The organism is Cystobacter fuscus, from assembly GCF_002305875.1.
In the GTDB taxonomy this organism is placed as follows: domain Bacteria; phylum Myxococcota; class Myxococcia; order Myxococcales; family Myxococcaceae; genus Cystobacter; species Cystobacter fuscus_A.
Genome location: NZ_CP022098.1, coordinates 5,567,619 through 5,625,289, shown reverse-complemented (window position 1 = coordinate 5,625,289; position 57,671 = coordinate 5,567,619). Strand labels below are relative to the sequence as shown.

Sequence of the window (57,671 nt, the reverse complement as noted above, 5' to 3'; positions counted from 1 at the left end):
CAGACGCGGCGCATTCCCTCCATCGGCTTCCTCGGAGTCGCCGTGGGGTGCATGGCCGTCAGCGCCATCCTGATGATCTCGGGTCGCAAGACCTGGGCGAACTTCATCGGCCAGTGGGCGCCCTCCATCCTCATCATGGGCACCTACAACAAGATCGCCAAAACGTTCTCGCCCCCCTACAGCGAGCAGCAGCGCGTCCAGCACGGCGGCCACGCCTCCCTCCTGAAGTCGCCGGGCGAGCTCGGCCATCAGGTGGCGCCCCACTCGGTGAGCTGAGACACCAGGGCCCCTCGGCTGCCCGCCTGGGGCCCTGTCTTCCCGTGCCTACGGCTTCGGGCGCTCCGGGTCGCGGGCGCGGGGCCGCAGGTAGCCGAGCACGAGCGCACTCAACTCCTCCACGAGCTCGGGAGTGCCGATCAGCTCGGGCCGCTCGACGACCGCGGCCCAGACGGCGCTGCGCAGGGCGCGGATGATGATGAAGACGACCAGGCTCAGGTTGCGTGGACGCTCGAACTCCAGGTTCTGTGAGAGCACGCCCTGGACGAGGAACTCCACGCGTGCCTCGATCTCCTGCACGACCTGAAGGGGGCCGATGCGCGGCGCCTGCTCCAGCAGCACCCGCTGTAGCTCCGGATTCACCCCGTAGACATCCACCAGGGCGCGCACCAGCTCCCGCACCTCCTGCGCCAGATCCGAGATCGGGCGCGGCACCAGCTTGTCGGCGAGGATGCCCAGGACGCGCTGGTGCAGCCGCTCGACCAACATGGCGACCAGGGCCTCCTTGCTCGGGAAGTACTGGTAGAGCGAGCCGATGCTCACTCCGGCCCGCTCGGCCACCTGCTTGGTCGTGGTGCCCTCGTAGCCAGAGCTGACCAGAACGTGAGCCGCCGCCTCGAGGATCAGCTCCACCGTGGCCTTGGCGCGCTCCTGGCGGGGCCTTTTCCGAGGGGAAGCCCGGTTGCGTCCGCTCATGGCACCTCGTCTCCCAAACCTGAGCCGGATGCGAATTTCGCTCCCACGAGCCAGCCCTTACTGTTCCCGCCAGAACTCGTCCAGCCGAAGTCTCGACTCCAAGACGCCGGCGAGGCTGAGCGTTCACCCGTGAGCATGCGTTCTGGATTTCCCATGAGCAAGCCCTCCCTGTCCACGACCATTCCCCAGCCCCGCTCCCGCCCCCTCGTGGGCAACGTGCCCGACGTGGGCTTCGAAACGCCCCTGCAGAACATGATGAAGCTCGCACGCGAGTTCGGGCCCATCTTCCGGCTGTCCTTCCCGGGGGAGAACTTCCTCCGGGTGATCAGCTCCTACGAACTGGTGGCCGACGCCTGTGACGAGACGCGCTTCGAGAAGATGCTGGGCCAGGTCCTCCTGCAGCTGCGCGACCTGGGGGGTGACGGCCTCTTCACCGCGGATGCGCGAGAGCCCAACTGGGGCAAGGCCCACCGCCTGCTGATGCCCGCCTTCAGCCCCGCGGCCATGCGCAACTACCACGACGGCATGTACGACGTGGCCGACCAGATGCTCACCCGCTGGGCGCGCTTCGGACCCGACACCGACATCGACGTGTCCGACAACATGACGCGGCTCACGCTCGACACCATCGCGCTGTGCGGCTTCGACTTCCGCTTCAACAGCTTCTACCAGCGGGAGATGCACCCCTTCGTGGAGTCCATGGTGCGCGCCCTGGCCGAGGCGGGCGACCGGACCCGCCGGGTGCCCCTGCAGACGCAGCTCATGCTGCGCACCCAGCGTCAGTACCAGTCGGACCTCCAGTACATGTACGAGGTGGTGCGCGAGCTCATCGTCCGGCGCCGCGCGCTCCCGCCCGAGGAGGCTCCGAAAGATCTGCTGGGCCTGATGCTCGAGGCGAAGGATCCGCTCACGGGGGAGAAGCTCGACGACGACAACGTGCGCTCCCAGCTCATGACCTTCCTCATCGCGGGCCACGAGACGACGAGCGGCCTGTTGTCCTTCGCCGTCTACTTCCTCTTGCACTACCCCGAGGTGCTCCAGAAGGCCTACGAGGAGGTGGACCGGGTGCTGGGCTCGGAGGCGCCCCGCTTCGAGCAGATCTCCCAGTTGCAGTACATCGATCAAATCCTGCGCGAGACGCTGCGCCTGTGGCCCACCGCGCCGGCCTTCACCCTGCACGCCAAGGCGGACAACACGCTGCTGGCGGGGCGCTACCCGGTGGGGGTGAAGGACACGCTCATGGTGCTCATCCCCATGCTGCACCGCGACCCCACGGTGTGGAAGAACCCGGAGCGCTTCGATCCGGAGCGCTTCGCCCCCGAGGTGCGCGACAGCATTCCCACCCACGCGTGGAAGCCGTTCGGCAACGGGATGCGCGCGTGCATCGGCCGGGCGTTCGCGCTCCAGGAGGCCACGCTCGTGCTGGGCACGATGCTGCAGCGCTTCCACATCTCCACGCCCGAGCCCTACACGCTGCGCATCCGCGAGACGCTCACGCTCAAGCCCGATGGGCTCAAGCTGCGCGTGCGCGCGCGCAAGCCCGTCTCCCGCGCGCCCGCGGCCCGACGGGCCCCCACCCCCGCGCCCGTGGCGTCCTCGTCCCAGCCGACGGAGAAGACATCCTCGCATGGCACGCCCCTGCTGCTGCTCTACGGCTCCAACTCGGGGGCCTCGGAGGCGTTCGCCCGGCGCATCGCCAGTGACGGACTCGCGCGCGGCTACACGGCGAAGGTGGCCCCGCTGGACGAGTACGCCGGCAAGCTGCCCAAGGAGGGCGCGGTCGTGATCGTGACGGCCTCCTACAACGGCCAGCCCCCGGACAACGCGCGCGCCTTCCACACGTGGCTGTCCAACGTCCCCGCGGGCGCGCTCCAGGGCGTGCGCTACGCCGTGTTCGGCTGCGGCAACCGGGACTGGGGCGAGACCTACCAGGCCGTGCCCAAGTTCATCGACGAGCGGCTGAGCGCGGCGGGGGCCCGGTCCCTGCTCTCGCGAGGCGAGGCGGATGCGCGGGCCGACTTCTTCGGCGACTTCGACTACTGGTACGCCCCCTTCTGGACGCGGGTGGGCGAGGGCCTGGGGGTGGCTTCCAGCGAGGTGGACGCGGGGCCTCGCTACACGGTGGAAGTCGTCCCCCCGGTGAGCGCGGAGCTGGTGAAGCAGAACAAGCTCGAGCTGGCCACGCTGGTGGACAACCGCGAGCTCGTCGACATGACGTCGCCGTTCGGCCGCTCCAAGCGCCACCTGGTGTTCAAGCTGCCCCAGGGGGTGACGTACGCGGCGGGTGACTACCTGGCGGTGCTGCCGGAGAACCATCCGGAGCTCGTGGAGCGCGCCGCGCGCCGCTTCGGGGTGAGCCCGGACGCCACCGTCATCCTCGGCTCCGCCCGGGGCGACCAGGGCTCCTCGCTTCCCACGGGAAGGCCCGTGCTGGTGCGCGAGCTGCTCGGCCGGCACGTGGAGCTGTCGGCGCCCGCCACGCGCAAGGACCTGGAGCGGCTGGCGGAGAAGAACCCCTGCCCTCCGCACGCCATGCACCTGGTGGCCCTGGCCCGGGACGCCGAGCGCTACAAGAAGGAGATCCTCGACAAGCGCGTGAGCGTGCTGGAGCTGTTGGAGCAGTACACCTCGTGCATCCTCTCGCTCGGAGATTTCCTCGAGCTGCTGCCGGCCATGCGCGTGCGGCAGTACTCGGTCTCCTCGTCCCCCCTGGCGGACCCCACGGAGTGCACGCTGACGGTGGCGGTGGTGGACGCGGAGGCGTGGAGCGGCCAGGGCCGCTTCCGTGGCACGTGCTCGAGCTACCTGGCGCGGCTGCGTCCGGGCGAGCAGGTGGCGGTGGCGGTGCGCACGCCGAACGTGCCCTTCCACCCGCCCGCGTCGAACGCGACGCCCATCGTCCTGGTGGCCGCGGGCACGGGGCTGGCGCCCTTCCGGGGTTTCCTCCAGGAGCGCGCCCTGCGCCACGCCCGGGGGGAAGCGGCCGGGCCCGCGCTGTTCTTCTTCGGGTGCGATCACCCGGAGGTGGACTTCCTCTACCGCGAGGAGCTGGCGCAGTGGGAGCGCGAGGGCGTGGTGAAGGTGTTGCCCGCCTTCTTCCGTCAGCCCGACGGCGACGTGACGTTCGTGCAGCACCGGCTGTGGAAGGAGCGCGAGCAGGTGAAGGCGCTGCTCGACCAGGGCGCCCTGCTCTTCATCTGTGGTGATGGGCGGCTCATGGCTCCCGCGGCCCGTGAGACGCTGGCGCGCATCCAACAGGAGAAGGTGGGCTGCTCCTCGGAGGAGGCCCTGGCGTGGCTGGCGGCCATGGAGAAGCAGGGCCGACTGGCCTGCGACGTCTTCGCGTGACCCCACCGCGCCCGCCGCTCGGGCGGGCGCGGCGACGCTCATCTGGCATGGCGAGCAGACCACGGCCGGGGATGACAGCGGACATTCAGAAACAGCGAATGCGCCAGATGATAGGAATCACCCAGGGGGAAGATGTTGTGCCGGACGATGAAGCCAATCGGCCCCTTGAACTCCGTGGGACGTCCCAGCTCCAGCTCCCGCTCGTAATAACCCAGCTTGGAATCGCAGGACGCGAGTGAGCCTGGTGATCTACAGCCGCATCAGCCAGAGCGCCGAGCTGGCACCCGTGGAAGGCTAGCGCCGCAGGGCCCAGAGCGCCTGGTGCAGCCGGGGAGTGAGTGGGAAGTCGACGCAGCGGAAGTACTTTCGCAGCTCCTCGCCCACCACCTCGCTGGCCATGGACTCGGGCTCGGTCAGGGCCTGGTGGAAGGCGAGCGTGAGCGCGGCCGAGGGCTGCGTCCGCGCGAGCTCGGCCAGGGGGGGCCGCTCGGCGAACCGTTGGCAGATGGCCTGGTGGAGCCGGGCATGTCCATGGGTGTCATCCAGCAGCGGCAGCAGCGGCAGGGGCGCGTTGTCCTTGAGCAGGAACTGGAGCTCTTCCAGTGTCTCCTCGGCCTCGCGCTGCTGCTGGCCGAGCGCCTCCGCCTTGCGCCTGCGATGGAGGTCGAAGAGCGTCGAGTTGAGCGTGGCCAGCTCGCGCTGCTTGCGGAGGATCAGCTCGTTGAGCGGCTGCTGCCTGCGGTACTGGGCCACCACGGAGGCGATGTCCTGTTTCACCGACTCCGGAACCAGGCCCGGATAGAGATGCGGCGGGCTGCCCAGGAAGACGCGGAACAGGGGCGCCCTGCCCCGCTCGAAGACCAGTCCCGCCTGGGTGTTGAACTCCATCGGGCACACCTGGTGGTCGATGAGCCTTCCGCGCGTGAGCAACAGCGAGGAGATCGTCCGCCCGGAGCTGTAGCCAGAGGACGAGCCCTGGCCCGTCCCGTCCGACAGGCAGACGCCATCCTTGAACTTGGCCACTTCCTCCGTGTCCGGGCAGATGGAGCAGACGGCACGCAGCGCACGGGTATTGTTCAACCCCGTCCGCTCCAGATGGATGACCTTCTCGTCGTGGGCGTCGCACCAGGCGAGCGCGGCGCCGAAGGGAATGGGCGGGGTGGCGTCGATATGGGAGATGACCATCCGCCCCTGCCCCGACTCGGGGAACAACACGGAGACCGAGCAGGACGTGGCGTTGTACGTGGTGACCCGGCGCAGCACGGCCTTCTGGCGAACGGCATACACCGTCCAGGGCCCCTGGATTCCCGCCTCGTGCACGTCGATGCCAATGCCGCCATGCACCCGGTGCTGCTCATCCGCGGAGTAGCGGAGGATCCACTCGACGGCATACAGGTGCAGGTCCAACGGACGCAGCACCAGGGCGTGATTCCAGCCCAGCACCACGTCATAGGCCCCCCGGGTCTGCCTGCGCAGGGCCGGGTAGAACCAGGTGTCCGACTGATAGGCATTCAACGCCTGCTTGAAGTGCGCCTCGTGCTCCTGCCTGGCCTGCTGGGCGCGCTCCCGGAGCGCGGGCTCCTCGTACCTGCCGGTCCACTCGCCCTGGGTGAGCGGACGCGACTTGACCATGGCGTTATTGGCTTCCAACACGGTGCGCCACGGCAGCGTCTTGTGCATGGGTGGAGAAGATAACAGCACCCGTCACAGGGGAAACACCCGGCGTCTGGGATGCTTCCACTCGCCGCGCCACGCCCGGGAAGGCGTACGATCCACCCCGTCGGTGCCACGCCTCCCTGGAGGAGTGGCTTCCGCCCACGAGGACACTTCTTCATGTTGGACATGCCGGGATACAGGGTCATTGGCACGCTCCGCGCGACGAGTTCGAGCGTGCTGTTCCGCGCGGTGCGCGAGGCCGATGGCGTGCCGCTCATCCTCAAGACGCCACTGGCCCCCTCCCCTGGCACCCTCGAGAAGGAGCGGTACCGGCGGGAATTCACCATCCTGCACCGGCTCCGGGACGTGCGCGGGGTGACCCATGCCTATTCCTGTGAGTGGATCCACGGGCGGCCCGTACTGCTGCTGGAGCAGGTATCGGGCGCGCCCCTGGCCGAGTCCAGGAGCCAGCCGATGGAGATCTCCCGGTTCCTGCCCCTGGCCATCTCGCTGGTCTCCATCCTGGGAGAAGTCCACCGCCGTCACATCATCCACAAGGACATCAAACCGTCGAACATCCTCCTGGAGCCGTCGGGGGAGGTGCGGCTGGTCGACTTCGGCGTGGCGGCGCTGCAGCAGGTGGAGCACCAGGGAGTGGCACCCGTCCATCAGATCGAGGGAACCCTGGCGTACATGTCCCCCGAGCAGACCGGACGGATGAACCGCCCGGTGGACCACCGCACGGACTTCTATTCGCTGGGGGTGACCTTCTACGAGCTGCTCACGGGGCGCAGGCCCTTCCAGGCGAACGACGCGCTCGAGTGGTTTCACGCGCACATGGCGCATCAACCGCGGCCTCCCCACGAGCTGAATCCCCAGGTGCCGCTGGCCTTGTCCGCGCTCGTGATGAAGCTGCTGGCGAAGGTGGCCGAGGAGCGCTACCAGAGCGCCGAGGGCTTGAAGGTGGACCTGGAGCAGTGCCGCGACGCCCTGGGCCAGAGCACGCCGGAGGCCTTCCCCCTGGGGACACGCGACACGCCCCACGGCTTCCAACTGCCGCGGCGGCTCTATGGGCGTGACGCCCAGGTGAACGCCCTGCTCGAGGGCTTCGAGCGCGTGGCGAGCACGGGCAGGCCGGAGCTGCTGCTCGTCCGCGGGTACTCGGGAATCGGCAAGTCCTCGGTGGTGCATGAGCTGTACAAGCCGATGGTGGGGCGGCGCGGGTTATTCCTGAGCGGCAAGTTCGATCAGTTCCGGCGGGAAATGCCCTACTCGGCCCTGGCCCAGACGATCCAGCAGCTGGTCCAACAACTGCTCGCCGAAAGCGACGAGGAGCTCGCCGGCTGGCGCGAGCGGATGAACCAGGCCTTGGAAGGCCAGGGTCAACTGCTCGTGGACCTGGTGCCCCGGCTGGAAGTGGTGGTGGGCCGGCAGCCCGCGCTCCAGGAGCTGCCCTCCAGCGAGGCGCAGCGCCGCTTCTTCCGGGTGGTGCGCCAGTTCGCGTCGACCTTCTCCACGCGGGAGAACCCCGCCGCGGTGTTCCTGGATGACATGCAGTGGGCGGGCACCTCCAGTCTGAGGATGCTCGAGTACCTGCTGTCGGGGCCCAGGAGCCCGCCGGTGTTGTGGCTGGCGGCCTACCGGGACAACGAGGTGGGCCCCGACCACCCCTTGAGGTCGACATTCCAGACCTTGCGCGAGGCGGGAGTCCGGATCACGGACATCCAACTGGAGCCACTGGGCGTGGCACAGGTGGAACAACTGGTGGGAGATGCGCTCCCGGGAGCGGGCACGGACGTGGTCGCCCCCCTCGCGGCGCTGCTGCACGAGAAGACGGGAGGCAATCCCTTCTTCCTGCTGCGCCTGCTGGAGACGCTCCACCAGGACGGCCTGCTCGTGCGCCTGCCCGAGGGCGGGTGGCGGTGGGACGACGAAGGCGTCCGGACCCGGGACTATTCGGAGAACATCGTCGACTTCATGGTGGACAAGCTGCGCCAGCTTCCCCCGGACACGCAGCACCTGCTGCGGCTGGCGGCCTGCGCGGGCAATGTCTTCTCCCCGCGGGTGTTGGTGATGCTCCTGGGGCTGCCCGACGTGCACCCGGTGGAGCAGGGCCTCGAGCCCGCGCTCCAGGAAGGCATGCTGGGGCGCGTGGGTCCGGAGAAGTACCGCTTCCTGCATGATCGCATCCAGCAGGCGGCCCACGCGCTGAGCTCCGAGTCGGAGCGCCAGCAGGTGCACCTGCGCATCGGCCGGTGGCTGCTCGAGACCCTGTCCCCGGAGGAGCTGCCCGGCGCGCTCTTCGACGTGGTGTACCAGCTCAACGCCGCGGCGGCCCTGATCGAGCAGCCCGCGGAGCGCCACCGGCTCGCGCGGCTCAACGTCGAGGCGGGAACCAAGGCCCAGATCGCGCTCGCGCTGAACCCCGCCCGCGCCTACTTCACGACGGCCTTCACGCTCATTCCCGGAGACCCCTGGGAGACGGACCCCGTGCTGGCCTTCAAGGCGCGGCTCGCCCTGATACGCGCGGAGTACATGAGCGGCAACACCTCCGAGGCCCAGCGGCTGGCCGAGGAGCTGAGCCTCCGGGCCCGCACCCGCGCGGACACCGTGGCCGTCTCCTTCCTGATCCAGGACATCCACTTCGCCCGGGGGGAGTTCCTCCTGGGCATGGACCGCGTCATGGCCTGCCTGGCGATGCTGGGCATGCCGGTGTCGCCGCAGCCCACCTGGGACGAGGCGGTGGCCGCCCATGAGGAAGTGTGGAGCCTGCTGGGCTCACGCCCCATCGAGAGCCTCGCCGAGCTGCCCCTCATGACCGACCCGGACATGAAGCTGGGCGTGGCCGCCCTCTTCAAGCTCTTCCCCCCCGCCCACTCCAGCAATCCCCACCTGCTCATCGTCATCCTGAGCCGGATCGTCTCCCTCACCGTGCGCCACGGCTTCGTGGCCGACGCCGTGAGCGGGTACGCCTGGTTCGGCGTCATCACCGGCTCGTTCTTCGGGCGCCACCGGGAAGGAATGGCCTTCGCGCGGCTCGCCCACGGGTTCGTCGACCGGCACGGCCTGCCCTACCGGGCGGGGGTGCTGCTGAGCACCCACTTCTGCAGCATCTGGGTCGACCCCCTCTCCCGGGCACGGGAGCTCATCCTCGAGGGCCTGGGCCATGCGCGACTGACGGGGAGCACCTCGTCCGCCTCTCACTGTGGCGCCGCGCTCGTCAACCTGCGCCTCGCCATGGGGCACTCCCTGGACGAGGTCCACCAGGAGACGATCGCGCGCGGCGAGGTCGTGCGCAAGACGGGCTTCGTGGATCCCCACGAATGGCTCCTCGTGGTGCAGCGCTACGTGCAGCAGTTGCGCGGCCACTCGCCGTCGTTCCAGAGCCTGGACGGGGACGGCTTCGATGAACGGGCCTACGAGGCCCGGATGACGCCCCAGCGCATGGGCGCCACGCGGTGTCACTACTGGCTCTTCAAGCTGCAGTCGCGCTACATGTGCGGCGCCTACGCGGAAGCGCGTGAAGCCGCGGAGCAGGTGGCCGGGTTGCTCTGGGCCACCACCGGCAGCATCAATGCGCGCGAGGGCCACTTCTTCCGCGCCCTGGCCCTGGCCGCGTGCCCCGAGGCGGACCCGTCCCGACGCCAGGAGGACCTCGCGGCCATCGCGCGGCACCATCAGCGGCTCGCGGGATGGGCGGAGAATTGCCCCGAGAACTTCCGCGCGCTCGAGCGGCTCGTCTTCGCGGAGCGGGCCCGGCTCGAGGGGCGATCGGAGGAGGCGATCCACGCCTACGAGGAGGCCATCCGCGCGGCCCGGGAGAGCGGGGCCATCCAGTACGTGGGACTGGCCAGTGAGCTCGCGGCGAGCTTCTGGCTTGCGCGCCACCTGCCCCTCGTCGCCCAGGGCTTCGCGCACCAGGCGCACGCGGCGTACCAGCAATGGGGCGCCTACGCCAAGGTGCGGCAGCTCGAGTCCCAGTGGCCGTACCTCGCGGCCCCGGAGGCCCGCCGGGACGCGCAGACCACGACCACCAGCGGCACGGACTCCACCCACATCGACTCACTCACGGTGGTCAAGGCGCAGCAGGCCGTCTCCGGCGAGATCGTGCTGGAGCGCCTGGTGACGGCGCTGATGAAGGCGGCGATCGAGAACGCGGGCGCACAGCGGGGCGCCCTGCTGTTGTCCCAGGAGAACACGCTCGCGGTGGCGGCCCTCTTCCGGCTCTCACCGGACGGCGCCACGCTGGAACCGGACGAGGGAGGCCACCACGAGCTGCCGTGGACCCTGCTCGCCTATGTCCGGCGCACGCGCGAGCACGTGCTCATCGGCGATGCCTCCAAGCCCCACGCGTTCTCGGCCGATCCGTACCTGGCGCGCGGCACGGCGCGCTCGGTGTTGTGCCTGCCGCTGATCCGGCAGGAGGTGTTCTCCGGGGCCCTCTACCTGGAGAACAACCTGGCCACCAATGCCTTCAGCCCGGCGCGGCTGGCGCTCCTGGGGCACCTGGCCTCCCAGGCGGCCATCTCCATCGAGAACGCGCGGCTGTACGCGGACGTGCAGCGCGCCCGGATGGAGCTGTACCAGGCCAACGACGAGCTGGAGCGGCGGGTGGAGGAGCGCACGCGCGAGCTCAAGCAGGCCCAGGCCCGCCTGGTGGACGCCGCGCGCGAGGTGGGCATGACGGAGGTGGCCTCCAACGTGCTGCACAACGTGGGCAACGTGCTCACCAGCGCCGTCATCCACCTGGAGATGATGCGCAAGGCCGTGGGCGCCCTGCGCGTGGGCCGGCTGAAGCAGGCCTCGGCCCTGATGGTGGAGCACCGTCAGGACCTGGCGGACTTCCTGACGAAGGACCCGCGCGGCGGCCACCTGCCGGACTACCTGGCCGCCCTGAGTGACGATCTGATGAAGGATCAGATGCGCCTCATGGAGGACATGGATGCGATGAGCCGGCACATCGAGCACATCCGCGCCATCATCCAGGTGCAGCAGACCTACGCGCGCAACGCGCTGCTGACGGAGGAGTGCGACCTGGCCCAGCTCATCGACGACGCGCTGCGCGTCCAGCTCGCGGCGTTGGAGCGCCACGGCGTCACCCTCCACCGTGAAATGTCGGCGCTGCCCCGGGTGAGCGCGGACAAACACAAGGTGATGCAGATCCTCGTCAACCTCATCAGCAACGCCAACCACGCGCTGGGCCAGATGCCCGAGGGCAAGCGCAACCTCTGGGTACGGCTGACGGCGGAGGGGAACGTGGCGCGCGTCCAGGTGGAGGATGACGGGGTGGGCATCGCGCCGGAGCTGATGGACAGCCTGTTCACCCACGGCTTCACCACGCGCAAGGATGGCCATGGCTTCGGACTGCACTCGAGCGCGCTGGCCGCGAAGCTGATGAAAGGCCAGCTCACCCTGCGCAGCGACGGGCCCCAGCGGGGCGCCGTGGCCACGCTCGAACTCCCACTCGCCTCGCGAGCAGTCCCCTAGCCGCCGACGAGCAGCCGGGCACGGCCGTCCTTCCGTCGGCTCCGGGAGAAGCTGGGGAGCACCCGCGCACCTCCATCCGAAACCACGGGTGCGCGTCCGGGGAACGGTCTCGTGCGTTCCACTGTTGGAACATCAAAAAATTTGATGGATCTTCCGTCCATTCTGGCGACGGCGTATCCGTCGCGTGTGGTTGCTCATTGGGCGCGCCGCGTCACGGGCCGGCCGTTGAACACGTGGCATCGTCTCGGATTGGGCCTTGTACCGGGCGCTTCCTGCGTCAAGAACTGCACCATGCACGATTTCCACCCTGTGCTCGCAACCACCCTCGCTCCACTCTCCGCGCTGCGTGGCCGCGGCGTGCACCTCGCCCACGCCTCGAGCGGGGCTCGGCGCCATGCGTGATCAGAGCTCGTCGGCCATCGTGGAGCTGTCGACCCTTCAAGAAGAGCGCGCGCGGATGATCCTCGACAACATCGAGGACTATGCCGTCTTCATGCTCGATCCCACCGGGCACGTGAAGACGTGGAACAAGGGCGCGGAGCGCATCAACGGCTACACCCTGGGGGAAATCCAGGGGCGGCACTTCTCGATCTTCTACCCTCCGGCGGACATCGTCGCCGGCAAGTGCGAGCGCGAGCTGCGGTGCGCCACGGCCGAGGGCCGCTTCGAGGAGGAAGGCTGGCGCATCCGCAAGAATGGCGAGTCGTACTGGGCCAGCGTGATCATCACCGCCATGCGCGACCCCACGGGCAAGCTGGTGGGGTTCGCGAAGATCACCCGGGATCTCACCGAGCGCCGCAAGGCGGAGGAACAGCTCCGCCAGAGCGAGGAGCGCTTCCGGTTGCTCGTCGCGAGCATCAAGGATTACGCCATCTTCATGTTGGAGCCCGATGGGCGGGTGAACAGCTGGAACCCCGGCGCCCAGCGACTCAAGGGCTACCAGGCCCAGGAGATCATCGGGCAGCCCATCAGCCGCTTCTACCTGGAGGAGGAGGTGGCGCGGGGCAAGCCGTGGGATCTGCTGCGCGAGGCCGCCGAGCAGGGCCGCGTCGAGGACGAGGGCTGGCGCGTGCGCAAGGACGGCTCGCTCTTCTGGGCGAACGTGATCATCACCGCCGTGCGCGACGAGGAGGGCCGCCTGCGGGGCTTCGCCAAGGTCACGCGGGATCTCACCGAGCGCCGCAAGAGCGAGGAGCAACTGCGGCGCGGCGAGGAGCGCTTCCGGCTGCTGGTCTCCAGCGTGAAGGACTACGCCATCTTCATGTTGGACCCCCAGGGGCGGGTGATGACCTGGAACGACGGCGCGGCCCACCTCAAGGGCTACTCGGCCCGGGAGATCGTCGGCGAGCACTTCTCGCGCTTCTACCCGCCCGAGGACCTCGCGAGGAACAAGCCCGCCCAGCAGATCGAGGCCGCCAGGCGGGACGGCCGCGTCGAGGACGAAGGCTGGCGCGTGCGCAAGGACGGCACGCGCTTCTGGGCCAGCGTGACCCTCACCGTGATGCGGGACGCGAAAGGCGAGCTCCTGGGCTTCTCGAAGGTGACGCGCGACCTCACCGAACACAAGCGCACGGAGGAGGAGCGCCTCCAACTCGCCCAGAGCCAGGAGGCGATCCGGCTGCGCGACGAGTTCCTCTCCATCGCCGCGCACGAGCTGAAGACACCTCTCACGGCGCTCCAGCTCCAGATCCAGGGCCTGAGACGGGACATGGCCTCCCTCGAGCACAAGCACGAGGCCCGGATCGAACGCGCGCTGCGCAGCACCGGGCGGCTGTCCCATCTCGTCGAGACGTTGCTCGATGTCTCCCGGATCTCCACCGGACGGCTCACCCTCCACCCGGAGCGCATGGATCTGGTCGCCACGGTGCGAGACGTCACCGAGCGCCTGCACGACTCGGCCGCATCGGTCGACTGTCAGCTCGTGCTCCAGGAGGCGCGGCCCATCGAGGGCACGTGGGATCGGCTCCGCATCGAGCAGGTGATCACCAACCTGCTGTCCAACTCGTTCAAGTACGCGGCCGGCCACCCGATCGAGATCTCGATGGAGCGGGAGGGCGCCGAGGCGATCCTCGTCATCACCGACAAGGGGCCCGGCCTGCCAGAGAAGTTCATGCCTCGGCTGTTCGGCAGGTTCGAGCGCGCCGCGCCCATGAGCCACTACGGCGGGCTGGGTCTGGGACTGTACGTGAGCCGGGAGATCGTCGAGGCCCATGGCGGGATCATCTCCGCCGAGAATGTCCCGGAGGGAGGCGCCCGCTTCACCATCCGCATGCCCACGGATCTCCTGGCGCCCAGCGCGGCACCGGACGAGGCCGCCGCGCCAGGGCCGGAAAGACCCAGGTGAGAAACCATCCCGCTACTGGAGCTCGACGTGGGCGAAGAGCCGGGTGTCACGGATCTCCATGCCCGGGTCGCGGTTCAGGCGTCCGGTGAAGAAGTCCGCATAGCCGCTCGCGTGGGCCCACCAGGTGGAGGTCGCCTCCACACCGTAGGCGCCCGCGGGGAAGGTGGTGACCGGGGCGAGGTCCGTGGGGAGCGGAAAGGGAGTGAACGAGGTGATGGACGTGGGAGCCATCACGCTCCAGGCCAGGGGACTCGGTTCTCCCATCCTATTGAGCTCCACCTCCGTCAGGTGCGCGGAGCCATCGGGAATCCAGCTCAGGACCAGGCCGGCGCGCGAGGCGCTGCCCGGGGCCTCCAGGGGGCCCACGGCCGGCGAGGTGATGCGCAGGGGAGCCAGGAAGGTGGCCGTCACGGCGGAGGTGGCACCCACGGGCACCTCCGTCTGAAGCGCGCCCTCGGGGAACGTCGACGCCTCGCCCGAGGAGATGCGGAGCCTCGGGGTGAGGGTCTCGAAGGGGGCCGTCCGGGCGATCGCGGGAACCGCGAGGGGCAGCGTCCCGAAGGCACTCGTGCTGAAAAGGAGCCGGCCATCCAGGAGGTACTGGAGCGAAGCGGTCATCTCACCCCCCCGCGACCCATTGCCCCCCACCGCCACGTCGAGCATCTGATCCACCGGGTGATCGAGTTCGAGCTCCAGCCCGCCCACGGTCGCGCCGGAGCCCACGGCGATTCCCCGCTCGAGTCCCACCCGAAGGACCTTCTGCTCGGAGTCATCGGTCTCCTGGGCGAAGAGGTCCACGGTGCCGGGCGCGTCACCGCGGATGTCGATGCTGAAGGACCCATCCGCGGCCAACCGCGTGGAGCCATGGAGCCCCTTGCCGCCCGCGGAGACGGACAGGAACCTGGAATCGACCACGCCCGTCACCCGGCCGGTGAGCGTGCCCTGCTTCGTCCAGGGAGTGCTCGACATCGGGTACAGGAAGAAGGGCAACCGGACCTCATTTCCCTCGAGCGCGAGGTAGGTCCGTACCCGCACCAGGCCGGTGGAATACACCATCACCAGGCTCACGTCCTGGGGCCCCACGATGGCCAGATCATGGAAGCGCGCCACGCCACTCTCGTCGAGGCGTTCACGGAACCTGCTTCCATCGCCGAGCAGCACGTGGATGCTGCTGTAGAGCGACGGATCCCCGGTGATTTCACGCGGCACGTGGACGGTGAAGGTGGGCGGGGTCTCGAGAGGGGGCTCCTTCCCCGGGCCACCGGGAGGGGTCTCGGGGAAATGGCAGGCGACGAGGAGCAGCGCGAGCAGCGGAAGCAGTCGGGTCTGGATCATCGGGTCGCACTGTACGCAAGCGCGCCCGGCAACCTGACAAGGGGGCCGAGGGAAACTCCCTAGGCAATCGTCCGCGAGGGGAAGTCGATCTGATCCCACCGATTGCCGGTCATGATCGCGCGCTGCTCGGCGGCACCGAGCAGCTCATGGGGATAGCCGAGGGGGATGGCGGTGAGTTCATCCAGGCGCCGGAGCTGCTCGTCGCTCAGCTTGACGGTGGTGGCGGCGAGGTTGTCCTCGAGCTGGGCGCGGGTGCGCGGTCCGATGACCGGAAGCACGCCCCTGGCGCTCACCCAGGCGATGGCGATCCGGCCCGGGCTGGAGTCGAGCTCCTCGGCGATGGCGCCGAGCGCGTCGAGGAGGGGCTCCGTCCGCTTGGGGTCGTCATGGAGGACGCTGCCCTTCAAGTCGGTGGCGCGGCCCTTCTCCCCCTTGCGGTACTTGCCCGTGAGCAGCCCGCCGCCCATGGGTGACCACCCCATGACGCCCAGCCCGAGGCCCTCCGCCATGGGCAGCAGCTCGCGCTCGGTCGTGCGCTGCAGCAGGCTGTATTCGGTTTGAAGCGCGACGAGGGGCGCCCAGCCGCGCAGGTCCGCCAGGGTGACGGCGGTGGCGATCCGCCATGCCGGGAAGTTGGACAGGCCGCCATAGACAATCTTGCCGGCGCGCACGAGATCATCCAGGCCGCGTGCGATCTCCTCGACGGGCGTCACGCCGTCATCCATGTGCGCGAAGTAGAGATCGATGCGGTCCGTCTTGAGACGCCTCAAGCTGTCCTCGACGGACTGCACCATCACCTTGCGGCTGTTGCCGAGCACTCCCAGGGAGGGGGCCCGCACGGCGCCCCGGCTGTATTTCGAGGCGATGACGAAGTCATTGCGACGGGGCGCGAGGAACTCGCCAATCAAGGTCTCGGATTCACCGAGCTGGTAGTTGTCGGCGGTGTCGATGAAGTTGCCACCCGCCTCGGCATAGCCTTGCAGGATGCGGCGTACCTCATCCGGCGCGGCACCATAGCCATACGCCGTGCCGAACATGCCGGCGCCGAGCGCCAGCTCCGACACCTTGAGACCCGTCCGCTGTCCGAAAATCTTGTAGCGCATCACGCAACTCCTGCTCATGGCCCGCGTCGCGCGGGCTCCGTTCGACTCGCGGCAAGATAGGAGTTGAGCTTTCCATATGACAAGAACGCACGAAAAAGTGGGGTACACACCAAAAAGTAAGGTACCCGGGGGACACGAGGAGCGGGAAACGCGAGAGGGGCCCTGGCCCGCGAATGAATCGCGATGGCCAGGGCCCCTCGGGTCACGACGTGTGGATGGACCGCTCTGCGGGAAGCACCTCCCGGGTGGCTCCGGGAGGCGCTCGCCGGTGCTTAGTGCAGCACCTCGGCGGTGACCTGGTTCTCCACGGCGACGCTGATGCCGCCGGCCACGAGCACCTTGCCGTCATCGAGCAGGGTCGCGGTGTGCGAGTAGCGGTGCTCGATCATCTCGGTGGTGGGGATCCACGTGCCCGTGAGCGGGTTGTACATCTCCGCCTTGCCGTGGGTGCCGGTGAACTTGTCGTACCCGCCGGCGACGGCGACCAGGCCCGTGGGGAGCAAGGTGGCGGTGTGGTTGCGGCGCGGCTGGTGCATGCTGCCGGTGGCGGTGAAGGTGCCGGAGGCCGGGTCGAACAGCTCGGCGGTGGTGGAGGGCGTGCCGTCGACGCCGCCGCCCATCACGAGCACCTTGCCGTTGGCGAGCCGCGCGGCGGCGTGGGAGTTGCGGGGCTGGGTCATGTTGCCCACGCGCGTCCAGGTGCCGGTGGCCGGGTTGTACACCTCGGCGGTGGCCGAGCGCACCTCGCCGGTGCCGCCGCCCGTGGCGAGCACCTTGCCATCGGAGAGCTGCGTGAGGGTGAAGTTGGCGCGCGCCTCGTTCATGCCGCCGGTGGCGCTCCAGGTGCCCGTGGCCGGATCATACAGCTCGGCGGAGGTCAGCGCGGCGTTCGTCGCCTTGTCGATGCCGCCCACCACCAGCACCTTGCCCGAGGGCAGGAGCGTGGCCGTGTGGCGCGCGCGGAACGTCGCCAGGTTGCCGGTGAGCGTCCAGGTGTTGCTGGCCGCGTCATACAGCTCGGCGGACTTGGTGGCGCTGGCGCCATCACCGCCGACGATCAGCACGCGCCCGTCGTTCAGCTTGGTGGCGGTGTGGTAGCGGTGGTTGGTGCGCGTGTCGGCGAAGCGCGTCCAGGCCCCCGTGGCGGGATCGTAGATTTCCGTGGAGGGGTTGTAGCCGCCGGTCACCATCACGCGGCCATCGTTCAGCTTGGTGGCGGTGTGGAGGATGCGGACCTGGAACATGGGGCCCGTGGGAGACCAGGTGCCGTACGTGCTGCACGCGTCACCCACGCCGTCGCCGTCGATGTCGCTCTGGTCCGCGTTGGGGATGGAGACACAGTTGTCGACGTAGTCGATGATGCCGTCGCCGTCGGTATCCTTGTCATCGGCGGGAACGACGACGAGCGCGGTGGAGGTGACGACGAGGTTGATGTCGTCGTAGTCCGCGTCACCGCTCGCGTAGAGGTCCTCGAAGCCGACGTGGTAGTTGTTGTTGCCCAGGTCGGTCACCGCGGCGTGGACGATGCCATCCGGATTCCGGCTGCCCGGACCCGAGTAATAGGTGTAGCCCGTCTCGGGCACGCGGATGGCGAAGACGAGCTCGCCGCCCTTGAGGAACGTGCCTACGTCGTACTCCGTCCCCGCGGGCGTGGTGTTGCCGGTGCCCACGTGCACGGTGCCATCGGGGCGCACCAGGAACGTCTGGCTCTTGTAGCCGGCGGTGCCATTGCAGAAGGTGACGGTGACCAGGGCCGCCTGATCGAGGGAAATGAGCTTGGCCGCCGGGATGTGGCCTCCCGTCGACTGCACCACGCACTGAGCGGCCGAGGCCGTGCCCGGAGCGAAGAGACCCGCCGCCGCCAGCGCCGCGCCACCGAGGAAGGACTTCAGGACCCGCTTTGCCGTGGACTTCATGGTTTTCATCGGCTCTCCGGAATACAGTTGGGGAGGAAAATTCCGTTAATGAGCGTTTTATACGCCCCTCAAACGGAGATGACAAGCCAGAAAGTCAGGTTTTGCGCGAAGAAGCTCCGCGCGCCTCTTGACGCGATGGGACGCGAGAATGTGGGGGGAAATCACACGGCTCGGAGAGGGAGGCCCGGAGCGGGGCCTCGACCTTCTCCGAGGAGAACTAGCTCGCGGACGCCAACCAGGGCGTCGTCTGCGAGAAGTCGTAGATGCGCTCGACGGCGATCTGCTTGTAGCGCTCGGCCTTCACCGCGCGCCGGGCGCACTCCCAGACCATCTCCACCGGGGGCCGCTCGGGCTCCTTCTTCTTGCGGCGCTTGGCCTCGGCCTTGATGGCCTTCACCGCCACGCGTGGGTGGAAGCAGAAGGCCGAGGAGAAGAGCAGATGGCCGGCGAAGGGGATGAGCCGGGCCTCCAGCACGTCTCCCGTCTCCAGGCCCACCATGTGGCGGCGCTCGGTGACGTCGAAGTCCTTGCCCGAGTGCAGTTCGCGCAGGCGCACCAGGCCCTTGCCCAGCTTGCGCACCTCGAAGAGGCCGTGCACCGTCTCCGTGAAGCACCGGAAGGCGTTGGCCTCCTCGGGCGGTCCGCTCTGCAACCGCAGCTCGTACAGCTCCGCCGCCGGCGTCTTGCCGGACGCGGGCGAGACGCGATCGTACAGGTAGTAGTCCAGGAAGGACGCCATGCGCAGCTCGAAGAGCTGGTCGTCCTCGAACACCTCGCCCGTCAGGCGCAGGTACTCGGCCTTGGCGACGAGCAGGTCCGGCTTGCGCGCTTCCTGACTCCCGAAGGCGATGAGCTGATCCAGGTAGGGTTGGTACGACAACGGTGAAAGAGGGGATTCCATGGGGGCGGCGAGATCCTACTCTCCGGCCATCAGCTTCGCGAAGCGGGTGAAGAGGTAGCGCGCGTCATGGGGCCCCGGCGAGGCTTCCGGGTGGTACTGGACGCTGAACGCCCGGGCATCCGGCACGTTCAGGCCCTCCACGGTGCCGTCGTTGAGGTTGAGGTGGCTCACCACCGCCCTGCCCTTCACGCTGGCGTCATCCACGGCGAAACCATGATTCTGACTGGTGATTTCCACCTTGCCCGTGAGCAGGTCCTTCACCGGTTGGTTGGCGCCCCGATGACCGAACTTCATCTTGTAGGTGCGCCCGCCCAGCGCCAGGGCGAGGATCTGATGGCCCAGGCAGATGCCGAACACCGGCACCTTGCCGAGCAGCGAGGCGACCACCTTGTCCGCGCCCTTCACCGCCGCCGGATCCCCGGGGCCGTTGGCGAGGAAGACGCCATGGGGCTTGTCGGCGAGCACCTCCTCGGCGGTGGTGCCCGCGGGCACCACCTTCACCCGGCACCCCACGTCCACCAGGTAGTGGAGCATGGAGCGCTTGAGGCCGTAGTCGTAGGCCACCACGTCGAAGCGCGGCTCGGCGACGGGGCGCGGCTCCTCGCCGAGCAGGCTCGGGGACGGGGTGTTGAAGAGGTAGGGCTTCGCGGTGGACACGCCGGTGGCCAGGTCCATGCCCTCCATGCCCCGGGCGTTCCGGGCGCGCTCCACCAGGGCGCTCGCCGAGTGGCCGTCCGTCGAGACGACCCCCATCTGCGCGCCGTTGAGGCGCAGGTGGCGCACGAGCCGCCGGGTGTCGAGCCCCTCGATGCCGACGATGCCATGGCGCTTGAGGTAGGCGTCGAGCGTCTCCTGGGCGCGCCAGTTGGACTGCTGCGCCGAGGCGTTGCGCACCACCATGCCCACCGCGTGCGGCTTGGGTGACTCCTCGTCCCCGGGGTTGGCGCCCACGTTGCCCATCTCCGGGTACGCCATGGTGACGATCTGCCCGACATAGGAGGGGTCGGTGAGGATCTCCTGGTAGCCGGTCATCGACGTGTTGAACACCACTTCACCCACCGTCTCGCCGGACGCGCCCAGGGCGCGACCCTCGAAGGTGGTGCCATCCGCCAACGCCAGCACGGCCCTCTTCATGACCTGGACTCCTTCGTCTGCCCGTTCTCGAAGACCAGCCGGCCACCCACCCACGTCTGGGCGACCCGGCCCGTCAAACGCCGGCCATGGAAGGGGGTGTTGCGGCTGCGGGAGAAGAACCGCGTCGCATCCACCGTCCACTCCACGTCCGGCTCCACCACCGTGATGTCCGCCGGGGCTCCGACGGCCAGATGGCCGCCCGGCAGCCCGAATGCCTTGGCCGGCCCGTCCGACAAGAGGGCCACGGCCCGCGTCAGGCTCAGCGCGCCCTCGCGCACCGCCGCCAGGGTCAGCCCCAGGGCGGTCTCCAGTCCCACCACGCCATTCCACGCCTTGTCGAACTCCACCTGCTTCTCCAGCACGCCGTGGGGCGCGTGATCGGTGGCGATGGCGTCGATCGTTCCATCCGCGAGCGCCTCGCGCACGGCCAGCACGTCATGGCGGGTGCGCAGGGGCGGATTCATCCGGGCGTGGGTGTCGTAGTCCCCCACCGCCTCGTCCTCCAGCGTGAAGTGGTGCGGGGTGGCCTCGGCGGTGACGCGCAGGCCCCGGCGTTTGGCCTCGCGGATCAAACGCACGCTCCCCTCGCACGACACGTGGGCCACGTGCAGCCGGCCACGCGTCTCCTCCAGGAGCACGAGATCCCTCGCCACCATGGCCACCTCGGCCGAGGGCGGAATACCGATGAGCCCCAGGCGCGTGGAGGTGGGGCCCTCGTGCATCACACCCTTGCCCGACAGCGTCAGGTCCTCCTCGTGCACCATGACGGGCAGGTCGAACTGGGTGGCGTACTGGAGCGCGCGGCGCATGAGGCCGGCGTTCATCACCGGGCGGCCGTCGTCGGTGATGCACACGCAGCCGGCGGCCACGAGCGCCCCCATCTCCGCCATCTCCTCGCCCTGCAGGCCCTTGGTGATGGCGCCCGCCAGGTACACCCGGCACAGCCCCGCCTCGCGCGCCTTGGCCTTCACGTACTCGGTGACGAGCACGCTGTCGTTGACGGGCTTGGTGTTGGGCATGGCCACCACCGCGGTGAAGCCACCGGCCACCGCCGAGCGGCTCCCGGTGAGCACCGTCTCCTTGCCCTCCTCGCCCGGCTCGCGCAGGTGCACGTGCAGATCGATGAAGCCCGGCAGCACCCACCGGCCCTGGGCGTCCACCACCTGGGCGTCCGGCGGCGCTTCCAGCGGGGCCTCGGACACCTCGGCCACCCGCCCGTCGCGCACCAGCACGTCCCGCACCCCATCCACGCCGTGGCGCGGATCGATGACGCGTCCGCGGCGCAGCAGCACTGTCGTCGGCTTCATCGGCACACCACCTCCAGGACGGCACGGCGCACGGCCACCCCGTGCGCCACCTGATCGAGGATGACGCTGTGGGGGCCATCGGCCACGGCGGGAGCGATCTCCACCCCGCGATTCATGGGGCCGGGGTGCAGGACGAGCGCCTCCGGCTTGAGCCGCTCGGCGCGGGCGGCATTGAGTCCGAACAGCCGGGAGAACTCGCGCGCCGAGGGAAAGAAGCTCTCGCTCTGGCGCTCGGACTGCACGCGCAGGCACATGACGGCGTCCGCCTCGGGCAGCACCTCGTCCAGGCGCGAGGTGACGCGGGCCCCGAGCGCCTCGAGCCCCGGGGGCAGGAGCGTGGGCGGGCCGCACAGCACCACCTTCGCGCCCAGCGCGGTGAGGCAGTGCAGGTTGGAGCGCGCCACGCGGCTGTGGAGGACGTCGCCGATGATGAGCACCGTGCGTCCGTCGAGCTTTCCCCAGCGACGTCGCAACGTGAAGGCGTCCAGCAGGGCCTGCGAGGGGTGCTCGTGGGTGCCGTCCCCCGCGTTGATGACGGCGCAGCGCACGTGCCGGGCCACCAGGTGGGGCGCGCCCGAGGAGCGGTGGCGGATGATGAGCGCCACGGGGCCGGTGGCCTCGATGTTGCGCGCGGTGTCCAGGAGCGTCTCGCCCTTGGACACGGAGGAGCCCGCCATCGTCCAGTTGAGCACCTCGGCCCCGAGCGCGTGAGCGGCCATCTCGAAGGAGGTGCGGGTACGGGTGGAGTCCTCGAAGAAGAGGTTGGCCACCACCTTGCCCCGGAGCACATGCGAGGCGTCGGGACTGCCGTGCAGGTGGGCCTCGGCCCGATCGAGCAGCGCCTCGATGTCCGAGCGACGCAAGCCCTCGATTCCCAACAGATGACGCATGAGGCCCCCGCGTACCGTGGCACGCGCGGGGCGTCAAGCGTGGGTTTCAGCGCACCGGCGTGAAGAGGCGATCCGTGCGCAAGCCGGTTCCACCGAAGAAGCCGCTCAACCAGCCACCGTGGCCGAGCGCCAGCCAGATGACCATGGCCTTGCCCTTGATGTGGCCGTAGGGCACGAACGCCACGCCCATGCCGGTGCCCAGGCCGTAGCGGCTGTCGGAGCTGTTTTCCCGATTGTCACCCATGACGAAGACCTGACCCTCGGGGACGACGTAGGGCCCCTCGTGCGGCGTGCGGGCGGACGGGGCGTCCTGGAGCACGGCGTGCCGCTTGCCCGACAGGTTCTCCTCGTAGAGCCGCCGGTGCTCGGGGAACCAGCCCAGGGAGTCGTGCTTGTTGTAGACGGTCAGATCCTCGTCCACCAACGTGCGCTCCTGCGGCACGCCGTTGATGCGCACCTCGCCGTCGACGAGCTCCACGGTGTCGCCGGGCACGCCCACCACGCGCTTGATGAAGTCCACGTCCGTCTGCACGGGGTTGTTGAAGACGATGACGTCCCCGCGCGCCGGGGCGCGGACGATCTGGAACGGCACGTAGTTGGTGTACGGCAGCCGCACGCCGTAGATGAACTTGTTGATGAAGACCTGATCGCCGATCTCCAGCGTCGGCAGCATGGAGCCGGAGGGGATGCGGTAGGGCTCGATGATGAAGACGCGGATGACGACCGCCACCGCGAACGCCTTGGCGAAGCCGGAGATCACCTCCCAGGTGTCCTGCTTGCGCCAGACCCCGAGCAACTGGGTGGCGAGCGCGTCGAACGCCCGCGTCTCCTGCTCCAGGCGCGCCATCTCGCCGGCGACGATGGCGGTCTCCACCTGCATCGCCTGCTCGGCGAGCCGCACGGACGCCTCGGCGGAGATCTTCTCCGGCACGCGCTTGTGGATGCGCGCCACCTCCTCGAGCAGCTCGCGCGCCTCGCCGCGCAGCACGCGCAGCGCCCGGGCCCGGGGCACCGTCATGCGCCAGAGGAAGAGCCCCAGGAAGTACAGCACCATGCCCCCCGCCAGCGCCTGCATGAGCGGCTGGCCCCAGGCGGCGGACTCGGGCAGGAACTCGATGAGCAGCAGGTAGGGGATGTACGCCAGGCCGATCACCACCAGGGGCGCCCACAGGCTGGTGAGCCGCTCGCGCCACAAGAGCGCGCGGCTCGCCCTGAGCTGCTCGGGACTCTGGCGGGCGGACAGGGTGGCCTCGAAGCCGGTCGGAGTGGTGGTGCTCAGGGACATGACCTATTCCTCCGTCTTGAGCACCGCGAGGAAGGCCTCCTGCGGGATCTCCACCGAGCCCACCTGCTTCATCCGCTTCTTGCCCTCCTTCTGCTTCTCCAGCAGCTTGCGCTTGCGGCTGATGTCACCGCCGTAGCACTTGGCGAGCACGTTCTTGCGGATGGCGGAGATCGTCTCTCGCGAGATGATCTTCGCGCCGATGGCGCCCTGGATGGCCACCTCGTACATCTGCTTGGGAATGACTTCCTTGAGCTTCTGGCACACCTCGCGGCCGCGCTGGTAGGCGCGCTCCTTGTGGACGATGACGCTGAGCGCGTCCACGGGGTCGCCGTTGATGAGGATGTCCAGGCGCACCAGGTCCGCCTCCACGTAGCCGGCCAGCTCGTAGTCGAGGCTGGCGTAGCCGCGCGTGACGCTCTTGAGCTTGTCGAAGAAGTCGAAGACGACCTCGGCCAGGGGCATCTCGTACGTCACCTGCACGCGCGTGCCGCTGGTGCCCAGGTACTTCATGTCCTTCTGCACGCCGCGCCGGTCCTGGCACAGCTTGAGCACCGCGCCCAGGTAGTCGTTGGGCACGTGGATGTGACAGGTGAGGACGGGCTCCTCGAACCTGGCGATCTTCTGCACCGGCGGCAGCTTGGCCGGGTTGTCCACGTGCGTCACCGCGCCCTGCGAGTCGGTGATGCGGTAGACCACCGAGGGCGCCGTGGTGATGAGCGACAGGTTGTACTCGCGCTCCAGGCGCTCCTGGACGATCTCCATGTGCAACAGGCCCAGGTAGCCGCAGCGGAAGCCGAAGCCGAGCGCCGTGGAGGACTCGGGCTCGTAGGTGAAGGCCGCGTCGTTGAGCTTGAGCTTGGCCAGCGCGTCGCGCAGGCCCTCGTACTGCTCGGAGTCCACCGGGAAGATGCCGGAGAACACCATGGGCTTGACTTCCTTGAAGCCCGGGAAGGGCGCGTCCGTGGGGCGCAGCTCCTCCGTCACGGTGTCACCCACCTTGGCGTCCTGGAGCTCCTTCACGTTGGCCACCAGCACGCCCACCTCGCCCGCGATGAGCTGCTGCACCGGGCGGGAGAACGGGCTGAAGACGCCCAGTTCCTGCACCTCGAAGGCCTTGTTGTTGCTCCACAGCTTGATCTTCTGCTTGAGCTTGAGCGAGCCCTCGAGCACGCGCACCAGCGTCACCACGCCGCGGTAGTTGTCGTACCAGCTGTCGAAGATGAGCGCGCGCAGCGGAGCGGCCGGATCTCCCGAGGGGGGCGGCACGTTCTTCACCACCGCCTCGAGGATGTCCTTGATGCCGATGCCCTCCTTGGCTGAGGCCGGCACGGCACTGGAGCCATCGATGCCGATCACGTCCTCGATCTCCGTGCGCGTGCGCTCCACGTCGGCGCTCGGCAGATCGATCTTGTTGATGACCGGGATGATCTCCAGGTTGTGATCCAACGCCATGTAGACGTTGGCGAGCGTCTGGGCCTCGACGCCCTGGGAGGCGTCCACCACCAGGAGGGCGCCCTCGCACGCGGCGAGCGAGCGGCTCACCTCGTAGGCGAAGTCGACGTGTCCCGGGGTGTCGATGAGGTTGAGGACATACTTCTGGCCGTCGTTGGCGGTGTAGTTCATCCGCACCGACTGGGCCTTGATGGTGATGCCCCGCTCGCGCTCCAGCTCCATGTTGTCGAGGAACTGGTCCTGCGCCTCGCGCTTCGTCACCGTACCGGTGGCGTCGAGCAAGCGATCGGCCAGGGTGGACTTGCCGTGGTCGATGTGCGCGATGATCGAGAAGTTGCGGATGTGGGCGTTTTCGGACGGCATGGTCAAGGGGCCTCGGGTTACGAGGAAGCCGGCTTGACTAACACCGAACCCCCCTGAAATCCACGTACACGAGGGGGGCGGCAGCAGGCTTCCGCCCGTCCGTCGTCGCCCTCCCCCGGGGTCCGAGGAGGCCCCCAGGAGCCCACCCATCGCGCGCAACCTCCCGGAAGCACTGGCCCTCCAGGGTGGGCTCTCCTTCCCGGGTGGAAGTTCAGGGAGTGGGCGCCGCGACGGCCTGCCCGCCCTCGGCGGCCGGAGGAGCCTCGACCGGGGCCGCCACCTTCTCGGCCGCCAGCTTCGCCGCCTCGGCCTCGGCGCGCTTGCCGGCCTCGGCCTCCGCCAGCGTCTTCATGGCCGCCAGGCCCTTGTCGAAGTCCTTGCCGAGCATGGCATCCCGGTCGACGACGAGGCTGAAGGCCTTGCCCATGAAGTTGTCCTCGCCGCTCATCGCCCAGGTCACCTCGACGCCCTCGGCCGCCGGCTTGAACGTGAAGGTGGTGCGGGTGGTGGACGCGAAGGGGCGGATGAACTCCAACTGGATGCGCACGAGCTCGTTCGGCTTGCTCTCCTCGATGAGCATCCGGCCCTCGCCCACCTGATCATTGCCGGACCAGCCGTAGCGCGCCCCCTCGCCCATGGGCGCGCCCTCGAACGTCGTCTTCTGGCTCGGGTCCAGCGCGTTCCACGGCAGCCACCCGCCCCACTGGTGGAAGTCATTCACCAGCGCGAAGGCGACGTCCGGCGGCGCCTTGAACGTCGCGGAGCGCTGGACGGAGTAGGTGGACGGACGCGTGGCGATGACGCCGAACAGCGCGACGATGACGACAGCCAGACCCAGGAGGATCTTCTTGAGCACGGAGAGCCCTTTCAACCGACAGGCGGAGGAAAGAGCGTCATAGGGAATCGGCTTCGTGCCCCACAAGAGTCCGGCGGTGTGGACGCCCCGGACCCCGGGGATGCTTCAGCGCCCGGCCTTCTCGCGGAAGAAGGCCACGGTGCGCCGGGTGCCCTCGGCCAGGTCCACCGTGGGCTGCCAGCCGAGCACCTCCCGGGCGAGCCGGTTGTCCACGCACGAGCGCATCTGCTCGCCGGGCCGGCCCGGGGCGTGACCCGCGGCCTTGGGAGAGCCGGCCGCCTGGGCCAGCAGGCCGAAGAGGCGGTTGATGTCCGTCTCCATGCCGGTGCCGATGTTGATGGGGCCCGAGTAGTCCTTCTCCGCCGCGAGCAGGTTGGCGCGCGCCACGTCCTCCACGTAGACGAAGTCGCGCGTCTGCTTGCCCTCGCCGTAGATGGTGCAGTCCTGGCCGGCGAGCAGCCGCGTGCTGAAGATGGACACCACGCCGGCCTCGCCGTGCGGGTTCTGTCGCGGGCCGTACACGTTGGCGTAGCGCAGCGCCACGTACTTCAGCCCGTACTGGGCCTTGTAATAGTTGAGGTACAGCTCCCCCGCGGCCTTGGACACGCCGTAGGGAGAGATGGGCCGGGTGGCATGGGACTCGGGCGCCGGGAAGACGTCCTGCTCGCCGTAGATGGCCCCACCCGTCGAGCTGAACACCACCTTCTGCACGCCCGACACGCGCGCGGCCTCCAGCAGGTTGAGGAAGCCGAGGATATTGGCGTCCGCGTCGAAGCGGGGATCCTCCACGCTGCGGCGCACGTCCATCTGCGCCGCCAGGTGGCAGAGGATCTGCGGGCGCTCGGAGCGCACGAGCTGCGCGGCCTCCGGGCTGCGGATGTCCGCCACTTCCAGCCGCACGCGCGGATCCAGGTTTTCCTTCTTGCCGCTCGACAGGTTGTCCAGGGCAATGACCTCATGGCCCGCGCGGACGAACACGTCACACACATGCGAGCCGATGAAACCCGCTCCACCCGTCACCAGGACTTTCACTCTGAGGCTCCTGCCACCCCAGGGGTGGCGTTCGAAAACGTCGCGCAACGTGCGACGAAGTTAGGAGCCCGACCCCTGGCCGGCAACCGTCCTGAACCAGGAGATGGTCTCCCGCAGACCTTCTTCCAGGCCGACGCGGGGCTCCCACCCGAGCCACTCCCGCGCCCGGGTGATGTCCGGCTGACGCTGCTTGGGATCGTCCTTGGGCAGCGGCAGGTGGACGATCTTCCCGCCTCCGCCCGCCGCCGCGCGCACCGCCTCGGCGAACTCCCGCATCGTCATCTCCCGGGGATTGCCGATGTTCACCGGCTCGCTGACGTCCGAGAGCGCCAGCCGCACGAGGCCGTCGATGAGGTCCTTCACGTAACAGAAGGAACGCGTCTGGGTGCCGTCGCCAAAGACGGTGAAGTCCTCGCCCCGCAGCGCCTGGCACACGAACGCCGGCACCACCCGCCCGTCGTTGAGCCGCATGCGAGGGCCGTAGGTATTGAAGATGCGGACAATGCGCGTCTTCACCCCACGCGAGCGCGCGTACACCATGGTGAGCGCCTCGCCGTAACGCTTGGCCTCGTCGTAGCAGGAGCGCGGGCCGATGGAGTTCACGTTGCCCCAGTAGTCCTCGCGCTGGGGGTGCACGAGTGGATCTCCGTAGATCTCGGAAGTGGAGGCCTGGAGGAACACCGCGCCCCTGGCCTCGGCGAGCTTCAGCCCGTTCTCCGTGCCCACCGAGCCCACGCGCATCGTCTCCAGCGGCAGCTTCGCGTAGTCGAGGGGCGAGGCGGGCGAGGCCAGGTTGAAGACGTAGTCCACCGGGCCCTCCACCGACAGGCCCTCGGTGATGTCCTGGCGCAGCGACTCGAAGCCCGCGCGCCTCAGCAGGTGGGCCACGTTGCGCTCGGAGCCCGTGAGGCAGTTGTCCACCGACACCACGCGCGCCGCCCCATCGTCCAGCAGTCGCTCGCACAGATGGGAGCCGAGGAAGCCCGCGCCACCCAACACCACCACCCGCTGTCCCTTCATGCTCAGCGCCCCACTCATGACCGCGTCCCCAGTTCGTCGAAGGTCGCCTGGCCCGGCAGTTGCGCCTTGTACTTCTCCAGCACGAGATCGATCCCCTGCCGGATGTACTCGGCCACGGGAACCTTCGTCTTCTGGTTCAACGCCTTGAGCATCTCGTTCTGCTCCGGCGTGATGTAGATGGTCGTGCTGATCTTCTTTCGGGCCATGGCGATACGTGAAAATATATGGAGTGACATGGCCCTTGTAGCGCTGTTTTCGGCGCTTCTGTCGTGAATCCCTCCGAATTTCCGAGGGATGAGCGCTTGACTCCCGGTAGGTCTTTGTGGTTGTGCGCCCGACGCCGGAGCCCCGGCGTCAGAGCCCGGCGGTGGCGCGGAACACGAGCCCCTCGCCCTCGAGCGAGTAGGCACCATCCGCCGCGCTCACGAACACCGAGGCACCCCGGGGCAACGCGAGCGTCTCGCCCGGGAGACTCAGGCGGGCGGAGCCCTCGGCGCACAGGAGGATCTCCGGCCCCCGGCGCGCCGGACGCGAGACGGCGCCCGGCCGCAACTGCAAGCGAGAGAGGCGGAACTCCTCGGAGGGGGTCGGGTAGACGGACTCCCCCTCCTCGTGGGGCTGCGCGACGAGCACGTCGACGGGGCCGCACCGGAAGTCCAGCACGCGCAGCAGCTCCGGCACATCCACGTGCTTGGGCGTACAGCCGCCGCGCAGCACGTTGTCCGAGTTGGCCATGAGCTCCACGGCCACCCCGCCGAGGTAGGCGTGGAGGTTGCCCGCGGGCAGGTAGATGGCCTCGCCGGGCCGCAGCCGCACGAGGTTGAGCATCAGCGCGGCCACGACGCCGGGATCTCCCGGGTAGAGCGAGCCGAGCCGCACCGCCTGGCGCCACTCCGCGTGGAAGGGACCGGGCCGCGCCAGACCGGCCGCGCAGGCCTCCACCACCCCGGCCACGAGCGAGGCACGCCGCTCGGACGGGAACGTCATCAGCGCCTCGAACATGCGCGAGACGCCGCGCGCGTCCGGCGAGGCCCGCAGGGGAGAGAGCAGCGGCTCCAGCGCCGCCACCCCGAGCGCGTCGAAGAGCGCGAGCGTCTCGTCCGCGCGGCGGAAGCCACACAGGGCCTCGAAGGGCGTCAGGGCGCAGGTGAGCTCGGGCTTGTGGTTGGCGTCCTTGTAGTTGCGATGGGGCGCATTCAGGGGGATGCCCTGGGCGTTCTCCCGCGCGAAGCCCTCGCGCGCCTGAGCGAGGCTCGGGTGCGTCTGCAGGGACAGAGGCGTCTCGGCCGCGAGCACCTTGAAGAGGAAGGGCAGCTCGGCGCCGAACCGGCGCGTCACCCCCTCGCCCAGCTCGCGCTCCGGCGCGGAGCGGATGAGCTCGAGCAACGTCCGGGAGGCCCCCTCCCGGCCCACCCGCGAAGGGCCTCCGGGGTGGGCACCCATCCACAGCTCGGCCTGGGTGGTGGAGGAAGGCGCGGGCTGTCCGAGCAGCTCGGCGAGGGCCGTTCGCGAGCCCCACGCATACGGTTGGATGACGTTGTCGAGCAGGTACATGACGGCGGGAGGCTAGTTCGCGGCGGCCACGAAGGCCTGGAGCTGGGTCTCGCGCTTGAAGTCCGTGAGGTAGCGCGACGCGGCGTCCTTGGAGGGGAAGCTGCCCATGCGGACCCGGTACCACGTGCCCTTGCCGGGGACCTCGGCGGGGACGATGAAGGGCGCGTAGCCGCGGTCACGCAGCTTCGCCGCGAAGCGATCGGCCTCCGGACGGCTCTGGAAGGCGGACAGCTGCAGGGTGAAGGCACCACCCGGAACGGCCTCGGTGGGGCGCTGGGTGGCGCGGGCGATGGCTTCCTTCATCCCACCGGCGGCCGGAGTGGTCCGGGTCGCCACGGGCGCCGACTCCACCTTGCCGGGCGTGGCGACGGGCTTGCTGTCGGCCACCTTGGGCTCGGCCGGCTTGGGCGCGGGCTTGCTGTCGGCCACCTTGGGCTCGGCCACCTTGGTCTCGGCCGGCTTGGGCGCCGGGGCCTTGGCGGTGCCGGTGGGCGCGTAGTCGTCGTCGGTGGGGCTGGGCGCGGGAGGGTTGTCCTCGGTGGGCTCGGCCACGTCGGCGGGCGGGGGCTCCGCGGGCTTGGGCTTGGGAGCCGGCGGAGGAATGGCGACGGTGACGGTGCCGGGCTTGGAGGGCGCGGCGTCCGGGCTGCTCTTGCGCGTCAGCTCGTCCTGGAAGGTGAGCGGCGACTCGGCCTCGCGCGCCTGCTGGAGCGCCTGGGCATTGGCATCGAGCGCCGACAGGAGATCCGGGGCGGCGGCGGACTGGGCATTGCCGGCGAGCTGCTTGCCCACCACGACGCCGAGGACGAACACGGCCCCCAGCACGATGATCCCGGCGATCAACAGGCTCACGACCTGCCGGTTGTCGAGCGAGACGTCGAACTTCTCCTTCATCCGATGGGCATCGCGCATGGCGTAGCGGTCCTCGATTGTAGCGGAGCCCCGGCCCGGCCACACGAGTGTCGCGGCCTGTAGCGTCGAGGTGCGGCGGAAGGTACGCCCCACCTACCTGCCGGTCAAATTCAGGGCGAGCCTAGACGATCCACCCACCGCCCAGCATCCGATCCCCCTCGTAGACGACCGCGGCCTGGCCGGGAGTCACGGCGCGCGCGGGGGTGTCGAGCCGGATCGACACGAGCCCATGGGGAGACACCTCCACGCGGCCCGCCGCGCCCGGGTGGCGGTGGCGGATGCGGACCATCACGGAGCGCTCCGGCGGGGGCGGCCCATCCACCCAGTGGGGCTGCAAAAGTCCAAAAGAGCCGCGCGCCGTCTCGTCCGCGGGGCCCACCACGACGCGGTTGGACTCGGGCTCGATGCGCTGGACGTAGCGCGCCTCCCCGCCCCCGAGGTTGAGCCCCCGGCGCTGCCCCACCGTGAAGCGGTGCACCCCCGCGTGCGTGCCGAGCACCTGCCCCGCCGTGTCGACGATCTCCCCCGCGGGCTGGGGCCCGGCCACCTTCTCCACGAAGCCGGCGTAGTCCCCGTCGGGCACGAAGCAGATCTCCATGCTCTCGGGCTTGTGGCTGGTGGGCAGCCCGTGGCGCTCGGCGACGGCGCGCACCTCGGCCTTCGTCATGCCGCCCACGGGAAAGAGGATGTCGGCCAGCTCCGCCTGCCCGAGCGTGAACAGGAAGTAGCTCTGGTCCTTGGCCGCGTCCACGGCACGGCGCAGCACGTAGCGGCCCCCCTCCTGCTCGACACGGGCGTAGTGCCCGGTGGCGAGCCGGGCGCCCAGGGCGCGGGCGCGCTTGAGCAGGAAGTTGAACTTCACGTCGCGGTTGCACGCCACGCAGGGGATGGGCGTGCGGCCCCCGAGGTAGGACTGGACGAAGGGGTTGATGACCCGGTCCTTGAAGAGCTCCTCGGCGTCGGCGACGTAGAACGGGATGCCGAGCTTCTGCGCCACGGCGCGGGCATCGTCGATGTCATCCGGGCTGCAACAACTCCCGCACTGGGCCTTGCCCTCGTAGGACCAGACCCGGAGGGTAATCCCGATGACTTCGTGCCCCTGCTCCTGGAGCAGGGCGGCGGCGGCCGAGGAGTCCACTCCTCCACTCATGGCAACGACGACTCGCATGGTTTTCCTCTTACACGTCCGCCCCGCCGCATGCGACCCCCTCGACGCCTCGAAGAGGGCTCCCCGGGCTCTTCCGGCTTCCCCTGCCCTCCCGGCGGGAGCGGGGAGCCCAGGCGGGCGGGCAAGCGTCCGGAGAGGGGGACGTCCGCGACCGGGTGGGGGCGGGAGCGGCCCTCCCCGCGTCAGCGGCCAGCGGGCCGAGCGCATGTCCCGGTGCTCCATCCACCCATGCGGGTTCTTTTATCAAAAGCGTGAGGGCTGGGAATGATGTTCGACGGAAAGCCTATAACTCATTGCCCGGAGGTATGGCCATACCGGCAGTGCATTTCCTTTTCCTTTTTTTCCTGTAATCCCTATCAAGACATCGCCTCTGGCGCGGTGTCTCTGCATGGGAGCGCCCAATGGGACTCGAGAAAACCCTGTCACAGTGGAAGTGTTGCATCCGTGCCGTTCAGCTGACGGGTCTGGCGTTGTTGGGTGCCGGATGGAGCATGCCGCCGCGGCCACTTTCCACGAACGTGTCGCACCAGGTACTGACCGGGCAATCCCAGCAGATGAGCGTGCTGTATGATGCCAGACCGCGCTCGAGGGGCGACCGGCTCAGCATCGAGCTCGACCTGTCGGATGACACGCAATACGGCTTCGTGCTCAATCGGCTCCGTGCGGCGGGCAAGGATGAGCGGAACTCGCCCGAGCTCTTCAACAGGCTGGTCAGATTGAGGCGACGTGCCCTCTCCCGCGGGAGCGGGCAACCCGCGGCCGCGGCGCCGACCGAGCAGCCGATCTGGTGCGACCACTACCTGATCGTGAAGCCTCCGATGCCCATCAATGATGGCGGGTCCATGCGCTATGAACCGTATGTCCACGTGAGCTGCCAGGGAGGAGCCACCTACGTCTACGCGGACATCGTCGCCCATGAAACCAATCAGGGGGAGACCCAGAGCAGGATGGTCGCGTCCAACGCGGGCGAGGAGTACGGCGGTGGAACCAACTTCATCGATGTGGGCACCGCGGCCACGGTGAACGTGGCGGATGGACGCCTGCTCCGGCTGGAGTCCATCGCCCTGGCCATCGATGACGTGACGGGCCGGGACGTCTCCACCTACACCGTGGCCCGTACGTCCGTTGCCTTACTGCAGGAGGGAGGGTTCACGCTCCTCCACCCGCGCGAGAACGCCCCGAACAGCACGTCCGACATCGTCCTGTGTCAGCTCCGTGGCGGCGCGGACTGCGACTACGCGGTGGCCGGCTACTCCAATGGCGTGCTGATGGCTTATCCCCCGACGCCGACCGGAGTCGCGGCGTCGAGGACCGACGCCCCGGGCGTGCTCGACCCCGCCGATTACTGGGAGTTCTCCGCGCCGTTCAACAACCGGCGGCTCTACATCCCGGTCCGCACGGAGATCAAGGCAGGGGCTCGCAACTACTTGCAATGCAAAGTGGACAGCTACACCTATGGTCGGGTCAGGCTCCACACCGATACGGGCGTGGTCTGCTCCAACACGGTGGACTTCAAGGAGCTGCTTCCCGTGGGCCACTACGAGGCGACGTTCAATCACCTCGCCGACACCTCGTACGGCATCAACCAGAACAACCCCGAAGACTGTGGAGCGAACAAGGTCCTCAACAGAGCCACCACCTTCACCATCACCATCCTGGGAAAGGCCAGATGCACCAGCGCGGAGGGCGTCGACTACCTGGAGCCGTTCTACAAGTCCCAGGCGATCGATGGGCGCGCGTTGACCACCCAGCGGCTCTTCTTCCGCAATAGCTGCATGGCCGAGGGCACTCGAATCCAGCTGGCCGGGGGCCGCGTGGTTCCAGTGGAGCAGGTGAAGCTGGGGGACAAGGTCCTCGCAGGCGCCGGCCGTGCGGCGTTGACGGTGACCGACGTGGCACGCGGCAATGAGATGACTCCCTTCGTGCACCTGCGTGACAGCCTCGGCCACCAGGTGACTCTCACCGAGATGCACCCGGTCATCACCGCGAAGGGCCAGGTGGTGGCGGCGAGGGATTTGAAGGCGCGGGATCAGGTCCGCACGGACAAAGGTGTCGCCTCGCTCACCGCGGTGAAGCGCGTGCCGGTGAAGGGCAAGCGCGTGTTCAACCTGAAGCTGGGGACCGCCGAGGAACTGGCGGGAGTGGATGCGCTGGGCCGGACGATGTTCGCGGGCGGCTTCCTCGTGGGGGATCTGACCATGCAGGAGGAATTGGAGCGTCCCGCGAACAAACCGACGGACGTGCTGGCCCGTCTGCCCAAGGCCTGGCACCAGGACTACCTGAACGCGCGGAGGCGGTAGGCCGAAGGAGTCACGGAGGGGGAACCCCGACCATCCACCCCTCGCTCCAAATCAGGCACCACGCGCCTGACGCCAGCCCGTCAGCAGCTCCCGGAGGGTCTCCGGCGTATTGCGCGAGGGCTCGTCGAGCACCTGCTCCATGAGGAAGCGCGTCGCTTCCCCCACCATCGGCGAGGGCCCCACCCCCAGGGCGGACATGATGGCCCCGCCGTTGAGCGCGAGCTCCTTGGGGCTCAGCGGCGGCTTCGTGGCGGCCAGGGCGCGCAGGCGCTCCAGGAGGGTCTCGAACTCCGGCATCCGGGCGGGCTCGCGCACCTGGAGCCGGGCCCGGGCCACGGCACACAGCCCCTCGAGCTGGGCGAGTCCCACCTTGGCGAGCAGGCGGCGAAGCGCGGGATCCGCCGCCCCCACGAGGTGCTCGACACCCGCGTGCGTCACCAGCAGGCGGATGTGCTCGATGCATTTGGTGGGGAACTTGAGCCGGACGCCGATCTCCTCGGCGCGCGGGGGCTCGACGAGGTCCGCGAGCAGGGCGGCCATCCGGAGCTCCGCCTCGGCGGGGGCGGCGACCGCGGCGGCCCGGGCCCGATGGGCGGCCTCGGGCTCCGCCTGGGCCAGCTCGGGCAGGAAGACTCCCAGGAGGCCCGTGTCGGCGAGCAGCTCCAGCCCGAACTCCGCTCGCCGGGACAGCAGCAGCTTGACGAACTCTTCCCTCACCCGCTCGATGGCCACCTTCCGGAAGACCGGAAGCGAGGGCGGAATGGCGGCCTGGGTGTCCGGATCCAGCGTGAAGTCGAGCACCGCGGCGAAGCGCACGGCACGCAGGGGGCGCAGCCCATCCTCGGAGAAGCGCTCGAGCGCCGAGCCCACGCAGCGGATGAGTCGCCGGCCCAGGTCCTCCTGGCCCCCGAAGGGATCGACGAAATGCCCTCCGGCGGGGTCCCACGCCATGGCGTTGATGGTGAAGTCGCGCCGGGCCAGATCCTTGGCGATGTCGCGCTCGAAGGTGACGGTGTTGGGGCGGCGGCCGTCGTGGTAGTCGCCCTCGCTGCGGAAGGTGGTGACCTCGACGTGCACGCCTCCCATGAGCACGGTGACGGTGCCGTGCTGGATGCCCGTGGGAATGACCTTGGGGAAGGCGCGTTGCACCTCCTCGGGCCACGCGCTGCTGGCGACGTCGAAGTCCTTGGGCGCAACGCCCCGGAGCGTGTCCCGGACACACCCGCCGACCAGGTAGGCGGCATGGCCCTCTTCCCGCAGCCGCTCGATGACCTTGCGGATGGGCGGGGGAACCGGGGCATCGAGCAGGAGGGTGGGCATCGTCATGAGGCGGGCTCGGAGGGCGGAGAAGCCCGGGAAGGTGACATGTCCCCTTCCACGCGGGCAAGCACTGGTATACCCCGGGCCCCGGGCGCCATCCGGGAAATGACGCTGGAGAAGGAGCACAAGCCGTGAAGGGACGTGTGTTGATCATCGCGGGATCGGACTCCGGGGGCGGAGCCGGCATCCAGGCGGACGTGAAGACGGTGACGGCCCTCCAGGGGTACGCGGCCACGGCCATCGCCGCGCTCACCGCTCAGGACACGCGCACCGTACGGGCCATCCACGACGTCCCCCTGCCCTTCATCCGATTGCAGATCCAGATGGTGCTCGAGGACATCGGCGCGGATGCCCTCAAGACGGGCATGTTGAGCAAGCCCGAGGTCATCGCCGCCGTGCGCGAGGAGCTCGACCGCCACGCGCCCGACGTCCCCCTCGTGGTGGATCCCGTCATGGTCGCCAAGGGAGGCGCCCGGCTGCTGGACAGCGGGGCCGAGCGGGCCCTCATCGAGCTGCTCCTGCCACGCGCCGCCGTCATCACCCCCAACGCCTCCGAGGCCGAGGCGCTCACGGGCCTGCCCGTCACGACCTTCGAGGAGCAGGACCGCGCCGCCGAGCGCTTGCTGAAGATGGGTGCTCGGGCCGTGCTGCTCAAGGGCGGCCACGTACCGGGAGACGTGGTCCGCGACGTGCTGCTCAGTCCGGCGGGACGTCATGAGTACCGGGGCGAGCGCCTCCCCGACTCCTCCACGCACGGCACGGGCTGCACCCTGGCGTCGGCCATCGCCACGGGGCTCGCCCAGAAGCTCGAGCTGCACCAGGCCGTCGAGCGCGCCCATGCCTACGTGCGCACCGCCATCCGCACCGCGCCCGGCTTCGGTCACGGCAATGGACCCCTCAACCATACCCACACCGTGAAGTCCTACCCCTGACGGGCCTCACGGCCGAGCAGCTCCCCGGCCAGCGCGAGCAATTGCTCGCGCAACCACCGGCCCCTCGGATCCAGGTCCGTCTGCCGGTGCCAGTAGAGGTGGAGCTCGACGGGGGGGAGCGCGAGCGGCACCGGCAGCAGGTGGTTGCCCATGGGCACGCCAATGGCCCGCGCCTGGCGCCGTGGCAGGGTGAGCAACAGGTCCGACTCCGAGACGATGCGGCAGGCCGCCTCGTAGTTCTGGCAGCGCACGGCGATCTGTCGCTGGTGGCCCAGGCGGTTGATCACCAGATCCTCCATGGCCAGCCCCGTGCGCCGCGACGACACCGTGACATGCCGCGCGGCCAGATACGCCGCCACGTCCAGCTTCTTGCGCCGCTGTCCACTCACCACGCAGAAGCTGTCGCGCATCAGCGCCGTGTGCAGCAGTCCGGCGCCCGTCAGTTGCGCCACGTCGATCGCCAGGTCCAACCACCCCGACGCCAGATCCCTCTCCAGCTTGGAGCGCTCCACCCGGACGCTGGAGACCCGGACCTTCGGGGCGCTCGCGCGCAGGCGCTCCACCAGGCGCGGCAGCAGCGCGGGCTCCAGCTCGTCGTTCATCGCGAGGGTCACCTCGGTCACGTCCCGCTCGGGCTCGAAGCCCCGGGTGCGATGCACCGCCTGCTGGAGCAGCGCGAGCGCCTCGCGAATCTCCGGGGCGAGCCGCTCGGCGAGCGGCGTGGGGGTCACTCCCCTTCCCTCCCGCACGAAGAGCGGCTCGCCGAGCTGTTCGCGCAGCCGCGCCAGCGCATGGCTCACCGCCGACTGGCTCAGGAAGAGCACCTCCGCGGCCCGCGTGAGGCTGCGCTCCTGGAGCACGACGTCGAAGACCCGGAAGAGGTTGAGATCCAATCCCGTCAGGCGTGACGGTTCATGAGCCCGATTCATGCGAACACATGACCAGGATTCATTGGATTCATCAACACCCCCTGCTCCAGGATGCCGCGAGCAACGGATACGGGAGGAACGATGAACTTCGAGCCAAGCGCCAGGAGCCAGGAATACCTCGAGCGCGTGAAGCGCTTCGTGCGCGAGCACATCGAGCCGGCGGAAGCGCGCTACGCGGCGCAACTCCAGGCGGATCAAGTGGGGGGAGACTGGCGGCGCTGGCGGATTCCCCCCCTGATGGAGGAGTGGAAGGCCAGGGCGCGCGCCGAGGGCCTGTGGAACCTCTTCCTGCCCGACGCGAAGCTCGGCGCGGGCCTGAGCACCCTGGAGTACGCGCCCATCGCCCAGGAGATGGGCCGCAGCCTCATCGCCCCCGAGGTCTTCAACTGCAACGCCCCGGACACCGGCAACATGGAGGTGCTCTGGCGCTATGGCTCCGAGGAGCAGAAGAAGCAGTGGCTGGAGCCGCTGCTCGCCGGGGAGATCCGCTCGGTGTTCTGCATGACGGAGCCGGACGTGGCTTCCTCGGACGCCACCAACATGCAGGCCACGGCGGTGCTGGACGGCGACCACGTGGTGCTCAATGGCCGCAAGTGGTGGTCGAGCGGCCTGGGCAACCCCAAGGCGAAGGTCGCCATCTTCATGGCGCGCACCCCCGCGCCGGACCAGGACCGGCACCATCAGCACTCCATGGTGCTCGTGCCGCTGGACTCGCCCGGGGTCACCGTCGAGCGCATGCTCCCGGTGTTCGGTGAGTACGACATCTCGCACGGCGGCCACGGCGAGGTGCGCTTCGAGAACGTGCGCCTGCCCGCCTCCAACGTCATCAGTGGCCTGGGCAAGGGCTTCGAGATCGCCCAGGGTCGCCTGGGTCCCGGCCGCATCCACCACTGCATGCGCTGCCTCGGCGCGGCCGAGCGCGCGCTCGAGTTGATGATCGACCGCGGCATGAAGCGCACCGCCTTCGGCAAGCCCCTGCTCAACCTGGGCGGCAACCGCGAGCGCGTGGCCGAGGCCCGCATCGCCATCGATCAGGCCCGGCTGCTCACGCTCTACGCGGCGTGGAAGATGGACGAGGTGGGCGCGCTCGGGGCCATGTCGGAGATCGCCGCCATCAAGGTCGTCGCGCCGAACGTCCTGCAGAAGGTGGTGGACGACGCCATCCAGATCTTCGGTGGCGCGGGCGTGTCGAACGACACCCCGCTCGCGGGCTTCTTCGCCCAGGCGCGCACCCTGCGCCTGGCGGATGGTCCGGACGAAGTGCACAAGGGCGTCATCGCCCGCATCGAGCTCGCCAGGCGCGGCTTCTCCCGGAGCGACCGGTCATGACCTCACAGCGAATCTTCATCACGGGTGGTGCCAGTGGGTTGGGCAAGGCCATCGCGCTGCGCTACGCGCGCGCGGGCTGGCGCGTGGCCATCGGCGACGTGCACGAGGCGCGCGGCAAGGAGACGCTCGCGGAGCTCAAGGCGCTGGGCGTCCAGGCCCTCTCCGTGCACTGTGACGTGACGCGCGAGGGCGATCTGCGCGCGGCGGCCGAGCGGCTCAACGAGGAATGGGGTGGCGTCGACGTCGTGGTCAACAACGCGGGCGTCGCCCAGGCGGGCGGCATCGACGAGGTGCCGATCTCCGACTGGCAGTGGGTGGTGGACATCAACCTGATGGGCGTCGTGCGCGGCTGCCATGTGTTCACGCCCCTGTTCAAGCGCCAGGGCCACGGCCACTTCGTCAACGTCGCCTCCATGGCGGGGCTGCTCGACATGCCGATGATGGGCGCCTACAACGCCACCAAGGCCGCCGTCGTCTCCCTCTCCGAGACGCTACAGAACGAGCTCGCCGACTCGAAGATCGGCGTGACGCTCGTCTGCCCGTCCTTCTTCAAGACCAACCTGGCCGACTCCCTGCGCACCAGCAATCCCGCCATGCACGCCGTGATGGGCAAGCTGCTCAACCGCTCGAAGATCACCGCGGAGGACATCGCGGATCAGATCTTCCAGGCGGTGAAGACGCGCGAGTTCTACGTCCTGCCCCACCTGGAAGGCCGGCAGGCGTGGCTGGCCAAGCGGCTCCTGCCACGCCGGATCTACTCCGAGCTGATCAGGAACCAGGCGCGCCGGATGAGCGGCTTCGGCACCGCGAAGGCCTGAGGAACCCATGTCCGCGACCCCAACCACTGATCAAGCCGGAGCCGTGCGCAAGGGCGAGGAGCTCGACGTCGCGGCCGTGGACGCCTGGCTCAAGCGCCAGGAGCCCTCGCTGGAGGGCACTCCCGAGGTGACGCAGTACTCGGGGGGCGCCTCCAACTGGACCTACCGGCTGAAGTACCCCCAGCGCGACCTCATCCTGCGCCGGCCCCCGGCGGGCACCAAGGCGAAGTCCGCGCACGACATGGCGCGCGAGTTCAACGTGCAGAAGGCGCTCAAGCCCGTCTACCCCGCCGTGCCCACCATGGTGGGGCTGTGTCAGGACGCGACGGTGATCGGCACGGACTTCTACGTCATGGAGCGCATCCCGGGCCTCATTCCGCGCTCGCGCCTGCCCGCGGGCATGACGCTGGACGCCGCCCAGACGCGCCGCCTGTGCCTCAACGTCATCGACAAGCTGATCGAGCTGCACCGGGTGGATCCCCAGGCCGCGGGGCTCACGTCGCTCGGCAAGGGGCCCGGCTATCCCCGGCGGCAGATCGAGGGCTGGTCCGAGCGCTACGAGAAGGCCCGAACGTGGAACGTGCCGAGCTACCGCCGCGTGCGCGACTGGCTCAAGGCGAACACCCCCGAGGACATCGCCACGTGCGTCATCCACAATGACTGGCGCTTCGACAACGTGGTGCTCGACCCCGAGCGGCCCACCGAGGTCATCGGCGTGCTCGACTGGGAGATGGCCACCCTGGGCGATCCCCTGATGGATCTGGGCAACACCCTCGCCTACTGGGTGCACCCCGACGATCACATCATCCTGCGCAGCACCCGCCGCCAGCCCACCCACCTGCCCGGCATGCTCCGGCGCGAGGAGGTGGTCGCCTACTACCTCGAGCGCATGGGCCTCAAGCCCGCCAACTGGGCCTTCTACGAGGTCTACGGCCTGTTCCGCCTCGCCGTCATCATCCAGCAGATCTACTACCGCTATCACCACAAGCAGACGCGCAACCCGGCGTTCAAGAACTTCTGGGTGCTCGTCAACTACCTCGACTGGCGCTGCCGCGGGCTCATCAAGCGGGAGGGCCGCTGATGGGCGCGGTGTACCTGGTGCGCCATGGTCAGGCCTCCTTCGGCAAGTCGGACTACGACGCGCTGTCGGAGACCGGCTTCGAGCAGGCGCGCGTGCTCGGCGAGAGTCTGCGCTCGCGCCTGCCCCGGCCGGACGCGCTCTTCACCGGAAGCCTGCGGCGCCACCGGGAGACCGCCGAGGCGTGCCAGTCCACCTGGGGCGTGGACCTGAAGCTCCAGAGCCTCCCGGGCTTCGACGAGTTCGACCAGGACGAGCTGATCCGCCTGCACACGCCCCGCTACGCGGACCCCGCCACGCTCCGCCAGGAGGTGTTGTCCACCGCGGATCCGCGCCGGGCCTTCCAGGAGCTGTTCACCCAGGCGGTGGCCCGCTGGGTGAGCGGCCAGCACGACGCCGAGTACAAGGAGACCTGGTCCGCCTTCCGCCAGCGCTGCACCCAGTCCCTGGACACCGTCCTGAAGACCCTGGGTCCCTCCGCCACCGGCGTGGTGTTCACCTCGGGGGGACCCATCACCGCGGTGTGTCAGGAGCTGTTGCACCTGCCGGACGAGCACGCGTTCCGCATCAACTGGATGCTCACCAACTGTGGCGTCACCAAGCTCATCTACAGCGAGCGGGGCCGCTACCTCTCCACGCTCAACGAGCACTCCCACTTCGAGGGCGCGCGCCGGGCGCTCATCACCTACCGGTAGCGCCCCCCTCGCCCGCGGTGTCCGCTTTTGGGATCGACCGCCCGGAAGCGAACGCGCACGGGAGGCGGGGGGTAGGAATTTCAGGCGGTTGCGGGCCCAGGGGGGTGGCATATCATTTGCTCTGAATGAGGGGGTCCCCCACCGGACCCCCAGCCTTCACGCGACCCTGCCATGGACATTCCAAGGACCGCCAAGAAACGCCGCCGCACCCCGCTGCTCTACGGAGCGCTGATCCTCGGGGTGCTCGTCCTGATCACGTTCGGCATGAGCCAGTTGGGCCAGGCGGCACCGGAGGTGGATGGGGCCTCGGTGTGGATCGACAGCGTCAAGCAGGGGGAGATGATCCGGCAGGTGGTGGGCACCGGCACGCTGGTCCCCGAGAACTTCCGGTGGATCACCGCCGACACGGCCGGCCGCATCGAGCACCTGCCGCTGCGCCCGGGCGCCAGCGTCAAGGCGGACACGCAGCTCATGGAGCTGTCCAACCCCGACGTGGCGCTCCAGGCGCTGGAGGCCGAGCGCCAGCTCGCCGTGGCCGAGGGGGAGTTGATGGCCCTGAAGGAGGAGCTGGAGATCCAGCGGCTGCAGGAGGAGTCGAGCCTGGCCCGGCTGCGCACGGAGCAGGTCACCACCCGGCGGCGCGCCGAGAGCAGTACGGCCCTGGGCGAGAAACAGTACATCGCGTCCGTGGAAATGCAGGAGTTGAACGAGAAGTCCGAGGAGCTGGGACAACAGCTCCAATTGCAGCAGCGGCGCCTGGAGGTGATTGCCCGCAGCATGACGGACCGGCTGACGGCGCAACGCGCGCAGGTGCAGCGCCTCAAGGCCGTGGTGGACTTCCGCCGCGGTCAGGTCGAGTCGATGAAGGTGCGCGCCCGGACGGACGGCCTCTTGCAGGAGCTGAGCGTGGAGCTGGGCCAGTGGGTGACACCGGGCATGGTGCTGGCCAAGGTCATCCAACCGGGGGTGCTCAAGGCCGTGCTGCGCGTGCCGGAGACGCAGGCCAAGGACGTGCAGCCGGGCCAGTCGGTGAAGGTGGACACGCGCACCGGGCTCGTTCCCGGCAAGGTGGCGCGCATCGCCCCGGCGGCCGTCCAGGGCACGGTGCTCGTGGAGGTGTCGCTCGAGGGCGAGCTGCCCGCGGGGGCCCGGCCGGACTTGAGCGTGGAGGGAACCATCGAGCTGGAGCGCCTGAACGAAGTGCTCAACGTGGGACGCCCCGCGGGGGCCCAGCCCTCCTCCTCCATGGAGCTGTTCCGCCTGACGGCGGACGGCACGCACGCCGAGCGGGTGAAGGTCCACCTCGGACGCAGTTCCGTGAATACCATCGAGGTGCTCGATGGCCTGGCGGTGGGTGATCGCGTCATCCTCTCGGACATGTCGGCGTGGAGCGAGGTGCCTCGCGTGAAGGTTCAATGAGCGGGGCCGTGGCCGAGGTACCAGGCTGCCCGAGGGGGTGAGTGCTAGACTGCCACCACCTCCATGAGTCCCCCTGCCCTGTCCCTGTTGGATGATCTGCGCGGTGGACTCAGCGGTCCCCTGCGCGCCACCCCGGAAGAACTCGAGCTGTATGCCCATGACTTCGGGGGACTCGTGCGCCGGGTCCCCCGGGTGGTGGTGCGGGCGCGGTGCGAGGCGGACGTGGTGCACACCCTGCGGGTGGCCCGCGCCCATGGGGTTCGCATCACCGTGCGCGGCTCCGGCCACAGCACCCGAGGCCAGACCCTGGACGAGGAAGGCATCATCCTCGACAACCGCGCGGAGGGGGGCGAGGTGCGCCTGCTCGACGAGGGCCGCGTGGAGGTCTCCGCCCGCACGCGATGGGCCCAGGTGGAGGAGGCGCTCAACGCCGCGAGCAGGACGCTGCCCGTGCTCACGTCCGCGCCCGGCACCACCGTGGGCGGAACACTGTCGGAGGGAGGCTTCGGCTCGCGCTCGCTCCACCAGGGCACGCAGGTGGATCACGTCGAGCGGCTGCGGCTCGTGCTCGCGGATGGCACCGCCCTCTGGTGTGGCCCCGGGGAGGACCCGGATCTCTTCCGCCTCGCGCTGGCGGGCTGTGGACAGGTGGGTGTCATCGAGCGCGTGGTGCTCGACACCCTGCCCTTGCGGCCACTGACTCGCCTGCAGCTCAACCCCCACGGCGGCCTGAGCGACCTGGTGGAGGCCGTGGCGTGGACCGAGACGTGGCGGGAGTCCACCCCCGAGCACTTCCTCGGCTTCTGGAAGGAGGGCCGGTTCTGGTCCGTCTTCGGACGGGACTTCCCCGACGAGACCAGCGCCGCGCGGGCCTCCCCACCCGATCCCCTCGCGCGCATGACGCGGGAGCGGACGGAGCTCGATGCGCCCCCTCAACTCCTCACCTGGAGCGACGAGGACGACACGCGCCAGCGCCATCCCTGGCGCCGCCGGGTGTGGTGCGACTACTGCCTCGATCTGGAGGGGCTGCGTGGCTTCGCGCGCTTCCTCGAGGGATGGCCCGGGTGGATGTCCGGGATGGAGGCCGTCTCCCTGCTGGGGCTGGCCCACCCTCCGGGCCGGACGCGTGGGCCCTTCGACATGAGGCCGCCCACCCCACGCGCGGAGCGCCTGTATGCCTTGGGCCTCTACCACGGCGTGGACGTGGGGGACGGGTCCGGACTCCAGGCGGCCGAGGCGCTCCACCAGGCCTGCCTCGAGTGGTGCGTGCGCGCCGGTGGCCGTCCCTCCCTGCGTGGGGGGAGCCTCCTCGACGTGGCCACCCTCCGGGGGCTCTACGCGGAAGATCTCTCCCTCCTGCGGACATGGCGCGCGTCCCGGGATCCCTCCGGACTGCTCAACCCCCACGGGCTGCCGGCGGGCCTCCTGCTGGAGTAGGACTCTCCTCGCCTGGCTGTCGATCGCCGTACACTTCACGCGCTCCAGGTGCTCGCGGAGCCTGCTTCCCGCCCACGGGCCGCACACCTTCTCCGCATGTTCTTCTTCTTCTCCAGCAAGCTCGGTTGTGTGGGCTCCATCCTCGTCTCGATTGCCCTGTCCGCGATCCTCTACGCGATCTTCCGCGCGATGAATGCCTCGTGACGCGCGTCGAGGGTGACCTGCGTCAGACGGCCCCAGGCGACGAAGGCGGCGAGCACGCCGAGCAGGAGCGGAAGGGCGAGCACGTAGCCCTCACCGCGCACGACGTGCACGCCGACGGCGAGCACCATCACCAGGGTGAGGCCCAGCGCCGCCAGACCCGTGAGGACGGGCTTGATGCGGGTGGCGGCCGGCAGGACGAGCCCGAGCGCGCCGAGCACCTCCGACAGGCCGATGAAACGCACCAGCGCGACGGGGGCGGCGCCCACCCAGGCGACCTGGGAGGCCAACAGCTCGTAGGGTGTGAAGAGCTTCACCAGCCCCACGCCCATGAAGACGAGCGCGAGCACTCCCTGGACCGCCCACAGGCCCAGGTGCAGGCCGTGCGACGAGGAAGCGGAAGACAGCATGGAAGGGGCGGGATTCGCGGCGGCGTTCATGGTGGGCTCCTGTGCCTCGTCGGGATGGCCATGAAGTAGCGCTCGAGTGGACGCGCCACCAGACCTCGCGCGGGCACACGCTGTTCCACCCATGGAACATTGACGCCACCGGGGAGCTGTCATAACCGCGTGACGTCATGGGAACGCCCGACCTGAACCTCCTGCCGCTGTTCGTGGCGGTCGCCGAGACGTGGAGCATGTCCGCGGCGGCCCGGAAGCTGGGGATTCCGAAGTCCTCGGTGAGCCGGGGGGTCGCGGCGCTCGAGGCGTCGCTCGGCGTGCAGCTCTTCCACCGCAGCACGCGCAAGGTGGCGCTGACCACGGCGGGGAGCGCGTTCTACGAGAAGGTGCGGCCCGTCGTCGCCACCCTGCGCGACATCACCGGGGGACTGCCCGAGCAGGAAGCGGAGCCCTCCGGTGAGCTGCGCATCACCTCGCCCATGGACATGGGGCTCACCTTCCTCGCCCAACTGGCCGCGGAGTTCTCCGCGCGCTACCCGGGCATCCAGCTCGACATCCGTCCCACCAACCGCACCGTGGACCTCGTGGGCGAGGGCTTCGACGCGGCCATACGAGTCGCCATGAAGCTCACCGACTCGACGCTCGTGGCCCGGAGGCTCAGTGGCCTGGAGAGCGCCATCTACGCGGCGCCCACCTACCTCGCGCGGCGAGGCGTGCCTCGCTCCTTCGCGGACGTGGCCTCACACGACTGGGTGGCCTTCACCCAGTGGAAGCGCTTGCCCCCACCGCTCGTGTCTCCCCCGAGGCCCCGCCTCGTCACCGATGATCTGCTGTTCGTGCACCGGGCGATCCGCGAGGGCCTGGGGCTCGGACTGATTCCCACCTTCCTGGCGCGGCAGGACGTGACGGCCGGACTGCTCGTCCGGGTGCTCCCCACGTGGGCCCTCAAGGCCGGGAGCCTCTTCTTCGTCCACCCCCCCACCGAGCACGTGCCGCGCAAGGTCGCCGCCTTCCGCGACTTCCTCATCGCCTTCATCGAGGCCAATCCGCTGATGGCCAGCAGCGACTGACTCAGGCGAAGTGGATCGCCGACAGCCGCGTGCCCATGAAGGTCCCGTTGTAGGCGATGGTGCCGTGGTCCGCTCCCGCCGCTCCGGCGATGACCATCAGGGGCAGCAGGTGCTCCTCGCGGGGGTGGGACAGGCGGCTGGCGGGGGCCTGATCCCAGCGCGCCAGCCGAGCATCGCGCTCCTTGGGCTCCAGGGTGGCCGTCTCGCGCAGCCACGCGTCGAACGCCTCGGCGATGGGCTGGGTGCGCGGACCGAAGCCCGCGCGCAGGTTGTGGTACGACATGCCGCTGCCGATGATGAACACGCCCTCGTCGCGCAGCGGCGCGAGCGCGCGCCCCATGGCCAGGTGCTCCGCGGGATCCAGCCCTTGCTTGAGCGACAACTGGACCGTGGGCATGTCCGCGTCCGGGTAGGTCAGCTTGAGCGGAATGAAGGTGCCGTGGTCATAGCCCCGGTGCGAGTCGGTGGCCGTCTGGAAGCCCGCCGCCCCGAGCAGCTCCCGGACGCGCTCGGCCAGTTGGGGGTGGCCGGGCGCGGGCCAGGTGATCTCATACGAGGCGGGCGGAAAGCCGTAGTAGTCGTAGAGCATGGGCGGACGGGCGCTGGTCATCACCGTGGGCACCGCCTCCTCCCAGTGGGCGGAGATGACCAGGAGCGCCCGGGGGGCCGTCTTCGGCACGCTCCGCAGCGATCGCAGGTAGTCCGCGAGGGCGGTGAGCCCCGGCTTGTCGTTGAAGCCCAGCTCGACGAACGGCCACGGACCGCCGCCGTGCGGAATGAAGACGACGGGCATGCGCTCGCCAGGGAAGCCCGCCCGCTGCTCGGCCGAGCCCGCCAGCGCGGCGAGCCCCGCCGCTCCAGCCAGTCCCCCCACCAGCGCCGTGCGCCGCGTCACTCCATCCTCGCTCTCGTCACTCATGTGCCTGCCTCCGGTGCTTCGTATCCGACAGGAGATCCAATGCAGGGGTCGCCCCCCGCGCGCTAGGGGTCCAGCGCGCATCACTGCGTTGCGAATCTGGAACGCCGCCCACACCCGGGCGCTGGACTTGGGTTAATCTGGAAGGACAGCCCGGATGTGCGGAGGTCGCCGCCATGAAGGCATCTGAAACCGCCAGGTCGCAGCGCGCACCCGCGAGTTCCGCCCAGGTGCCCTCTCCGTGGGTGGAGCCCCGCGTCACCCAGGCCGGACGGGAGCTGCTCCGGGAAATCCTCCAACCCGACAACGCCGCACCGGACACCCAGCGGCTGGGGACTCCGGACGGCACCCCTCGCCCGACGACGCCCGCCCCCGTCCCCTCCCCGAGAGAGGACACCCGCCCGGACGGAGAGCTCCGTCTCCCGCCTTCCCCTGGAAAGGTTCCCCCGGAGCAGTTCCAGCCCGGCGCCAGCGCGGAGCCCCCCGCGCCCATGCCCGGCCCGGTGCCCTCTACTCCGGGCCCCTCCGCCACCTTCGAGTCCCTGCTCGACGCGGACATCGCGGCGTACCTCGACGGGAACGACACGGGCGAGCGCGCCGCCACCTTCAGCGCCAACACCGTCCAACTGCTGGAGGCGGCGAAGGCCCTCGGCGAGCGGCCCGTGGCCGAGCCCGAGCCCGGCCTGTTGGGCACCCTCACCGGCATCTCACCGCTGATCGACGCCTTCACCCGGGGCTCTCGCGGCTACGAACACGAGGAGACGTGGCTGCGCGTGGTGGCGCAGCTCCGCGACATCACCAGTGCCCTCGGGGGCGTGGTGGGAATGATCGGCCTGGCCGCCACCGTCTCCGGCGCCATCCTCAGCCTGCTCGTCCCGCCAGTGGGTGCGTTCCTGCTCACGGTGGGACGCTTCTGCGACGTGGCCGCCATCATCCTCGACGTGGTGGGCCTGGCGCTCAGCGCGTTCCTCACCGGCTACAACTACTACCGGTTGAAGAACGCCACCGACCCCGAGGAGAAGCGGCGATTGCTCGGGCTGGTCCGCCAGGATGCGACGGCGGCCCTGTTGAGCACGGTGGCGGTGGCGACCGCGTTCGCGCCCGGCGCGGTCCGCAGGCTGGCGGGTACTCGCGTCGGACGGGCCGCGGGCAGACAGCTCGGGCGGCTCACGACCCGGGTGGGGACGACCCTGGCCCGTGCCCCGGGGGCGGGAGCGCTCCGCTCGGCGCGCCAGCTCGCGGCCCGACGCCTCGGCCGCATCGGCGAAGTGACCACCGGGGCGTTGCACCGCGGCGCCGAGAACCTGCGCAACCGCGGCTGGGTCCAGGCGCTCAACCGCCGGACCGAGGCCATGCAGCAGCGTCTGCTCACCCGCCTGGCCAATCAGCCCCGCCTGCTGAGCGCCTACGAGCGCAACATCGGCCTGTCGCGCGTGCTCCACGAAGGCTCGGTGCGTGCCCACCACCTCGACTTCGGCCGCCGCATGCGCGAGACGCTCCAGGAGCTCCAGGCCCAGGGGCTGCCGATGGCGCAGATCGGCCAGCGGATGGAACAACAGTTCGGCGTCCGCTTCGGCACCGAGCAGTTCGTCGTGGCCCAGAGCGGCTCCCGGTTGCGCGTGCGTGCCGTGGCTCGCGGAGGAGGCCTGCCGGACACCACCTTCAACTCCATGCAGACCCGCTTGCAGCAACTCGTCGCCGCGGGCACCACGGATATAGCGACCCTGGAGCAGCAACTGGCCCGGGAGTTCAACGTGCGCGAGCGGCGCACCCTGTTCTTCAACCTGGAGCAGGAGGCCAGCGGCAACATCATCTTCCCCCGCGAGGACACGGCGTTCCTCACCCAGATGCGTGCCCAGGAGCTGGCGAACATCCGGCGGATCCAGGCCGCCAATCCCGGCAGGTCGCCCCAGGATCTCGCCAATCTGATCAACGCCGATCCCTCCATCCGCAGCCGCTGGACCGCCGACGAGCTGACCGCCCTGGCCGGCGCGACCACCCTGCCCAAGACGCCCCACCACACCATTCCGGCACAGCTCGCGCCCCACCTGCGCGAGGATCCGCGCTTCATCCAGACCGTCAACGACACGCGCTCGCCGGGCTACCGCGCCTTCGTCAATGCCGCCTACCCCGGCGTCCCCATCATCAATGGCCGGGGCGATCTGACCACGCTGCTGGGCTCCGGGGGAATCACCGGCATCACCGACCCGAGCTACTTCACCGGCCCCAACAACCTCGAGTTCATCCGCCAGCTCCAGCGCGAGGGAACCGGCCTGTGGGTGAATCCGCACAACCAGGCCCAGCGGATCTTCTTCAATCCGCACTTCGTGGTGGGCCACGATTGGGACTGGGCCAACGAGCTGGCCCGGAAGATCTTCGGCGAGTTCGCCCTGCGCGAGGGCGAGGCGACCACGCGGATGCTGGGCGAGGGCGTCCGTCAGACCGGGCGCACCGCGCCGCGCTGGCTCTGGCCCCCCACGAGCGGGGCCGGGACCGGAGGGTCCGCATCATCCCCGGAGGGCCCCGTCTCGAGCACTCCGGAGTTCGCGCCTTCCCCCTCCCCCGAGCCGTCGCTCGTCACCCCGCCGGCCCGCTCCCGCCAGGGCCGGTCCGGCGCGTTCCTCTCGTCCCTCTCCGAGCGGATGAGACGGGCGGTGATCGTGCCTCCCACGAGCACGATGCCGGCCGAGGCCATGCCAGCTCCCGTGGAAGAGAGCACGGCGGCCGCCTCCTCCGCCCCGTCCTCCCCGGAACGGCTCCCGGAGCCGCCCCCCAGCCCCGTTCTCCACAGCCCCCGCTCACTCCAGGAGATCCGCCAGGACCGGGAACAGGTGGCCACGGCCATCGAGGCGGTACGGACACTCGTGACGGCCTCGACCACCGCGCAGCGCGACAGCCGGGCCGCCGCCGTGGGCGCCGAGCGGCTCGCCACCCAGGATGCCGCGCGCCAGCGAGCCATTGGCGGAGAGCGGCGGGACATCACCTCGCAGAACCAGCGGCTGACCCAGGCGGGTACCGCCCAGCAACAGATGAGTGCCCAGGGCGAGCGCGCCAGCGGTGAGTCGCGCAAGGGACAGAACGAGGGCCAGCGGACCCAGTCCCAGGGCAACTCCGTCAGCGTCGAGGCCAGGCCCGAGGATCCGGACACCCGGGGTTGGCTGGAGCGCGCCTGGGATGCCACGGCGGGTGCCCTCTGGTCGGAGCTGGTGGCGCCGGCGATCCGTCTGGTGCAGCGCAAGATGCGGGAGGTCATGGAAGGCATCTCCCGCTTCATCGCGCGGATGATCGACCAGGCGCTCGGACTGGACGACATCGAGGCGCAGATCAACGCGGGCGGCACGGACATCCAGGACCGGCAACGCTCGCTGCGGGAGACGGACGGCTCGCTCGCCCAGAGCGAGACGGAAGCGGAGCGCAACCAGCAGACCAATCAGCGCAACGTGCAGCAGGCCCGTGCGCGGGAGCAGGAAGCCACCGAGACACGGAGCGAGGCCGAGCAGTTGCTGTCGCTCCTGCGGGAACAGGCCACGGAGCTGGAAACCGAGGAGCGGGACGCGGTGGCCTACCTGCGCGAGTTCCGCGAGCGGTATGGCCCCTACTTCGAGTTCGCGCGCACCGAGGGCGATGCCAGTCCGGACGGGGCGTCCCCCGTCTCCGCCGCGCCGCCCGCGACGAGCGGAGTGCCCGCCTCCTCGGACGAGGGCCGCATCGCCGAACTCCAACTGCTCCCCGTGGAGGCGTGGATCGCGGCCGTGCGCCAGGGAGACGAGACCGCGAGCGCCGAGCTGGCCGCGGTGGACCGCGAGAGCGAAAACGCCAGCGCTCCGGCCTCGCGCGCCGAGGAGCGGGCCGCCACCGCGCTCGCGCTCGGCACCTTCCAGGAGGGCCGGAGAGCACGGAGCACACGCCTCGACGCGCTCCTCACCGAGACCCGCGCCTGTGTGGGGTTGTCCATGGACGAGGGCATGGCACGGCTCTCGTCGATCCTGGACCGGGTGCTGGAGCTCGCGCACGAGGTCGAGTCCGAGCGGACGCGGGCGCTCGGCACCATCGGCCAGTACCATCTGCAATCGATGCGAACGGACACGCCGGCCCCAGCGGCCATGGGAGTGGGGTGACACATGGGCGCCGAGGAGATCTCCGAGAAGCTCAACGAGCTGCTCCTGGACGTCGCCCTGTCGCGCCGCCAGCTCGAGAAACAACCCCAGCAGTTCCTGCGGATCCTCGTCGACACGGCCATCCTCTTCCCTGTCTTCGATGGCTGGCCATCGCCCATGGATGGCTGGATGGAGGAGGCGGAGCGGCTGGATCGCGAGATCCGGGCGGAGGTGGAGCGGGCGCGAGGACTGGGCCAGCAGGAGGACGCGGACCTGGCGAGCACCCTCCATGCGGAGACGATGGGGCTGCTGGCGGTGAGGCGGGCCCTGGTGAGCATGCACCGGGGCGACCTGGAGGGCGCGCTGCGCGTGCTGGAAGCGGCCCGGCGGCCCGAGCTGCCCCCGCTCGTCCGGCTCTGGGAAGCGGCGACCCGGGCGCGGGTCCACGTGCGGCGGCATGCCTTCGACGAGGCGGAGCGAGCCCTGGCCGAAGCCACTCCCCTGCTCCCCCGGCTCAACTTCGGAGAGGAGGGCATCGCCGCCTCCGTGCCCATCGCCCAGGCCGAGCTCGCCCTGGAGCGAGGCGCCCCCTCCGCCGAACGCGCCCTGCGCGAGGCGCTCGCGAAGGTGCCTCCCGAGTGGGTGGAGGAACGCGTGCGGTTGCACCAGGGACTGGCGCTCGCGCTGGTGACACGGGCCGAGGCCCTCCCCGCGTTGGAGCAGTTCGAGCGTGCGCACGAGCTCGTCGCGGCCGCCGGCATCCAGAGCGAGGTGGTGTTGATGGATCTGGCCATCGGCAGCCTGCGCCTGGGGCTGGGGGACATCTCCGGGGCGGAGAAGGCCTTCCACGAGGCCCTGTCCCTGTCGGAGGCCCATTCGAGCCCCTCGCTGGAGCCGCTGCTGCGGCTGAGTGCCGCGCGCGCCCGGGCCGCGGCCGGAGACTTCACCGAGGCGGCGGCCCACTGCCTGCGCGCGGCCATCGCCTTCGCGCAGCGGGGAAGCGCCACCGGCTATGTGGGGATGATCAGCTTCCTCCACTCGCTGCAGCTCGAGGCAAAGGACTACGCCGAGGCCTACCGCACACTGGCCACGGGCCTGAGCGTCTCACGGCGCCTGGGCATCCCCGGCGCCGAGGCACTCCTGCGCACCCTGGTGAACCGGATGCGCGACACGGTGCTCGGCCCCGAGCGCTTCGATCGGATGGTGGAGGAACTGCTCCGTCAGGCGAAACAGTAAGGCACCAAAGTCCGCCCCGCCCGGGCTCAGGAGCCGCCGCCCGATGGGCGCTTCCGGGCCGTGGTCTTCCGGGCCGGTGTCGGCTGTGGCTCCTCCCCTTCCGCTTTCTTCGTCACGACGGCCTTCTCCGACACCGGAGCCCTCTCCACCGTGGGTGGCGTCTCCGTCGTCGGTGCCTTCTCCACCTGCTTCGCCTTCTCCTCGAGCCGGGCACGCCGTACCACGCGCTCGGCCCGAGCCGCGGTGGCCCGGGTGCGCATCCGCTCGCGCAGCGTGGTCTCCATGTCCTTGACCTGGAGTCCCATGCGCTCGGAGACCTTGGAGAAGACCTCCGCGCGGGCGGGCCCCATGGGAAGGTAGCGCGCGATTCGCAGGACCCGGTCCAATCCCTTGTCACGCTCCTCCTGGGAGGCGGACTTCATCGCGGACGTCTCCGTGAGCAGGTGCTCCATGAGGGGCTTCGCACCCGCGAGCAGCTTCTTCATGCCCTCGGCGCCGTTCTTCATGGCGTAGGTGTCGGGATCCTCCCCCTGGGGCAGCGAGACGACCCGGGTCGGAATGCCGTGAACGAGCAGCGAGCCACTGTTCCACTCGACCGCCCTCCTTCCGGGCTCGTCTCCGTCCAGCATGAGGATGAGCTCCCGCGCGCCCGCGTCCTGGAGGCGCGAGATGCGGGCGGGTGACACGGAGCTCGGAAACACGGAGACCGTGTTCTTGAAGCCCAGTTGATGCATCCAGATACAGTCGAACCCACCCTCGACCAGCACCGCGGATTGCTGCTCGCGAATGGCATCCTTGGCCAGATCCAACCCCAGCACCGTCTGGTCCTCGCGGTAGATGGCGGAGTCGAACAGCCGGAGATACTTCTTGCCCTCCCCCTCCACGAGCCGCCCCAGGAACGCGAGCGTACGTCCCGTGGGAGTCCGGACCGGAATCATGATCCGGCCATGGAAGAAGTCGGCGTACCCGCCCTTCGGATCGGCCTGGATCAGCCGCGCCTTGACGCCCGCCTCGAGCAGGCCCGCCTTCTCCAGCGCCTGGGCCAGCTCGTTCCCCGTCCCCGGAGCCCAACCGAGCCCGAAGACCTTGACCATGTCGTCGCGGATGCCTCGCTCCTTCAAATACTCCCGGGCCTTCGTCCCCTTCGCGCGATCCACCAGACACGCCTGGTAGTGCGAGGTGGCGAAGTCGATGGCGCTCTGCAACTGCTTCTTCTCCCGGAAGAGCGGATCGAACGTCTGGAGTGTCACGCCCGCGCTCTTGCCCAGCTCCCGTGCCGCGTCCTCGTAGTTGCGGCCCAGGTAGCGCTGGATGAAGCGGATGGCGTCCCCGTTGATCTGACAGGACGAGCACCGGAAGCTGCGCGTCTCGGGCGAGACCACGAAGGACTTCGCGTCGTCCGGATGGAAGGGACACGCTCCCCGGAAGTTCGTCCCGTCCCGCTCGAGCTGGATGTAGCGGGAGATCACCGCGACGATGTCCGCCCGCTGCAATATCTCTTCGATTTTCTCTCTGTTGAGCAAATGAGCCCCCGCGCAATGACGCCATTCAATCAGCCGCAACCGCTCATCCCCGTGCCCTCGTGAACAACCGGCTCTCCAGCTCGTCGGACGTCAGGCCGATACTGGCGGACAGCCGCTCGAGGAAGGTCGTCCGGGCGGGTCCTCGAGGAACGTTCCGGACAATCCAGTACACGCGCTTGTGCACTTTCGGATCCTCCAGGGAAGCCGCACGGACCGCCCCCTGGAGCGACTCGAGCACGTGCTCCATGAGCGGCCGGGCCGAGTCGAGCAATCGCCGCACTCCCTCGGTGCCTTCCCGCATGGCATGGGTGTCGGGATCCTGACCCTCGGGCAGCAGGGCCACCCGTGTCGCGATGCCCTGGGTGAACACCGCGGCGCTGTTCCACTCGACGGCCCTTCGTCCCGCGACATCTCCGTCCAACAAGAAGATCAACTCCCGCGCTCCCGCCTCCTCGAGCAGCTTCATGCGCATGGGAGTGAGCGTGTTGGGGTACAGCGCCACGGTGTTGCCGAACCCGGCCTGATGCATCCAGATGCAGTCGAAGCTTCCCTCGACCAGCACCGCGCACCCGCTCCGGCCAATCTTCGCCCTCGCCAGCTCCAGACCATAGAGCGCCTTGCCCTCGTCGTACGTGAGCGTGGTGACCTCGGGCATGAGGTACTTGACCCCTTCCCCCTCGACGAGCCGGCCCATGAACGCGGAGGTACGCCCCTCCCGGGAATGGATCGGCAACATGATCCGGCCCCGATAGGCATCGGCATGCGCTTGACCCGTGCGGGACAGCAAACCCACCTTGACGCCCGCTTCCCGCAAGCCCACCCGCTCGAGCACCCGGGTCAGCGAGTCTCCATCCGACGGCGCCCAGCCGAGTCCGAAGGCCTGGATCCGCTCGGGTTGGACTCCCCGCTCCTCCAGATAGGCCCGCGCCCGCTTTCCCTGGCCGGGGTCCGCGAGGCACGCACGATAGTGCTCGGCGGCCAGATCGCACGCCTCCTGGCATTGCTTCCGCTCCCGGGCGAACGGATCGTACGCCTGAAGCGAGACACCCGCCTCGCCCGCGAGCTGGCGCACAGCGTCATCGAAAGACAGACCCAGGTAGCGCTGGAGGAACACGAGGGCATTGCCCTCCACGAGGCAGGACGTACAACGGAAGACGCGCGCTCGTGGCAGGACATGGAAGCTCGCGGCCTCATCCACATGGAAGGGACACTTCCCCCGGTACCCCTCGTCCTCGCGCCGCAGTTCGAGGTAGCGCGAGAGCAGGGCCCCGATGTCGATGCGTCCCAGGATCTCCTCGACGTCTGCCTTGACGGACATGGCCATCTCGCGCGCCAGGGGGTTGGCTCCGGTGTGAAAGGAAAGGGGTTGCCCTTCAATTCACGCGATAGACCGTGACGATGACCCGGAGTGGAGAGGCATATCGATTGTAGATCTCCACATCGTAGCCGTATGGGTTCGAGGAATCATTGTAGCTGCGCCGCACGATCTCCACGTCGATCCTGAACTGGTCTCTTATCGAGTAGGAGCCTTGGACCAGGAAGCGCTTTTCGGGGTCCATCGCCGCGGTGGACTCGACCACGAAGGTCACGAAGGGAGGCCTGTCCGTGAAGGGCGTACCGAACCTGAAAGTGTTGTTGGCGGGCACCACCTGGTCCACGATCATGACCTCGCGCATGTAGCGCTCGTCGTGGGCGTGGCCGATGGGAGAGTAGTTGTTGTGCAGGTGCGAAACCGGAGCGAAGCGCGCGTCCGCCTCCGTCTCGGTGTAGTACCGGCCGTCGTGGTCTCCGGCGGTGAAGTGGGTGTTCAGGTGCCCGAGCAGTTGGGTGAGCTGCGCCCGCACGGTGCCCGCGTTCAGGGTCCGGGGCGAGCCCGAGGAGATGGCCGCGCTGCCGATGAGCTGGGAGCCCCGGGTGGCGTCATTGGCCTTGTTGAGCAACTGCAGGAGCGCGGCGAGCTGCGACTGCACCGTCGTCGCGCCCGTCACGTCGGCGTGGGACTCGGCACCCACGTACGAGGCGCCCGCGTCGTTCAGGACCGAGGACATCAGCCGGGTGAGCGAGGGAAAGCCCAGGGTGCGCTCGGGCACGAATGCATTGGTCTGGACCACGCCGAGCTTCACGTAGCGGTGGAGGATGCCGGTGGGCGGGACTCCCTCCAACAGCTTCGTTCCCGGGGCGTCGTCCCGTACGGGCGCCTGCCAGTAATCACCCGCCACGAAGAGCCGGCTCGTGTTCGTCCCGCTGTTCAACTGGAGCTCCAACTCCAGCTCCTGCAGGGCGATGCGCAGCCGGCCCTCCGAGGAGATCTCCACGTGGCCCTGCACGCCCGGCCCCGTGAGCGTGGACAGCGGCGCGCCCCGATCCTGCCCTCCCTCGACGAAGGACCAGACCCCGGCTCCACTCCGGGACAGCACGCACCAACCATCCCATCGGCGGACATAGGGGAAGGTCTCCTTGGCCGGAGGAGACACCGGGTAGCCGGGTGCGAGCGAGCCCCGCACCGGGAAGCCCGCCCCCGCCACCAGGTGGACGCCCAGGTGGCGCTCGCTCACGTCGTTGTAGAACTCGTAGAGCCAGTCACTGCCCTGGAAGTCCTGGGGCACGTTGGTGTCGTTCGCGTACACCTCGGCCGCGTTCTCGCTCGACCACTTCAGGGTGAGCTCCGTGGGGTTCGTGGCGCTCCCCTTCACGTCGTGGACCTCGAGCCGGAAGAGGTAGTGGCCCGTGGAGGACAGGGGCTCGGCTTCCACGCCCGCCGCGCGCTGGGACAGCGTGAGCAGCGCATTGCCCCGCCCCGGGTTCTGCTGCGAATCCAACGGGTTGCCGCCCGAGGGGCAGCGCTTGATCTGCAGCATCGCCTGCGTGCGCGTGCACGTGTCCGCGCCGTGCAGTCCCGGATCCCGCAGCGCGGGATCCTCCAGGAACAACACCGGGCGCTCCCACACGTCCGCGTAGAGCATCTCCCCGGCGGTGGGCGTGCCTGGCGCCGCCGGCAGATCCGGCTGGGTGCCATAGGTGAAGGGCGCCGAGCCGGGAAGCGTGGCGGTCAGCCCGTCCGCGTACACGCTCCCGGGGGTGATCTGCAGGGTGTTGCCAATCTCCAACCGCCGACCCACCGGCCCACCGCTGCCCACCACGTCGAACAGCGCGTTGGAGATCCGATCATTGACGATGGCGACCAGCTCATTCCAGTCCGCGTCGGTGAGCATCCGCCCCTGCTGCTGGTAGACGCCCGAGTAGCGCTTGGAGGGGTTGTGCGAGTTTCGGGAGATCTGCGTCTTCATCGAGGTGTCCCTGGAAATGGAAGACAGGAATCAGGGTGAGGGAAGGGAAACGGCGGGCAGGGGCTGGCCCAATGACTCATCCGAGACGAGGACGATGTCCAGGCCCGTGGGAAGGGACTCGCGCACCTTGGCGACCACCGCCTGATCACGCAGGGCGTAGCGCAGGTGATGGTGGGCGCCCAGCTCGCCGCCGTCCTCCGCGCCATCGAGCAGCCGGGGGCCACTGGCCGGAAGGAGCACCCCCGCGCCGGGCGTTCCGAAGACCGTGGAGCGGAACACCGGAGGATCGTCGAAGCATTCGGAGGCTTCGTCTCCGTCGATGAGCGCCTGGAGCGAGGCCGGGGGCAGGCGGCAATAGCGGAAGCAGTTCACGGGCTCGGTGGGGTCCTCCGTGAGCGCCACCGTCCCGGCGAAGAGCGAGTCACTCGCCCAGCATCGCCGCGTCTGGAGCGTCTCCATCACGGTGGCGCTCAGCAGTTCGATCAACCCGGCGCTCTGCACCCGCATGAGCAGGCCGTCCTGCACGCGAGCAACAGGCGCGTCCACCCGGGTCACCTGGACCGAGAGCCGCGCGAGGGCCGAGCGCTGGATTCCCACGTGCCCCGACGACAGGGTGAGGGTGCCCTGGATGATGCAGTCCTCGAGCAC

General features: G+C 69.3%; 41 protein-coding genes (2 of these 41 cut by a window edge). 15 read left to right on the top strand and 26 right to left on the bottom strand.

Annotated elements, in window-relative coordinates:
• Window positions 1-276 carry the 3' portion of a hypothetical protein gene (locus CYFUS_RS22875; RefSeq protein WP_095987161.1) on the top strand. Its footprint begins 39 nt before the window's first position, so 276 of the gene's 315 nt are visible here — the last part of the coding sequence; the start codon falls outside the window, past its left edge; it ends in the stop codon at window positions 274-276.
• Between the two features lie 48 nt (window positions 277-324).
• On the opposite strand, the gene CYFUS_RS22870 is transcribed toward CYFUS_RS22875, so the two are convergent.
• Complete coding sequence (locus CYFUS_RS22870) at window positions 325-972, bottom strand: TetR/AcrR family transcriptional regulator (protein WP_095987160.1); 648 nt, start codon at window positions 970-972, stop codon at window positions 325-327.
• Between the two features lie 153 nt (window positions 973-1,125).
• Here CYFUS_RS22870 and CYFUS_RS22865 point away from each other — a divergent pair, with 153 nt between their 5' ends.
• Window positions 1,126-4,320, top strand: coding sequence for a bifunctional cytochrome P450/NADPH--P450 reductase (locus CYFUS_RS22865; RefSeq protein ID WP_095987159.1), 3,195 nt, complete (start codon window positions 1,126-1,128; stop codon window positions 4,318-4,320).
• Between the two features lie 294 nt (window positions 4,321-4,614).
• On the opposite strand, the gene CYFUS_RS22855 is transcribed toward CYFUS_RS22865, so the two are convergent.
• Window positions 4,615-6,000 carry a hypothetical protein gene (locus CYFUS_RS22855; protein ID WP_157758602.1) on the bottom strand — a complete coding sequence of 462 codons (1,386 nt, stop codon included), beginning with the start codon at window positions 5,998-6,000 and terminating at the stop codon, window positions 4,615-4,617.
• Between the two features lie 153 nt (window positions 6,001-6,153).
• On the opposite strand from CYFUS_RS22855, the gene CYFUS_RS22850 reads away from it, so the two are divergent.
• Window positions 6,154-11,463 carry a trifunctional serine/threonine-protein kinase/ATP-binding protein/sensor histidine kinase gene (locus tag CYFUS_RS22850; protein ID WP_095987157.1) on the top strand — a complete coding sequence of 1,770 codons (5,310 nt, stop codon included), beginning with the start codon at window positions 6,154-6,156 and terminating at the stop codon, window positions 11,461-11,463.
• Window positions 11,464-11,857: 394 nt separating this feature from the next.
• The gene (locus CYFUS_RS22845; protein WP_095987156.1) at window positions 11,858-13,807 is read left to right on the top strand and encodes a PAS domain-containing sensor histidine kinase; all 1,950 of its coding nucleotides are present in this window, start codon (window positions 11,858-11,860) and stop codon (window positions 13,805-13,807) included.
• Between the two features lie 12 nt (window positions 13,808-13,819).
• Here CYFUS_RS22845 and CYFUS_RS22840 read toward each other — a convergent pair whose 3' ends face one another.
• The 16 genes from CYFUS_RS22840 to mnmA form a co-directional block, all read right to left on the bottom strand.
• Window positions 13,820-15,142: a hypothetical protein gene (locus tag CYFUS_RS22840; RefSeq protein WP_095987155.1), complete on the bottom strand. Its 1,323-nt coding sequence runs from the start codon at window positions 15,140-15,142 to the stop codon at window positions 13,820-13,822.
• Window positions 15,143-15,201: 59 nt separating this feature from the next.
• Window positions 15,202-16,245, bottom strand: coding sequence for an aldo/keto reductase (locus CYFUS_RS22835; protein WP_095987154.1), 1,044 nt, complete (start codon window positions 16,243-16,245; stop codon window positions 15,202-15,204).
• Between the two features lie 272 nt (window positions 16,246-16,517).
• Window positions 16,518-18,161: a kelch repeat-containing protein gene (locus CYFUS_RS22830; protein WP_198316708.1), complete on the bottom strand. Its 1,644-nt coding sequence runs from the start codon at window positions 18,159-18,161 to the stop codon at window positions 16,518-16,520.
• Between the two features lie 217 nt (window positions 18,162-18,378).
• Window positions 18,379-19,062 (bottom strand): hypothetical protein, encoded by a 684-nt coding sequence (locus CYFUS_RS22825; RefSeq protein WP_095987152.1) that lies wholly within the window; start codon window positions 19,060-19,062, stop codon window positions 18,379-18,381.
• Window positions 19,063-19,077: 15 nt separating this feature from the next.
• Entirely contained in the window at window positions 19,078-20,196 is a 1,119-nt protein-coding gene (gene carA, locus CYFUS_RS22820) for a glutamine-hydrolyzing carbamoyl-phosphate synthase small subunit (RefSeq protein ID WP_095987151.1), read from the bottom strand.
• A complete protein-coding gene (locus tag CYFUS_RS22815) occupies window positions 20,193-21,503 on the bottom strand; it encodes a dihydroorotase (RefSeq protein WP_095987150.1) in 1,311 nt (436 codons plus the stop codon). The genes carA and CYFUS_RS22815 overlap by 4 nt, the downstream gene beginning before the upstream one ends.
• Window positions 21,500-22,393: an aspartate carbamoyltransferase catalytic subunit gene (locus CYFUS_RS22810; protein ID WP_095987149.1), complete on the bottom strand. Its 894-nt coding sequence runs from the start codon at window positions 22,391-22,393 to the stop codon at window positions 21,500-21,502. The genes CYFUS_RS22815 and CYFUS_RS22810 overlap by 4 nt, the downstream gene beginning before the upstream one ends.
• A gap of 46 nt (window positions 22,394-22,439) precedes the next feature.
• Entirely contained in the window at window positions 22,440-23,678 is a 1,239-nt protein-coding gene (gene lepB, locus CYFUS_RS22805) for a signal peptidase I (protein ID WP_095987148.1), read from the bottom strand.
• Between the two features lie 3 nt (window positions 23,679-23,681).
• Window positions 23,682-25,493 (bottom strand): translation elongation factor 4, encoded by a 1,812-nt coding sequence (gene lepA, locus CYFUS_RS22800; RefSeq protein WP_095992168.1) that lies wholly within the window; start codon window positions 25,491-25,493, stop codon window positions 23,682-23,684.
• A gap of 211 nt (window positions 25,494-25,704) precedes the next feature.
• Complete coding sequence (locus CYFUS_RS22795) at window positions 25,705-26,349, bottom strand: SRPBCC family protein (RefSeq protein ID WP_095987147.1); 645 nt, start codon at window positions 26,347-26,349, stop codon at window positions 25,705-25,707.
• 105 nt (window positions 26,350-26,454) lie between these two features.
• Window positions 26,455-27,381, bottom strand: a complete 927-nt coding sequence (locus tag CYFUS_RS22790; RefSeq protein ID WP_095987146.1) for an NAD-dependent epimerase/dehydratase family protein — start codon at window positions 27,379-27,381, stop codon at window positions 26,455-26,457.
• 60 nt (window positions 27,382-27,441) lie between these two features.
• A complete protein-coding gene (locus CYFUS_RS22785; RefSeq protein WP_095992167.1) occupies window positions 27,442-28,401 on the bottom strand; it encodes a UDP-glucuronic acid decarboxylase family protein in 960 nt (319 codons plus the stop codon).
• 14 nt (window positions 28,402-28,415) lie between these two features.
• Window positions 28,416-28,607 carry a ribbon-helix-helix domain-containing protein gene (locus CYFUS_RS22780; protein WP_002629869.1) on the bottom strand — a complete coding sequence of 64 codons (192 nt, stop codon included), beginning with the start codon at window positions 28,605-28,607 and terminating at the stop codon, window positions 28,416-28,418.
• Between the two features lie 148 nt (window positions 28,608-28,755).
• Window positions 28,756-29,955, bottom strand: a complete 1,200-nt coding sequence (gene manA / locus CYFUS_RS22775; RefSeq protein WP_095987145.1) for a mannose-6-phosphate isomerase, class I — start codon at window positions 29,953-29,955, stop codon at window positions 28,756-28,758.
• A 12-nt stretch (window positions 29,956-29,967) separates the two neighbouring features.
• Entirely contained in the window at window positions 29,968-30,867 is a 900-nt protein-coding gene (locus tag CYFUS_RS22770; RefSeq protein ID WP_095987144.1) for an SPOR domain-containing protein, read from the bottom strand.
• Window positions 30,868-30,988: 121 nt separating this feature from the next.
• The gene (gene mnmA, locus CYFUS_RS22765) at window positions 30,989-32,035 is read right to left on the bottom strand and encodes a tRNA 2-thiouridine(34) synthase MnmA (RefSeq protein ID WP_095987143.1); all 1,047 of its coding nucleotides are present in this window, start codon (window positions 32,033-32,035) and stop codon (window positions 30,989-30,991) included.
• Between the two features lie 401 nt (window positions 32,036-32,436).
• On the opposite strand from mnmA, the gene CYFUS_RS22760 reads away from it, so the two are divergent.
• A complete protein-coding gene (locus CYFUS_RS22760; protein ID WP_095987142.1) occupies window positions 32,437-34,335 on the top strand; it encodes a Hint domain-containing protein in 1,899 nt (632 codons plus the stop codon).
• A 51-nt stretch (window positions 34,336-34,386) separates the two neighbouring features.
• Here CYFUS_RS22760 and CYFUS_RS22755 read toward each other — a convergent pair whose 3' ends face one another.
• Window positions 34,387-35,655 carry a CCA tRNA nucleotidyltransferase gene (locus CYFUS_RS22755; RefSeq protein WP_095992166.1) on the bottom strand — a complete coding sequence of 423 codons (1,269 nt, stop codon included), beginning with the start codon at window positions 35,653-35,655 and terminating at the stop codon, window positions 34,387-34,389.
• Window positions 35,656-35,786: 131 nt separating this feature from the next.
• On the opposite strand from CYFUS_RS22755, the gene thiD reads away from it, so the two are divergent.
• Window positions 35,787-36,587 carry a bifunctional hydroxymethylpyrimidine kinase/phosphomethylpyrimidine kinase gene (gene thiD / locus CYFUS_RS22750; protein ID WP_232537718.1) on the top strand — a complete coding sequence of 267 codons (801 nt, stop codon included), beginning with the start codon at window positions 35,787-35,789 and terminating at the stop codon, window positions 36,585-36,587.
• On the opposite strand, the gene CYFUS_RS22745 is transcribed toward thiD, so the two are convergent.
• Window positions 36,578-37,516 carry a LysR family transcriptional regulator gene (locus CYFUS_RS22745; protein ID WP_095987141.1) on the bottom strand — a complete coding sequence of 313 codons (939 nt, stop codon included), beginning with the start codon at window positions 37,514-37,516 and terminating at the stop codon, window positions 36,578-36,580. The two genes, thiD and CYFUS_RS22745, sit on opposite strands and share 10 nt — an antisense overlap.
• An 81-nt stretch (window positions 37,517-37,597) precedes the next feature.
• Here CYFUS_RS22745 and CYFUS_RS22740 point away from each other — a divergent pair, with 81 nt between their 5' ends.
• The 6 genes from CYFUS_RS22740 to CYFUS_RS22715 all read left to right on the top strand — a co-directional run bounded on the left by CYFUS_RS22740 (window position 37,598) and on the right by CYFUS_RS22715 (window position 44,292).
• Window positions 37,598-38,845 (top strand): acyl-CoA dehydrogenase family protein, encoded by a 1,248-nt coding sequence (locus CYFUS_RS22740; RefSeq protein WP_095987140.1) that lies wholly within the window; start codon window positions 37,598-37,600, stop codon window positions 38,843-38,845.
• Complete coding sequence (locus tag CYFUS_RS22735) at window positions 38,842-39,663, top strand: SDR family oxidoreductase (RefSeq protein ID WP_095987139.1); 822 nt, start codon at window positions 38,842-38,844, stop codon at window positions 39,661-39,663. The genes CYFUS_RS22740 and CYFUS_RS22735 overlap by 4 nt, the downstream gene beginning before the upstream one ends.
• A 7-nt stretch (window positions 39,664-39,670) precedes the next feature.
• Complete coding sequence (locus CYFUS_RS22730) at window positions 39,671-40,744, top strand: phosphotransferase family protein (protein WP_095987138.1); 1,074 nt, start codon at window positions 39,671-39,673, stop codon at window positions 40,742-40,744.
• Window positions 40,744-41,436, top strand: coding sequence for a histidine phosphatase family protein (locus CYFUS_RS22725; protein WP_095987137.1), 693 nt, complete (start codon window positions 40,744-40,746; stop codon window positions 41,434-41,436). The genes CYFUS_RS22730 and CYFUS_RS22725 overlap by 1 nt, the downstream gene beginning before the upstream one ends.
• A gap of 171 nt (window positions 41,437-41,607) precedes the next feature.
• On the top strand, window positions 41,608-42,855 hold the full coding sequence (locus tag CYFUS_RS22720) for an efflux RND transporter periplasmic adaptor subunit (RefSeq protein ID WP_095987136.1): 1,248 nt from the start codon (window positions 41,608-41,610) through the stop codon (window positions 42,853-42,855).
• Between the two features lie 63 nt (window positions 42,856-42,918).
• The gene (locus CYFUS_RS22715; RefSeq protein WP_095987135.1) at window positions 42,919-44,292 is read left to right on the top strand and encodes an FAD-binding oxidoreductase; all 1,374 of its coding nucleotides are present in this window, start codon (window positions 42,919-42,921) and stop codon (window positions 44,290-44,292) included.
• Window positions 44,293-44,462: 170 nt separating this feature from the next.
• Here CYFUS_RS22715 and CYFUS_RS22710 read toward each other — a convergent pair whose 3' ends face one another.
• Entirely contained in the window at window positions 44,463-44,933 is a 471-nt protein-coding gene (locus tag CYFUS_RS22710; protein ID WP_198316705.1) for a DoxX family protein, read from the bottom strand.
• Between the two features lie 137 nt (window positions 44,934-45,070).
• On the opposite strand from CYFUS_RS22710, the gene CYFUS_RS22705 reads away from it, so the two are divergent.
• On the top strand, window positions 45,071-45,964 hold the full coding sequence (locus tag CYFUS_RS22705; protein ID WP_095987134.1) for a LysR family transcriptional regulator: 894 nt from the start codon (window positions 45,071-45,073) through the stop codon (window positions 45,962-45,964).
• A 1-nt stretch (window position 45,965) separates the two neighbouring features.
• Here the strand turns inward: CYFUS_RS22705 and CYFUS_RS22700 are convergent, their stop codons facing one another.
• Window positions 45,966-46,883, bottom strand: a complete 918-nt coding sequence (locus tag CYFUS_RS22700; RefSeq protein WP_095987133.1) for a DODA-type extradiol aromatic ring-opening family dioxygenase — start codon at window positions 46,881-46,883, stop codon at window positions 45,966-45,968.
• Between the two features lie 173 nt (window positions 46,884-47,056).
• Here CYFUS_RS22700 and CYFUS_RS22695 point away from each other — a divergent pair, with 173 nt between their 5' ends.
• Both CYFUS_RS22695 and CYFUS_RS22690 read left to right on the top strand, forming a co-directional pair.
• A complete protein-coding gene (locus tag CYFUS_RS22695; RefSeq protein ID WP_157758601.1) occupies window positions 47,057-50,998 on the top strand; it encodes a hypothetical protein in 3,942 nt (1,313 codons plus the stop codon).
• A gap of 3 nt (window positions 50,999-51,001) precedes the next feature.
• Window positions 51,002-52,213: a hypothetical protein gene (locus CYFUS_RS22690; RefSeq protein ID WP_095987131.1), complete on the top strand. Its 1,212-nt coding sequence runs from the start codon at window positions 51,002-51,004 to the stop codon at window positions 52,211-52,213.
• 26 nt (window positions 52,214-52,239) lie between these two features.
• Here the strand turns inward: CYFUS_RS22690 and dnaG (CYFUS_RS22685) are convergent, their stop codons facing one another.
• The 4 genes in view from dnaG (CYFUS_RS22685) to CYFUS_RS22670 are tightly spaced (at most 55 nt apart) and all read right to left on the bottom strand, a layout consistent with a single transcriptional unit that may run on beyond the window.
• The gene (gene dnaG / locus CYFUS_RS22685) at window positions 52,240-53,736 is read right to left on the bottom strand and encodes a DNA primase (RefSeq protein WP_157758600.1); all 1,497 of its coding nucleotides are present in this window, start codon (window positions 53,734-53,736) and stop codon (window positions 52,240-52,242) included.
• 43 nt (window positions 53,737-53,779) lie between these two features.
• On the bottom strand, window positions 53,780-55,054 hold the full coding sequence (dnaG, locus tag CYFUS_RS22680; protein WP_157758599.1) for a DNA primase: 1,275 nt from the start codon (window positions 55,052-55,054) through the stop codon (window positions 53,780-53,782).
• Window positions 55,055-55,109: 55 nt separating this feature from the next.
• Window positions 55,110-57,023: a DUF6519 domain-containing protein gene (locus CYFUS_RS22675; protein ID WP_095987128.1), complete on the bottom strand. Its 1,914-nt coding sequence runs from the start codon at window positions 57,021-57,023 to the stop codon at window positions 55,110-55,112.
• A 30-nt stretch (window positions 57,024-57,053) separates the two neighbouring features.
• Window positions 57,054-57,671: the end of a phage tail protein gene (locus tag CYFUS_RS22670; RefSeq protein ID WP_095987127.1), read on the bottom strand. It continues 1,005 nt past the right edge of the window; only the last 618 of its 1,623 coding nucleotides appear in the window; its start codon lies beyond the right edge, outside the window; its stop codon occupies window positions 57,054-57,056.

What these genes read in the sequence shown, in the direction of transcription:
- CYFUS_RS22785 (WP_095992167.1), bottom strand. Translation starts at nt 28,401, where the DNA reads ATGAAGGGACAGCGGGTGGTGGTGTTGGGTGGCGCGGGCTTCCTCGGC.
- CYFUS_RS22810 (WP_095987149.1), bottom strand. Translation starts at nt 22,393, where the DNA reads ATGCGTCATCTGTTGGGAATCGAGGGCTTGCGTCGCTCGGACATCGAG.
- CYFUS_RS22845 (WP_095987156.1), top strand. Translation starts at nt 11,858, where the DNA reads ATGCGTGATCAGAGCTCGTCGGCCATCGTGGAGCTGTCGACCCTTCAA.
- carA (WP_095987151.1), bottom strand. Translation starts at nt 20,196, where the DNA reads ATGAAGAGGGCCGTGCTGGCGTTGGCGGATGGCACCACCTTCGAGGGT.
- mnmA (WP_095987143.1), bottom strand. Translation starts at nt 32,035, where the DNA reads ATGCGAGTCGTCGTTGCCATGAGTGGAGGAGTGGACTCCTCGGCCGCC.
- manA (WP_095987145.1), bottom strand. Translation starts at nt 29,955, where the DNA reads ATGTACCTGCTCGACAACGTCATCCAACCGTATGCGTGGGGCTCGCGA.
- dnaG (WP_157758599.1), bottom strand. Translation starts at nt 55,054, where the DNA reads ATGTCCGTCAAGGCAGACGTCGAGGAGATCCTGGGACGCATCGACATC.
- CYFUS_RS22675 (WP_095987128.1), bottom strand. Translation starts at nt 57,023, where the DNA reads ATGAAGACGCAGATCTCCCGAAACTCGCACAACCCCTCCAAGCGCTAC.
- CYFUS_RS22705 (WP_095987134.1), top strand. Translation starts at nt 45,071, where the DNA reads ATGGGAACGCCCGACCTGAACCTCCTGCCGCTGTTCGTGGCGGTCGCC.
- CYFUS_RS22760 (WP_095987142.1), top strand. Translation starts at nt 32,437, where the DNA reads ATGGGACTCGAGAAAACCCTGTCACAGTGGAAGTGTTGCATCCGTGCC.
- CYFUS_RS22850 (WP_095987157.1), top strand. Translation starts at nt 6,154, where the DNA reads ATGTTGGACATGCCGGGATACAGGGTCATTGGCACGCTCCGCGCGACG.
- CYFUS_RS22700 (WP_095987133.1), bottom strand. Translation starts at nt 46,883, where the DNA reads ATGAGTGACGAGAGCGAGGATGGAGTGACGCGGCGCACGGCGCTGGTG.
- CYFUS_RS22745 (WP_095987141.1), bottom strand. Translation starts at nt 37,516, where the DNA reads ATGAATCGGGCTCATGAACCGTCACGCCTGACGGGATTGGATCTCAAC.
- CYFUS_RS22695 (WP_157758601.1), top strand. Translation starts at nt 47,057, where the DNA reads ATGAAGGCATCTGAAACCGCCAGGTCGCAGCGCGCACCCGCGAGTTCC.
- CYFUS_RS22870 (WP_095987160.1), bottom strand. Translation starts at nt 972, where the DNA reads ATGAGCGGACGCAACCGGGCTTCCCCTCGGAAAAGGCCCCGCCAGGAG.
- lepB (WP_095987148.1), bottom strand. Translation starts at nt 23,678, where the DNA reads ATGTCCCTGAGCACCACCACTCCGACCGGCTTCGAGGCCACCCTGTCC.
- CYFUS_RS22865 (WP_095987159.1), top strand. Translation starts at nt 1,126, where the DNA reads ATGAGCAAGCCCTCCCTGTCCACGACCATTCCCCAGCCCCGCTCCCGC.
- CYFUS_RS22770 (WP_095987144.1), bottom strand. Translation starts at nt 30,867, where the DNA reads ATGCGCGATGCCCATCGGATGAAGGAGAAGTTCGACGTCTCGCTCGAC.
- CYFUS_RS22725 (WP_095987137.1), top strand. Translation starts at nt 40,744, where the DNA reads ATGGGCGCGGTGTACCTGGTGCGCCATGGTCAGGCCTCCTTCGGCAAG.
- CYFUS_RS22720 (WP_095987136.1), top strand. Translation starts at nt 41,608, where the DNA reads ATGGACATTCCAAGGACCGCCAAGAAACGCCGCCGCACCCCGCTGCTC.
- CYFUS_RS22755 (WP_095992166.1), bottom strand. Translation starts at nt 35,655, where the DNA reads ATGCCCACCCTCCTGCTCGATGCCCCGGTTCCCCCGCCCATCCGCAAG.
- CYFUS_RS22715 (WP_095987135.1), top strand. Translation starts at nt 42,919, where the DNA reads ATGAGTCCCCCTGCCCTGTCCCTGTTGGATGATCTGCGCGGTGGACTC.
- CYFUS_RS22690 (WP_095987131.1), top strand. Translation starts at nt 51,002, where the DNA reads ATGGGCGCCGAGGAGATCTCCGAGAAGCTCAACGAGCTGCTCCTGGAC.
- CYFUS_RS22740 (WP_095987140.1), top strand. Translation starts at nt 37,598, where the DNA reads ATGAACTTCGAGCCAAGCGCCAGGAGCCAGGAATACCTCGAGCGCGTG.
- CYFUS_RS22835 (WP_095987154.1), bottom strand. Translation starts at nt 16,245, where the DNA reads ATGCGCTACAAGATTTTCGGACAGCGGACGGGTCTCAAGGTGTCGGAG.
- CYFUS_RS22840 (WP_095987155.1), bottom strand. Translation starts at nt 15,142, where the DNA reads ATGATCCAGACCCGACTGCTTCCGCTGCTCGCGCTGCTCCTCGTCGCC.
- CYFUS_RS22830 (WP_198316708.1), bottom strand. Translation starts at nt 18,161, where the DNA reads ATGAAGTCCACGGCAAAGCGGGTCCTGAAGTCCTTCCTCGGTGGCGCG.
- CYFUS_RS22815 (WP_095987150.1), bottom strand. Translation starts at nt 21,503, where the DNA reads ATGAAGCCGACGACAGTGCTGCTGCGCCGCGGACGCGTCATCGATCCG.
- lepA (WP_095992168.1), bottom strand. Translation starts at nt 25,493, where the DNA reads ATGCCGTCCGAAAACGCCCACATCCGCAACTTCTCGATCATCGCGCAC.
- CYFUS_RS22825 (WP_095987152.1), bottom strand. Translation starts at nt 19,062, where the DNA reads ATGGAATCCCCTCTTTCACCGTTGTCGTACCAACCCTACCTGGATCAG.
- CYFUS_RS22855 (WP_157758602.1), bottom strand. Translation starts at nt 6,000, where the DNA reads ATGCACAAGACGCTGCCGTGGCGCACCGTGTTGGAAGCCAATAACGCC.
- CYFUS_RS22730 (WP_095987138.1), top strand. Translation starts at nt 39,671, where the DNA reads ATGTCCGCGACCCCAACCACTGATCAAGCCGGAGCCGTGCGCAAGGGC.
- CYFUS_RS22710 (WP_198316705.1), bottom strand. Translation starts at nt 44,933, where the DNA reads ATGAACGCCGCCGCGAATCCCGCCCCTTCCATGCTGTCTTCCGCTTCC.
- CYFUS_RS22780 (WP_002629869.1), bottom strand. Translation starts at nt 28,607, where the DNA reads ATGGCCCGAAAGAAGATCAGCACGACCATCTACATCACGCCGGAGCAG.
- CYFUS_RS22735 (WP_095987139.1), top strand. Translation starts at nt 38,842, where the DNA reads ATGACCTCACAGCGAATCTTCATCACGGGTGGTGCCAGTGGGTTGGGC.